Annotated in this window: 50 protein-coding genes and 1 other RNA gene (1 of these 51 running past the window's edge); 30 read left to right on the forward strand and 21 right to left on the reverse strand. The window is 51.9% G+C overall.

The window, feature by feature from the left end; genetic code table 11:
* A partial coding sequence (locus KOI40_RS14115) for a LacI family DNA-binding transcriptional regulator (RefSeq protein WP_216098179.1) occupies nt 1-942 on the reverse strand: 942 nt, incomplete at its 3' end.
* Between the two features lie 241 nt (nt 943-1,183).
* On the opposite strand from KOI40_RS14115, the gene KOI40_RS14120 reads away from it, so the two are divergent.
* Together KOI40_RS14120 and KOI40_RS14125 are read left to right on the forward strand one after the other, a co-directional pair.
* On the forward strand, nt 1,184-1,960 hold the full coding sequence (locus KOI40_RS14120; protein ID WP_216098180.1) for a YdcF family protein: 777 nt from the start codon (nt 1,184-1,186) through the stop codon (nt 1,958-1,960).
* A gap of 234 nt (nt 1,961-2,194) precedes the next feature.
* Entirely contained in the window at nt 2,195-3,112 is a 918-nt protein-coding gene (locus tag KOI40_RS14125; RefSeq protein ID WP_216098181.1) for a hypothetical protein, read from the forward strand.
* A 62-nt stretch (nt 3,113-3,174) separates the two neighbouring features.
* Here the strand turns inward: KOI40_RS14125 and KOI40_RS14130 are convergent, their stop codons facing one another.
* Complete coding sequence (locus KOI40_RS14130) at nt 3,175-4,068, reverse strand: DUF6279 family lipoprotein (RefSeq protein ID WP_216098182.1); 894 nt, start codon at nt 4,066-4,068, stop codon at nt 3,175-3,177.
* A 371-nt stretch (nt 4,069-4,439) separates the two neighbouring features.
* Here KOI40_RS14130 and KOI40_RS14135 point away from each other — a divergent pair, with 371 nt between their 5' ends.
* Nucleotides 4,440-4,913: a hypothetical protein gene (locus KOI40_RS14135; RefSeq protein WP_216098183.1), complete on the forward strand. Its 474-nt coding sequence runs from the start codon at nt 4,440-4,442 to the stop codon at nt 4,911-4,913.
* Nucleotides 4,914-4,982: 69 nt separating this feature from the next.
* Here the strand turns inward: KOI40_RS14135 and lnt are convergent, their stop codons facing one another.
* The 5 genes from lnt to miaB form a co-directional block, all read right to left on the reverse strand.
* A complete protein-coding gene (gene lnt / locus KOI40_RS14140) occupies nt 4,983-6,611 on the reverse strand; it encodes an apolipoprotein N-acyltransferase (protein ID WP_216098184.1) in 1,629 nt (542 codons plus the stop codon).
* Nucleotides 6,612-6,650: 39 nt separating this feature from the next.
* Nucleotides 6,651-7,520 carry a CorC family transporter gene (locus KOI40_RS14145; protein ID WP_216098185.1) on the reverse strand — a complete coding sequence of 290 codons (870 nt, stop codon included), beginning with the start codon at nt 7,518-7,520 and terminating at the stop codon, nt 6,651-6,653.
* A gap of 53 nt (nt 7,521-7,573) precedes the next feature.
* On the reverse strand, nt 7,574-8,038 hold the full coding sequence (gene ybeY, locus KOI40_RS14150; RefSeq protein WP_216098186.1) for an rRNA maturation RNase YbeY: 465 nt from the start codon (nt 8,036-8,038) through the stop codon (nt 7,574-7,576).
* 41 nt (nt 8,039-8,079) lie between these two features.
* Nucleotides 8,080-9,279, reverse strand: coding sequence for a PhoH family protein (locus KOI40_RS14155; RefSeq protein ID WP_233710285.1), 1,200 nt, complete (start codon nt 9,277-9,279; stop codon nt 8,080-8,082).
* A 136-nt stretch (nt 9,280-9,415) separates the two neighbouring features.
* Nucleotides 9,416-10,804 (reverse strand): tRNA (N6-isopentenyl adenosine(37)-C2)-methylthiotransferase MiaB, encoded by a 1,389-nt coding sequence (gene miaB, locus KOI40_RS14160; protein ID WP_216098187.1) that lies wholly within the window; start codon nt 10,802-10,804, stop codon nt 9,416-9,418.
* 370 nt (nt 10,805-11,174) lie between these two features.
* Between miaB and KOI40_RS14165 the strand changes: the two genes are divergently transcribed.
* The gene (locus tag KOI40_RS14165) at nt 11,175-11,513 is read left to right on the forward strand and encodes a DUF1820 family protein (RefSeq protein ID WP_216098188.1); all 339 of its coding nucleotides are present in this window, start codon (nt 11,175-11,177) and stop codon (nt 11,511-11,513) included.
* A 56-nt stretch (nt 11,514-11,569) separates the two neighbouring features.
* Here the strand turns inward: KOI40_RS14165 and KOI40_RS14170 are convergent, their stop codons facing one another.
* Nucleotides 11,570-12,826 (reverse strand): TonB family protein, encoded by a 1,257-nt coding sequence (locus tag KOI40_RS14170; RefSeq protein WP_216098189.1) that lies wholly within the window; start codon nt 12,824-12,826, stop codon nt 11,570-11,572.
* Between the two features lie 321 nt (nt 12,827-13,147).
* On the opposite strand from KOI40_RS14170, the gene KOI40_RS14175 reads away from it, so the two are divergent.
* From KOI40_RS14175 to KOI40_RS14200, 6 genes are all read left to right on the forward strand, one after another.
* A complete protein-coding gene (locus KOI40_RS14175; protein WP_369413190.1) occupies nt 13,148-13,864 on the forward strand; it encodes a cyclic nucleotide-binding domain-containing protein in 717 nt (238 codons plus the stop codon).
* 263 nt (nt 13,865-14,127) lie between these two features.
* Nucleotides 14,128-15,264: an efflux RND transporter periplasmic adaptor subunit gene (locus tag KOI40_RS14180; RefSeq protein WP_216098190.1), complete on the forward strand. Its 1,137-nt coding sequence runs from the start codon at nt 14,128-14,130 to the stop codon at nt 15,262-15,264.
* Nucleotides 15,261-18,446 carry an efflux RND transporter permease subunit gene (locus KOI40_RS14185; RefSeq protein ID WP_216098191.1) on the forward strand — a complete coding sequence of 1,062 codons (3,186 nt, stop codon included), beginning with the start codon at nt 15,261-15,263 and terminating at the stop codon, nt 18,444-18,446. Before KOI40_RS14180 ends, KOI40_RS14185 begins: the two co-directional genes overlap by 4 nt.
* A 66-nt stretch (nt 18,447-18,512) precedes the next feature.
* Nucleotides 18,513-19,163, forward strand: coding sequence for a flagellar brake protein (locus tag KOI40_RS14190; RefSeq protein WP_216098192.1), 651 nt, complete (start codon nt 18,513-18,515; stop codon nt 19,161-19,163).
* Between the two features lie 58 nt (nt 19,164-19,221).
* Nucleotides 19,222-19,776, forward strand: a complete 555-nt coding sequence (locus tag KOI40_RS14195; RefSeq protein ID WP_216098193.1) for a hypothetical protein — start codon at nt 19,222-19,224, stop codon at nt 19,774-19,776.
* A gap of 107 nt (nt 19,777-19,883) precedes the next feature.
* A complete protein-coding gene (locus KOI40_RS14200) occupies nt 19,884-20,741 on the forward strand; it encodes a thioredoxin domain-containing protein (protein ID WP_216098194.1) in 858 nt (285 codons plus the stop codon).
* Between the two features lie 54 nt (nt 20,742-20,795).
* Here KOI40_RS14200 and KOI40_RS14205 read toward each other — a convergent pair whose 3' ends face one another.
* Complete coding sequence (locus KOI40_RS14205) at nt 20,796-21,203, reverse strand: hypothetical protein (RefSeq protein ID WP_216098195.1); 408 nt, start codon at nt 21,201-21,203, stop codon at nt 20,796-20,798.
* A gap of 153 nt (nt 21,204-21,356) precedes the next feature.
* On the opposite strand from KOI40_RS14205, the gene dinB reads away from it, so the two are divergent.
* On the forward strand, nt 21,357-22,433 hold the full coding sequence (dinB, locus tag KOI40_RS14210) for a DNA polymerase IV (RefSeq protein WP_216098196.1): 1,077 nt from the start codon (nt 21,357-21,359) through the stop codon (nt 22,431-22,433).
* Between the two features lie 155 nt (nt 22,434-22,588).
* Nucleotides 22,589-23,884 (forward strand): GIY-YIG nuclease family protein, encoded by a 1,296-nt coding sequence (locus KOI40_RS14215; protein WP_216098197.1) that lies wholly within the window; start codon nt 22,589-22,591, stop codon nt 23,882-23,884.
* 109 nt (nt 23,885-23,993) lie between these two features.
* Here the strand turns inward: KOI40_RS14215 and KOI40_RS14220 are convergent, their stop codons facing one another.
* A complete protein-coding gene (locus KOI40_RS14220; protein WP_216098198.1) occupies nt 23,994-24,341 on the reverse strand; it encodes a HopJ type III effector protein in 348 nt (115 codons plus the stop codon).
* A gap of 236 nt (nt 24,342-24,577) precedes the next feature.
* Here KOI40_RS14220 and KOI40_RS14225 point away from each other — a divergent pair, with 236 nt between their 5' ends.
* Complete coding sequence (locus KOI40_RS14225; RefSeq protein WP_369413191.1) at nt 24,578-25,000, forward strand: ExbD/TolR family protein; 423 nt, start codon at nt 24,578-24,580, stop codon at nt 24,998-25,000.
* A gap of 204 nt (nt 25,001-25,204) precedes the next feature.
* On the opposite strand, the gene KOI40_RS14230 is transcribed toward KOI40_RS14225, so the two are convergent.
* The gene (locus KOI40_RS14230) at nt 25,205-25,762 is read right to left on the reverse strand and encodes an aminoacyl-tRNA deacylase (RefSeq protein WP_216098199.1); all 558 of its coding nucleotides are present in this window, start codon (nt 25,760-25,762) and stop codon (nt 25,205-25,207) included.
* Nucleotides 25,763-25,853: 91 nt separating this feature from the next.
* Nucleotides 25,854-27,059: a type III PLP-dependent enzyme gene (locus KOI40_RS14235; RefSeq protein WP_216098200.1), complete on the reverse strand. Its 1,206-nt coding sequence runs from the start codon at nt 27,057-27,059 to the stop codon at nt 25,854-25,856.
* 204 nt (nt 27,060-27,263) lie between these two features.
* Between KOI40_RS14235 and KOI40_RS14240 the strand changes: the two genes are divergently transcribed.
* From KOI40_RS14240 to KOI40_RS14255, 4 genes are all read left to right on the forward strand, one after another.
* The gene (locus tag KOI40_RS14240; protein ID WP_216098201.1) at nt 27,264-27,686 is read left to right on the forward strand and encodes an Lrp/AsnC family transcriptional regulator; all 423 of its coding nucleotides are present in this window, start codon (nt 27,264-27,266) and stop codon (nt 27,684-27,686) included.
* A gap of 72 nt (nt 27,687-27,758) precedes the next feature.
* Complete coding sequence (locus KOI40_RS14245) at nt 27,759-30,494, forward strand: PAS domain S-box protein (RefSeq protein WP_216098202.1); 2,736 nt, start codon at nt 27,759-27,761, stop codon at nt 30,492-30,494.
* Entirely contained in the window at nt 30,487-30,918 is a 432-nt protein-coding gene (locus tag KOI40_RS14250; RefSeq protein ID WP_216098203.1) for a response regulator, read from the forward strand. Before KOI40_RS14245 ends, KOI40_RS14250 begins: the two co-directional genes overlap by 8 nt.
* A gap of 119 nt (nt 30,919-31,037) precedes the next feature.
* On the forward strand, nt 31,038-32,042 hold the full coding sequence (locus tag KOI40_RS14255; protein ID WP_216098204.1) for a GGDEF domain-containing response regulator: 1,005 nt from the start codon (nt 31,038-31,040) through the stop codon (nt 32,040-32,042).
* Between the two features lie 44 nt (nt 32,043-32,086).
* On the opposite strand, the gene KOI40_RS14260 is transcribed toward KOI40_RS14255, so the two are convergent.
* The 5 genes from KOI40_RS14260 to KOI40_RS14280 all read right to left on the reverse strand — a co-directional run bounded on the left by KOI40_RS14260 (nt 32,087) and on the right by KOI40_RS14280 (nt 37,578).
* A complete protein-coding gene (locus KOI40_RS14260) occupies nt 32,087-33,742 on the reverse strand; it encodes an acetolactate synthase large subunit (protein ID WP_216098205.1) in 1,656 nt (551 codons plus the stop codon).
* Between the two features lie 126 nt (nt 33,743-33,868).
* Complete coding sequence (locus tag KOI40_RS14265; protein ID WP_233710287.1) at nt 33,869-34,444, reverse strand: BON domain-containing protein; 576 nt, start codon at nt 34,442-34,444, stop codon at nt 33,869-33,871.
* Nucleotides 34,441-35,028 (reverse strand): SIS domain-containing protein, encoded by a 588-nt coding sequence (locus KOI40_RS14270; RefSeq protein ID WP_216098206.1) that lies wholly within the window; start codon nt 35,026-35,028, stop codon nt 34,441-34,443. Before KOI40_RS14270 ends, KOI40_RS14265 begins: the two co-directional genes overlap by 4 nt.
* Before the next feature lie 68 nt (nt 35,029-35,096).
* Entirely contained in the window at nt 35,097-35,633 is a 537-nt protein-coding gene (locus tag KOI40_RS14275) for a YraN family protein (RefSeq protein WP_216098207.1), read from the reverse strand.
* Nucleotides 35,634-35,700: 67 nt separating this feature from the next.
* Nucleotides 35,701-37,578: a penicillin-binding protein activator gene (locus KOI40_RS14280; RefSeq protein ID WP_216098208.1), complete on the reverse strand. Its 1,878-nt coding sequence runs from the start codon at nt 37,576-37,578 to the stop codon at nt 35,701-35,703.
* A gap of 56 nt (nt 37,579-37,634) precedes the next feature.
* Here KOI40_RS14280 and rsmI point away from each other — a divergent pair, with 56 nt between their 5' ends.
* Entirely contained in the window at nt 37,635-38,477 is an 843-nt protein-coding gene (gene rsmI, locus KOI40_RS14285; protein ID WP_216098209.1) for a 16S rRNA (cytidine(1402)-2'-O)-methyltransferase, read from the forward strand.
* Nucleotides 38,478-38,489: 12 nt separating this feature from the next.
* Here rsmI and KOI40_RS14290 read toward each other — a convergent pair whose 3' ends face one another.
* The 3 genes from KOI40_RS14290 to KOI40_RS14300 form a co-directional block, all read right to left on the reverse strand.
* Nucleotides 38,490-39,257, reverse strand: a complete 768-nt coding sequence (locus KOI40_RS14290; protein ID WP_216098210.1) for an enoyl-CoA hydratase/isomerase family protein — start codon at nt 39,255-39,257, stop codon at nt 38,490-38,492.
* A gap of 94 nt (nt 39,258-39,351) precedes the next feature.
* A complete protein-coding gene (locus KOI40_RS14295) occupies nt 39,352-40,743 on the reverse strand; it encodes an APC family permease (RefSeq protein ID WP_216098211.1) in 1,392 nt (463 codons plus the stop codon).
* Nucleotides 40,744-40,864: 121 nt separating this feature from the next.
* Nucleotides 40,865-42,232, reverse strand: coding sequence for an aminotransferase (locus tag KOI40_RS14300; RefSeq protein WP_216098212.1), 1,368 nt, complete (start codon nt 42,230-42,232; stop codon nt 40,865-40,867).
* Between the two features lie 360 nt (nt 42,233-42,592).
* Between KOI40_RS14300 and KOI40_RS14305 the strand changes: the two genes are divergently transcribed.
* Both KOI40_RS14305 and KOI40_RS14310 read left to right on the forward strand, forming a co-directional pair.
* Entirely contained in the window at nt 42,593-44,857 is a 2,265-nt protein-coding gene (locus KOI40_RS14305) for a TonB-dependent receptor (RefSeq protein ID WP_216098213.1), read from the forward strand.
* 142 nt (nt 44,858-44,999) lie between these two features.
* Entirely contained in the window at nt 45,000-46,373 is a 1,374-nt protein-coding gene (locus tag KOI40_RS14310; RefSeq protein WP_216098214.1) for a glutamine synthetase family protein, read from the forward strand.
* A 64-nt stretch (nt 46,374-46,437) separates the two neighbouring features.
* Here KOI40_RS14310 and KOI40_RS14315 read toward each other — a convergent pair whose 3' ends face one another.
* A complete protein-coding gene (locus KOI40_RS14315) occupies nt 46,438-47,280 on the reverse strand; it encodes a helix-turn-helix transcriptional regulator (protein WP_216098215.1) in 843 nt (280 codons plus the stop codon).
* A gap of 378 nt (nt 47,281-47,658) precedes the next feature.
* Here KOI40_RS14315 and KOI40_RS14320 point away from each other — a divergent pair, with 378 nt between their 5' ends.
* The 10 genes from KOI40_RS14320 to murD all read left to right on the forward strand — a co-directional run.
* The gene (locus tag KOI40_RS14320) at nt 47,659-48,075 is read left to right on the forward strand and encodes a DUF6524 family protein (RefSeq protein ID WP_216098216.1); all 417 of its coding nucleotides are present in this window, start codon (nt 47,659-47,661) and stop codon (nt 48,073-48,075) included.
* Nucleotides 48,076-48,142: 67 nt separating this feature from the next.
* An RNA gene (gene rnpB / locus KOI40_RS14325) (RNase P RNA component class A) lies at nt 48,143-48,514 on the forward strand.
* Between the two features lie 386 nt (nt 48,515-48,900).
* Nucleotides 48,901-49,341, forward strand: coding sequence for a division/cell wall cluster transcriptional repressor MraZ (gene mraZ / locus KOI40_RS14330; RefSeq protein ID WP_369413192.1), 441 nt, complete (start codon nt 48,901-48,903; stop codon nt 49,339-49,341).
* Nucleotides 49,342-49,364: 23 nt separating this feature from the next.
* Entirely contained in the window at nt 49,365-50,309 is a 945-nt protein-coding gene (gene rsmH / locus KOI40_RS14335; RefSeq protein WP_216098217.1) for a 16S rRNA (cytosine(1402)-N(4))-methyltransferase RsmH, read from the forward strand.
* Nucleotides 50,310-50,336: 27 nt separating this feature from the next.
* Nucleotides 50,337-50,651, forward strand: coding sequence for a cell division protein FtsL (gene ftsL, locus KOI40_RS14340; protein ID WP_216098218.1), 315 nt, complete (start codon nt 50,337-50,339; stop codon nt 50,649-50,651).
* A complete protein-coding gene (locus KOI40_RS14345) occupies nt 50,648-52,429 on the forward strand; it encodes a peptidoglycan D,D-transpeptidase FtsI family protein (RefSeq protein ID WP_233710288.1) in 1,782 nt (593 codons plus the stop codon). The genes ftsL and KOI40_RS14345 overlap by 4 nt, the downstream gene beginning before the upstream one ends.
* On the forward strand, nt 52,429-53,949 hold the full coding sequence (locus KOI40_RS14350) for a UDP-N-acetylmuramoyl-L-alanyl-D-glutamate--2,6-diaminopimelate ligase (RefSeq protein ID WP_233710300.1): 1,521 nt from the start codon (nt 52,429-52,431) through the stop codon (nt 53,947-53,949). Before KOI40_RS14345 ends, KOI40_RS14350 begins: the two co-directional genes overlap by 1 nt.
* A complete protein-coding gene (locus KOI40_RS14355) occupies nt 53,942-55,390 on the forward strand; it encodes a UDP-N-acetylmuramoyl-tripeptide--D-alanyl-D-alanine ligase (protein ID WP_216098220.1) in 1,449 nt (482 codons plus the stop codon). Before KOI40_RS14350 ends, KOI40_RS14355 begins: the two co-directional genes overlap by 8 nt.
* The gene (gene mraY, locus KOI40_RS14360; RefSeq protein ID WP_216098221.1) at nt 55,390-56,472 is read left to right on the forward strand and encodes a phospho-N-acetylmuramoyl-pentapeptide-transferase; all 1,083 of its coding nucleotides are present in this window, start codon (nt 55,390-55,392) and stop codon (nt 56,470-56,472) included. The genes KOI40_RS14355 and mraY overlap by 1 nt, the downstream gene beginning before the upstream one ends.
* A gap of 41 nt (nt 56,473-56,513) precedes the next feature.
* Nucleotides 56,514-57,671, forward strand: the 5' portion of a protein-coding gene (murD, locus tag KOI40_RS14365; protein ID WP_369413193.1) for a UDP-N-acetylmuramoyl-L-alanine--D-glutamate ligase. It continues 192 nt past the right edge of the window; only the first 1,158 of its 1,350 coding nucleotides appear in the window; its start codon is at nt 56,514-56,516; its stop codon lies off the right edge, out of view.

Raw genomic sequence — 57,671 nt, forward strand, 5'->3', positions numbered from 1 at the left:
TGTCGTGCGGGTAGACTGGATCAGCAGAGCCGTGGCGCTGGCGGCAATGTCACTGTTTGGCTGGCGAGCCGTGGTGAGTTTGGGCCAGGTCTGGCGGGAGAAAGGGCTGTCTTCGAAGCCGACAATGGATAGCTGGCTGGGCACTTCAACACCTTGGAGACGTGCCGCAAACAGAGTACCCGCGGCAATTTCATCGTTACAGGCAAAGATGGCACTGGGGGGATTGTCCTGATCCAGCAATTTTTGAGTTCGCTCGACCCCGGATTCGAACGCATACTGGCCTTGCAGGATCAGTTCTTCGTCTTCCGGCAGGTTGTTTTCCCGCAGAGCCTGACGGTATCCGGCTTCCCGCTCGCCGGATGAAGAGTGAACCGTATCCCCGGACAGGAAGCCAATGCGAGTATGGCCCAGATCGATCAGGTATTGGGTGATTTCACGGGCGGCATTGTGGTCATCCACCACCACACAGGGAGAGAGGTCGTCCGGGGCTTCGGAGCCGGAAATGATCCTGACAAACTTGACGCCGCGCTTGCTAAGTTCAGAAACAATTTCCGTTCTTTCTGAAACCGGAGGGGTTAACACCAGGCCGGCCAGCTGTCCCCGCTCGACCATGGAAGCCAGCTCTTCAGTGATAGAGTCCGAATTGGCATCACAGGGGTGGATTACCAGCTCAAACCCCTGGCGGTGACACTCTTCGAGAATGCCGTGTTGCATGCCAATCACGTAGTGACTGTTGGGGTTGTCGTAGATAAAACCGATAAACGATGAGGCGCCACGGAGGTGACGAGCGGAAAGATTGGGCTGGTAGTTGAGTTCTTTGACGGCTTTCCAGACTTTTTTCTGCAGCTCGTCCCCAACCGAAGGCTCGTTATTGATAACGCGGGAAACCGTTTTGAAAGAGACACCTGCCAGTTTGGCTACATCCTTGATGGTCGGTTTCATGGTCAGTCCGCGTACCTGCTGTTTGGAAAGGCGCAAAGAGTAGTGTGTTTGCCGGGTTGAGGCAAGTTTTGGAGTCACAGAAAGCCGCGGTGATCTTGCGGGTCAAGCTGTGTAAAAGCCTCTGTGTGCGGCCGCCGAAAAGCCAGACTGGATGTTTGGACTTTTGGAGGCTGTACTTTTCCAGTTTACAGAATAAGCTGATGCCAGAAACATGCTTTTTTAAACCAAGGACTTGGTAACCATGATAATCCGCGCGCTGTTCAAAACTCTGCTGTTACCTCCCACTTCGTTGCTGTTGCTGATGTTGATTGCCTGGCTGGGGTGGCGTCGCTGGCCGAGATTTTCCCGTTCATTGTTGGGCGGGGCGCTCTTGGTCTTCTGGATATTGTCCTTGCCTGTCGTGGGAGGGACGTTATTGATGTATCTGGAGCGAGGCTATCAGCCTTTCAATCCCGAGATGTTGAAGACAGAGTCGGCTCAGGGGGCGATTGTGGTGCTCGGTGGTGGCCGGGTATCGGATGCCAGAGAATACGGCGGTGATACGGTGAACAGCAAAACCCTGGAGCGTTTACGCTACGGCGCACGTCTCTACCGAGAAACCGGATGGCCAATTTTGTTGACAGGTGGTCGTGTATTTGAAGAGCGGGATTTGCTGCCCGAAGCTCAGTTGATGGCGCAGGTAATGACGGAGGAGTTCCAGATCCCGGTCACATGGCAGGAGGAGAAGAGTAAAACCACGGCCGAGAACGCGGCTTTCAGTGCTCAAATTTTTCGGCAGCAGGGAATCGAAACCGTCTTGCTGGTGACGCACGGTTGGCATATGCCCAGGGCTTCACGAGTATTTCAGCAGGCTGGTCTGACCGTGATCCCGGCTCCGATGGCCTTGACGATTGTTGAGCCCGATCGGCTTCTCAGCTGGTTTCCGAGCCTTTCCGGTTTGTCTTCCAGCTATTTTGCCCTGCATGAGTTTTTGGGAGGATGGGTTTACCGTTGGCAGGAAAGTCGCAAAGCAGAGTGAATCAGGCGAAACTTGCACCGAATTGGCGCGATATGGTGTGCATGTGCCCAAATGGAGCACGATTGAGTGTAAGCTTTTTGTTGTTTTGCCGTTATCTGTGACCTTTATCAGGTGAAACTGGCGGAAATGGTGCAGAGAATCGCGCTGGGGGGCTTGTCTGGAAGTGCTGGTGTAATGTGGCGCGGCCTTTGCTAATAGAGATTCTGTGTTTACTAATTGAGAGGGTTCAATCCGGTGGTCGAAGTTGAAGCTGTGATTGAGGATCATGAAAAGTTACAGATGGAGGCGGTGACTCGTGTCTACCGCGAGCGCTGTTCTATCCTGATGTTGATGCGGCAGCTGAACCGGCTGGTGAACGCTCTCCAGCGCCATCGTGGTGTCAGCTTGGCTCATCTGGCCGGTGATGGGTTGTTTATGGAAGATGTGGCTCAGGTACAGGCCCAGGTGAATAAGCGCCTGTTGGTTCTGCGCAATACCTGCGATCACTTCGATCATCTGATTGCACCTCGCGAGCAGGAAAACATCCAGCACAGCTGGAACACTGTGTGCCATAACTGGGAGGGCGATGCTCTTCTGGAGAATTTTGAATACCACTCTTTTCTGATCGAACAAATCCTGAATCTGAGTGCAGGACTGGCACGCCGCCTGGAAGAGCCTTTGGTCACTGCCAGCGGTTTGACGCCGGGCGAGGAGTCAAAGGAACAGGAGCGATCGGCACTGGTGTTGCCGTTGGTATGCCGCAGTGTTCCGGAGTTGATTGAGCAGTTGGCGCGTATCCGGGGTTTGGCAACTCACTCCGCAGTGGTGGGCGGTTGCGATGAAGAGCCGGAAAAGAAACTGCAATACTGGCTGCAGTGTGCTGAGCGTCAAAACCGCGATCTGATCCACCAGATTGACGGTATTGAGCCTGGCCTGAAAGCCAGCTGGAAATCCCTGTCTGATTTAAAAAATTATGAGCTGAAACTGGCGTTTTTCCTCAACACCATCACCAAAGATATTATCCATGGTGATTCCTCGAAAGCGGATGCCCGGCAATTGTTTACCCTGGGGTCAGAGATTATCGAGGCGTATGTCGAAGCTGTGGATGGCGGGATCAGTCTGTTGCAAACAGGGTTGGAGAAAGAGCTGGAAGCCTGGTTGATTCGCCTGTAATCCTGCTGAAATATACCCTTGCGGGGCATTTTTCATGCAGGACTGAGGCGACTTTACCCCAGTCATTTCTTGACCAATGTCTTTTGATACAAATAATCCAGATCGTCTTCAATATTTGTCACGCGTTTGAAAAGACGCCTTTTCTGTTTCTCGGTCAGTGATGCGTGCAAGTCTGAGAATAGCTGCAGGCTTCTCTGGCGGTTTTCCTCCAGCAGAAGTTGGTGTTCGGGGGTCCACAAAGCGGTTTCTTCGGCGATCAGCTGTCTGAGCTGAGCCTTCACTTCTTGTTCACTCAGGCTGCGGCGCTGCTGAAAAAGCCGGTTGGCGGCCTCAATCCAGCGCTGCTGTTCCTTGCGACTGATCTCGGACAGATAGTTCAGGTCGCGGCTCCAGGCCTCTATCAGGTCTTTCTGGGTGTCAGTTTGACGCCCAATCCAATCATCCATGGCCTCTTCCAGTCGCTCCTGCCGCAGTTCGAAACGCTCTTCGGGTGATCGTTCTATGTAGGGTTCTGTTTCTTCCTTCGTGTGTTCAATCATTGCCTGAGTGAACTCCTGCCACTGGGATTCACTCAAGGACATGAAAAGAGAGTGGATTTCCGGTAGAGCATAGTCGAGGCTGGCCAACCAGTGGGCGTGGGCTTCTTCGCCAAAGGCTCTCAGTTGTTCAGGGGTGATGACCGGTTGCTGAAGTTGGGATTTGAAGGCCTGTAATTCCTGGGCGTACAGCGGTAGTTGGGTATGTTGGTGCCAGAGGTGAAACTGGTCCAGTGTGCTGTTGAGCTGCCTGTCCTGTTGTTTGTCCAGTGTCACAAAATCATCGATTCTCCAGCCCAGCCACCAGTCCATAAACGGGTAGGTAACACGCAGGGAGCAGCTCAACAGGAACATGCTGAGGCAGCCAATTAACACCGCTTTTAACGGTAAACCAGGCGATCTTGGGAAGCGTAAAAGCATGGCAGAGTCAGTGTCATTGATTGAGGGAGTTGTGTTCTTCGCGTTAAGCAAGCCCGTAGTTCTCTTGGTTGACGTTTTACTGTGATCTGAATGTTTTTTACTAAGTATAGGCTCTGTGGCACAGGTTGTAGGCGTTTCCCGTAAGTAGAGGTGAATCCTCATGGCGCATGTGTTAACATCCTCACCCTGCTCGAACGACTGTTTGATTTCTTGGATGGTCCGTTGCCGGGTATGATTGCTGACTGGATAGCCAGGCCGCAGATATAAAAGGTTTGATTATCCCGCCATGGAAGGTAATTCGTCGTTATCGCTTAAATATTAACGACATATATGGATGTGATAATAACAATAATTTAAAAATGCAGTGTTTTATGAATAATTCAGTTCTAATGTCCAACGATTCCCGTTGTCAGGAATCAACCATCTCCACGTCCGTTGAGATTGCAAATCTGCCCTTTAAAACCGAAAGTGTGCAGCTTCAAAACCGCCTGAGCCGTTTGGTGAATGTAAATCTGCGATGTTTTACGTACAGGGGGCGCTACAGTGTGTTTCTGGTGGCCTCGCAGGAATTTCCTGCCCGGCAGTTGAATAACAGCGCCGAACATCTGGCCTATCAGCTGATACAGCGACTGGATGCAGCGCCAGAAGATGTGGATTTTATCCAGTTTCAGCCCGGAGAGGAGCCCGAGTGGTTGCGCTGGCGCTTTCAGTGGGTGGGTACTTCACCGCTTCAGGCCAAGAGTCTCCCATTGGGTCCGACGGCGCTGGAGAGTTTTGTCATGCCTATTCTCGCGGAAGGTGAGATGTTCTCTCTGCTGAGTGGTCAGGTACCCAGGGTCGCCTAGCTCCCGTTTTGGTGCCAGAGCTGCATGGGTTCTGGCTGTTCAAGCTTTAGTTCGTGTTTGTTCGGGCGCTCAGTCCTGGTGCCTGATGCTTCGCTGCGTCAGCCATAAACCCAGGGCCAACAGTCCAAAACACAGAGCCACGATTGGCAGGCTGCCCCAGCGCATAAAAGGGGTGCTGCCGGTCATGGGGATCACCGGGCCGGTGACGACTTCTTCGACGAACTGTTCGCTGCGTTGTTGTAATTCGCCTTTGGCGGTGATCAGGGCACTGACGCCATTGTTGGTTGCTCGTATCACGTAACGTCCGGTTTCCAGAGCCCGCATCTGGGCCATTTCCAGATGTTGCAGTGGACCCCAGGAGCTGCCAAACCAGGCGTCATTGCTGATGGTCAGAATAACCTCACGATTGTGCGCGCTGTCGGCAACCAGATCCGGATAGACAATTTCATAGCATATGGCCGTGGCCAGACGATGGCTGCCAATTTGCAGACCGCTCTGTTGTTCTGGCCCCTGGCTGATGATCGAGGTCGGCAAGTTGAAAAACTGGATCAACCCGCGCAGCCAGTCTTCCATTGGCACATATTCGCCAAAGGGGACAAGGCGGGTTTTGTGATAAATGCCGCTGGCCAGTCCCAGTCCTGTTGCGCTGTTGAAGAATTTCTCTTGTCGCAGATCGTCATAGAGGATGCCGGTGATCAACGCGGTGTTGGTTTGCAGGGCTTTTTCATTGGCTTGTTCAAGGAAGGGGCCCGCACGGTGGTAAAGCAGGGGGATTGCCGCTTCTGGCCAGATTACCCAGTCTGATTGCCAGGCGTTCTCGGACAGGCGACTGTAACGCTCCAGAGTGGGTTGCAAAAAGTTCGGTTGCCACTTTTTTTCCTGGGGAATATTGGCCTGGACCAGTGAGACAGACAGTGGGGACTGTTGCGCTGGCTGCGTCCATTGAATGGGCTGCAGAACCTGGCCTCCTATCCACAGGGTGGCAATCACTAACGCAGTGAGCAGTTTGCCAGCCTTGCGGCTTCCCAGCAGCAGATAGATCCAGCCGCAGCTACTGATCAATACCGCCAGCGACAGACTGTAAATGCCGCCAATGGGAGCCCAGCCTGCAAGCGGTGTCAGCCCCTGACTGTAGCCGATAAACAGCCAGGGAAAACCGGTCAGCAACCAGCTTCGGGTCCATTCTCCCAACACCCAAAGGGCGCAAAAGCACAGCAGAAAAGACCCCAGTGTCTGTCCTGACGGCACTGCAGAGGTCGCTTGCTGATCAGGACTTTTAGGGCGACGAAGGAGAGTTGGTCTCCAGCGGAGCAGGCCAAAAGGCAGGGCAAACAGTAAGGCAAGAAACGCCACAAAGAGTGCGGTCAGCAGAGCGGCCAGCCAGCTGGCGGCGTAGCCGAATTCATGGATGCTGACATATACCCAGGAAGCACCAACCCCAAACAGACCCAGTCCAAAGCCGTAGCACAGTTTGTACAGGGTTTTGAGCGGTTGATTCCAGCACAGCAGTGCAAGACATGCCGGGGTCAGGATCGCCAGTGGCCACCAGCTCAGCGGAGCCAGGGCCAGCGGAGTGAGTCCGCCAGCCACGGTGGTCAGGATCAGCCGCATCCACAGAGGACATTCCGTCAGCCAGGACACCGGGGCGCTCGAGGGCACAGCCGTTGGCTGTGCAGGGTTATGAGCCGGCGTGGGCATGGCGAATCTGGAAGATCATGGCGGGAATTCCGAGTGGGCTTAGCTGGGGAGCGATAACCGTACCAGATGAATTTGACGGCTGTCTGCATAGAGTACCCGGAACTGGTAACCGTCTATGTCGGCGACTTCGTTGCGCTGCGGCAAATGCCCAAACGCCCTCATCAAAATTCCGCCAATGGTGTCGAATTCGTCTTCGTTGAAACCTGTATTGAAGTATTCGTTGAAATCTTCAATGGGGGTCAGGGCTTTGATGATGTAATCATTGTCGGCCACCTTGCGGATGAATGCGTCGTCGGCATCCTCGTCGGTTTCGTCTTCGATCTCACCGACAATTTCTTCAAGAATGTCTTCAATGGTGACCAGGCCGGAGATTCCGCCGTATTCGTCAATCACCATCGCCATGTGATAGCGATTTTCACGGAATTCCCGTAACAGCACATTCAGGCGCTTGCTTTCAGGAATGACCGTGGCGGGACGGATGACATTGTCCAGATTAAAGTTTTCTGTGCCGTTGAGAATCAGGGGCAGAAGATCTTTGGCGAGCAGGATGCCGCGTATGTCATCGGTGGATTCACCGACGACAGGGAATCGGGAGTGGCCGGATTCAATGACCATCGGCAGCAGCTCGGCAGGCTGGGCGTCAATATTGACCACGACCATTTGCGAGCGGGGAACTTGAATCTCACGCACCTGTTGGTCGGCTACGTCCAGAGCGCCCTGGATAATCTCCAGTTCTTCGGCGTCGACCACCTTGTTTTCGGCAGCTTCTTTGATGATTTCGAGCAATTCTTCGCGGGATTTGGGTTCCGCTGAAAATGCATTGAACACACGATCCAGCCAGCTTTTCTCCGATGGCTTGTCTTGATGCCTGCTCGGAGAAGGCTGGCTACTCGAAGGGTCTTCGCTCATGGCGCTCATGATCTCCTGATCAATAAAATATCTGGAAGTGGATAATAGCCGGTTTAGGCGACCGATTCATAGGGGGGAGGGAACCCCATTCCTGTTAAAATTTCGGTTTCCAATTGCTCCATAATCTCGGCATCAGAATCATTAATATGGTCATATCCCAATAAATGCAAGGTGCCGTGTACCACCATATGTGCCCAATGGGCGAAAAGCTCTTTCTGTTGCTCGGCTGCTTCCCTGGTGACCACCGGAGCACAGATGACCAGATCGCCCAGCAGCGGCAGTTCCAGTTCAGGTGGCAGGTCAGCGGGAAATGAGAGGACATTGGTGGGCTTGTCTTTCTGGCGGTACTGGAAATTCAACTCCTGGCTCTCGTCGTTGTCGACGATACGGACGCTGATTTCGGCGTGCTCACGCAGCCCTTTAAGGGCCGAGCTGGCCCAATGTTGTAACTGTTCGCTGCTGGGTAGGTCGTGCGCCTTGCTGGCCACCTGCAGATCGAGGCAGAGTTCCACGTTCATCAGTTTGCTATCAATCCCTGTTTACCAGAGGCTGCAAGGCCTTATCGGTCGCTATCCGGATTGCGGGATTCAGCTGCATCGTAGGCTTCTACAATACGTTGAACCAGCGGGTGGCGAACCACGTCTTTGGAGTTGAAGTGAGTAAAGCTGATGCCGTTTACACCGTCCAGCACGTCAATTACGTGTTTCAGACCCGAGGCTTGGCCACGGGGCAAGTCAATCTGTGACGGGTCGCCGGTAATCACCGCAGTGGAGCCAAAACCAATTCGGGTAAGGAACATCTTCATCTGTTCCCGGGTGGTGTTCTGACTCTCATCCAGAATGATGAAGGAATTGTTCAGGGTGCGTCCGCGCATATAGGCCAGCGGGGCGACTTCAATGACATTGCGTTCAATCAGTTTGCCAACGGTTTCGAAGCCAAGCATCTCATAGAGGGCGTCATAGAGTGGGCGCAGGTAGGGGTCGACCTTCTGGGACAGATCACCGGGTAAAAAACCCAGCTTTTCTCCCGCTTCCACGGCAGGACGCACCAGCAAAATACGCTCGACCAGGTCGTTGAGCAGCGCTTCTACCGCACAGGCGACGGCAAGGTAGGTTTTACCGGTCCCGGCCGGCCCAACACCGAAGTTGATGTCGTTAGTCTGAATCGCTCTGACGTAGTTTTGCTGGTGCTGTCCACGGGGCTTCACTGTGCACTTCTTCGTGCGAATCAGTGTCATGGGAGCGACCTTCTCATGTTTTTCAGAGTCGGTGTGAGCGCTGTCCGATGACGCGCCCGGAACGTTGGATGGAGCTTCTTGCATCAGCGTCTCGTTGTCGTTGGTTACGGAGTGGGATGTGGCAGAAGGGGTGCGTCGAGCTCGCTTGCCGGTTGCGTGCTCATTGTCTTGTGCATATTCACTGCCCGCTGCGGTTTCCGGTGGCTGTTGTTGAGCGGCATAACTGTCCATTTGAGACTGCTGCAGAGCCAGATGGATTTCATCGGGAGTGAGTTCGGCGCCACCTTTGGTGTCTCTGTAGAGCGACTTCAGTAATTTGCCTGCGCTGCGGGTGGTGGTGCTGTCGCCTAAAAGCGCAAATTGATTGCCGCGGTTGCGGATCTCAATGTTCAGCCGGCGTTCGATTTGTCGCAGATGTTCGTCAAACTGCCCGCAAAGAGTCGCTAGCCGGCGGGTGTCGTTAGGCTCAAGGACCACCTTGTGGGCGGTGCTGGCCTTCTTAAGGGGAGAGGTCGTATCCAAAATGTTTGTAAAGCCGTCCTGTCTCGCAATTGATATGGCTAGACTACCCCAAACCTTGTGGGCTGGGGAAGCCTGTGCTGCAGTTAATAGTTTCTAAAAAAAGCGTTTTTTATGCCGTTGGTAATGTCGCAAAAACTTACAAATCGTCCAGTTCTGAACCGATCAGGGTTCCACGCAGAGAGTTCGGCAGTGCTTCTTCGATCAGAATGTCGGCGAACTTGCCGATCAACTCCGGCTGATCGCTGCGGAAGTTAACAACCCGGTTGTTTTCGGTACGTCCGGACAGTTGTCCCGGATCTTTTTTCGAGTAACCGCTGACCAGTACGCGTTCGGTATTGCCCACCATTTTGCGTGAGATCTCAAAAGCCTGCTGGTTAATGCGCTGTTGCAGCAGTTTCAGACGCTCTTTCTTGACTTCTTCCGGCGTGTTGTCCGGCAGGTCGGATGCCGGGGTACCGGGACGAGGGCTGTAGATAAAGCTGAAGGACAGGTCGAAACCAATATCCTGGATCAGGTTCATGGTGCCTTCGAAATCTGCGTCCGTCTCACCGGGGAAGCCAACAATAAAGTCGGAGGAAAAGCAGATGTCAGGGCGAATTTTTTTCAGGCGACGCATCTTTGATTTGTATTCCAGCACCGTGTGGCCGCGTTTCATGGCCATCAATATACGGTCGGAACCGCTCTGTACGGGCAGGTGCAGGTGGCTTACCAGTTCCGGTACTTCGCCGTAGACCTCAATCAGGCTGTCAGAAAACTCAACCGGATGAGATGTGGTAAAGCGAATGCGGTCGATGCCGTCGATCGCTGCCACATAGGTAATCAGCTCGGCCAGATCCACAAGCGAGCCGTCGGGGCCCTCGGCGCGGTAGGCATTCACGTTTTGTCCCAACAGGTTGACTTCTCGCACGCCCTGGCCAGCCAGGTGGGCGACTTCCCGTAGCACGTCGGCAACCGGACGGCTGACTTCTTCACCGCGGGTGTAGGGCACCACACAGAAGGTGCAGTACTTGGAGCAGCCTTCCATGATCGAGACAAAGGCACTGACGCCATCTGCGTCAGGTTCCGGCAGATTGTCGAACTTCTCGATCTCCGGAAAACTGATGTCCACAACCACGGCACCGTTGCCCTTGGGGGTTTCCATCATCTCAGGCAGGCGGTGAAGCGTTTGTGGGCCAAAAATCAGGTCGACAAAAGGCGCCCGTTTGGCAATGGCCTCTCCTTCCTGGCTGGCGACACATCCGCCTACGCCAATCACCAGATCAGGTTTGTTCTCTTTAAGCTTTTTCCAGCGTCCCAGTTGGTGAAAGAGTTTTTCCTGGGCTTTTTCACGGATCGAGCAGGTGTTTACCAGCAGCACATCGGCTTCGCTGGGGTCGTCGGTGGGGATCATCTGATGAGATTCGCCCAGCAGGTCACGCATACGATTGGAGTCGTATTCATTCATCTGGCAGCCGTGAGTCTGTATAAAAAGCTTTTTGGTGGGCTTTTCTGTGGGCTCTTGTGCCGTATCAACCGTATCAACCATGAAACTACCTGTTTAAAACTACCTAGTGTAAAACTGCTTGTTAGGGGCTGTTACCCGGACATCGTTGCAAACGCTGTCCTAAAAATTCTCGTCAAAAGCGGCGAGTTAAAACCACTTTATCCGCTTGATATTGGCGTAACTGGCAGGCTGTCAGATGTTGTATAGCAGCTGCATAAAAATTAGCCAAAATCAGCAGGGGCGGGCATTATAGCGATGACAGAGGCTTATGCCCATACAGCAGCAGGAATAATTCCGTCAATTTGTGCTATCCTTGCGCGCCCTTCCCGTGGGACGGGGCTTTTCGGCAGGTTCTGCATTATTGCGGTCCGCCGTATAAGAGTTATTTGACGTGGAATTTCAGAGCAGATTTATGGCCGACAAACCCATTTACAAAGTGATCTTTTATAACCAGAACCAGGTCTATGAAGTCTACGCGCGTGCTATCTACCAGAGCGATATGTATGGCTTTATTGAAGTTGAGGAATTTATCTTCGGTGAGCGCACACAGGTGATTGTGGATCCGGGTGAAGAGAAACTGAAAGGTGAATTCGCGAACGTGTCGCGCTCCTACATCCCGATGCAAGCCATTATCCGTATTGACGAAGTGGAGAAAGAGGGAGCGGTTAAGGTTACCGAACTGAAAAGCAGTGACAAGGTGGCCCAGTTTCCCTTTTCAGCCCCCACGCCACCCAAGGGTAGCGAGGATTAACGGCGGGCATTGAGCGGGTTGAATGGAATCAGCCCGCAAGTTAAAAATGAATATTCTCAGTCCGGCAACCGGAACTGGATGGGCAGGGAAAATGCAAATTCGCTGCCCTGGATATCGTCGGGCATCGGAGGGAAAGGCTTGGATCGCTCAACCGCCCTCAGGGCTTCCCGATTGAGCGTTTCGTACTTGGATGACTCAACTTCGGAAACGCTCTGTACTTCACCCTGACGATCGATAACCACTGCAATACGAACACTGCCTTCCTGGCCGCGGGATGCGGCGCGTTGGGGGTAGCGAATATGCTGGTAGGTCCACTTGAGCAGTTGGGAGTGGTAAATCTGGCGGCTCAACAGGCTTTCTGCCGTCAGTAGCGGGCCGCTATCATCCTCTTCGTCATCGAACAATTCCTCTTCTTCCGGCAAGTCAGCTTTAGAGGCTGCGGCTTTGGCTACCGCAGGTTTAGATTCGGGCTTTGCGGGAGTCGGAGTTTCCGTGGCCTTGACCACTTTAGGGGCTTCAGGTTTAGCTTGTGGCGTCTCGGCAGTGTCAGGTTCGGAGGCTGCCAGTGTCGGTTTTTCTATCTTTGGCGGTGCTGCTATGGATGGGGCCGTGACGACGGGTTTGGTGATTTCTGCAACGGGTCTGTTGTCATCGTCCAGCGCCGTCTGAGTAGGGGCAGCATCGGCGAGCTCAGTTTCAATGTCTGCGGCGGGTTGTACCCATTTAGCGACGGCATCGCGACGTCCTTGGGAAGGCGAGATGGATTCAAATTTTGCCAGTAGATCCCCGTCGATACTGCCATTGGTCAGTAGGGCGTCGCGAAACTCAGATGACAGCGGCACGCTGCCGATCCAGGTTCGCAACACCATGTTGAAGAATTTTGGAGAATTAATCGACCCCAGTTCAACGTCGTTCAGGGTTACGGTGGTTTTAGTGCCGTCTCCACGAATGGCCAGGATATCGCCGGCGCGCAGAGAACGTTTCACAAAGGAGGTAAAGGAGACCATGTTTTCCGCCTGCTGGGTCAGCAGGTCAGGAGGATTGTTGATCGCCATGCCTTCAATCCACATGGAATTGAGCTGACGGGACGAAAGGCGTTTGGCTACGACCCGGAGCTCGAGACGTCTGCGGCCGGGGTTGTTCAATTGGGATGCGGCATCTGCAGAGAGATTGTCGGTATAAAGAGCACCAATAAATAGGTCTTTATTGAATTGTTTGTGGTCTGCCAAACCATTGAGAAGGGAGTCGGCAAACGTTAGCGGGGCACCAAGAACCAAAAGGGCAAATAAAGCCCAAAAACCAGGGCGGGACATAGTGAGTATCTCTTTTTATTTATGGTTAAACTTGTTCTTTTATTATCACACCTGAACACGCAAGGATGGCAGCTTGTTTGGCGTGGAAATTATCTGTTTAATACTCTACAGATATTCGTGTTGACTGCAAGGCGTAAAAGATCTCAGGATCAGGCTCTGCCAGCAGCCGTTGCCGGTCATTTTGTCGGGTTATTGGGAAGAAATCTGTCTCAGTAAGTAAAAACAAGCCGATATGCTATGTTAAGGCGACATTGATTGCGTGTTGTCTGTACAGAATATAAGGTAGAGTGGCGTCTATTTTCTCTTTTTTCGGCCGATGTTGTGCATCAGCCCACAACATCCGATGTCAGTATGTACAGCAAGCCCGTCAACGAATATCCCAGATCAATCATTGAGCAATTGATCTCAGTGATTCCTTTTTACAAGCAGGTTCGTCAGCAGGACAACTGGCAGTTTGAACTGTTGCTGCAGCATTCACGGGTTCTCGGCTTTGAGCCGGGAGAGTCTGTTGTAGAACAAGGTGCTGAAGGCAGTTGGCTGTATTTCCTGTTAAAAGGACAGCTTGAGGTGTTGGCGGGAGAAAATGCGCAGACCGTCAATTATATTACCCCGGGGGAGTTGTTTGGGGACTTGGCCATGTTGCTGAAAACAGAGCGCAGTGCCACGATCAAGGCTGATGAAAATTGTCGTGAAATTTTGGTATTTGCCACCGATTTTTCGCTGTTTGGAGTGTTAGAGGATACTCACCAGGTAAGTCTGGCAACTAAATTGACTTACTATCGTAATCTAAATCACAGTCTGCGATGGAAACTGGAAGTTTATCGCAGCAAATACCCCGAACATCCTCTGGCGGATCAGCATCGCTCCGTCAAACTGTACCGTGGTGATAAAGATACAAAGGAAGAGTTGTCTGCACTACACGCCCAGGCCTGCAATCTGGGCGAGTTGTTGGTGGAATGGAATCAGGCATTCGGGCGCTTGACGCTGGTGGGTAACCGAGCCCCGGCGAAACAGCTCCTGGCTGAAATCTCCGGCTGAGTCTGTTTATATCTCTTCGTTGATGGTTCTTTTTGTTTTCGACCGAAAGCATTGCGTGGAGCAGTGACATTTATTTGCGCGTCTGTAATGACTGCAGACAGCCGGTTTAGACCTGTTTTGGCCGCAAACGTCGCTAAAGCTTTCGCTAAACAGTGCTATGGTTGTCGGCGGTAAAAAAGTTCCTTTCTATTAACATTTCTTAGCTTGAGAGGCGTGACTATTGTCTTCAAAGTAGTCATCTTGTCTTAAGGTGTTCTCCAATAATGAAACGATTTCAGCAATATCTGAAGTACATCTGGTCCAACAAAAATTACCGTATTTCCCTTTATCTGGGAGCAGTTATCTTGGTGTGGCTGGCCAGTGGAATGGTTTTACCTTCTGCAGAAGATGAGCCGCAAACGCAGGTTGTAGCAACTGAGCCAGAACCCATTCTGGTGCAGGCACGTTACATCGATGCCCAAAACTATCAGCCGGAACTCCGCATTCGAGCTTTTACTCAAGCTCATCGCAGTGTTTCACTGAGGTCTGAGCTGAGCGGTAAGGTTGTGGCTCTGCCCGCAGTTGAGGGGCAACCGGTGGCCAAGGGCGATGTTCTGTGTGAACTGGCGCTGGATGATCGCCAGGTGCGGTTGCTAGAGGCACAGTCGGCAGTCGATCAGGCACAGTTGGAATACGATGGTTCTCTGCGTTTGAAAAGTGGTGGCTACCAGTCCGCTACCGCTATTGCTGGTGCCAAGGCGCGTCTCGACAGCGCCAAAGCGGAGTTACTCCGCAGTCAGCTGGATATGGAAAACACTCGGATTCGGGCGCCTTTTGCCGGCGTCATTGATCGCTACGCGGTAGAAGTTGGCGACTATATGGACCGGGGGGATGAGTGCGGTGTATTGCTCGAGCTGGATCCCATGATCATTCGCGGTCAGGTATCAGAGACTCAGGTCGGCCACTTGCGTAAAGGTGATAAAGCCTTCGGCCAGTTATTGACGGGACAAAAGGTCACTGGCGAGGTATCGCTGGTGGGTTATGGCTCCGACAGCAAGACCCGGACTTTCCCTGTTGAAGTGACAGTAGACAATAGAGACCTGACACTTCGCAGTGGCATCACCACCGAATTGATCGTACCGACTGCCGCCATTGCGGCTCATAAAATCCCGTCGTCGTTACTGACACTGGTCGATAACGGCAAGGTGGGGGTTCGTATTCTTTCCGAAGACCATCGTGTGCAGCTGGTGGAGGTCGAACTTATTGGTGACAGCGATGGCGCTATCTGGGTGTCGGGGTTACCTGCGCATACATTATTGATCACTGTGGGGCAGGAATACGTCAGTCAGGGCGAAAAGGTGAATGTCGCTATTGAGGGCGGCTCTGCGTCTACCGAAGCTGTAGGTTCTGCCGGCCTATGAATCTTTTATCGATGGCGGTCAGCCACTACCGCAGTACATTCTGTATTCTGGCTTTGATTATTTTTGCCGGTCTTTCCAGCTATAACCACATGCCCGTTGAAGCCCAGCCCGATGTTGACGTGCCTTACATTTACGTCGGTATCACTCTCGATGGGGTGTCCCCGGAAGACGGTGCCAGGCTGTTGGCAAGGCCCATGGAGCAAGAACTGCGCTCACTGGAAAACCTGGACGAGATCATCTCTACAGCAAAAGAGTCCCATGTCACTATTCTGGTCAAGTTTGAAGCGGGCTCTGTAGACATTGACAAGGCGCTGGACGATGTTCGCAACGCGGTTGATCGCGGCAAGGCTGAATTGCCCACAGATGCGGATGAACCCATTGTTGAAGAAATTACCGTCTCTGATTTTCCGTCGATTACGGTGGCGCTGAAGTCTGAAGAGGGTGTTTCGGAGCGTTTGGTTTTTCAGACTGCCAAGATGTTGCAGCGCGAGATCGAAGCACTGCCGGAAGTGCTTGAAGCCAATATGGTGGGTAATCGTGAAGAGGTGGTTGAAGCGCTGATCAACCCGGCCAAGCTGGAGCATTACGGCATCACCAGTGACGAGCTGATTAATGCCATTCTGGGCAATAACCTGTTGGTTCCAGCGGGTCAGATTGACACCGGGCAGGGCAAGTTTTCCGTCAAGGTGCCGGGGCTGATCGAAACCTATCAGGATGTCTATGGCATCCCGGTGAAATCCACTGCCGAGGGTGCAGTGACTTTGGGAGATGTGACCGACATTCGTCGTACCTTCAAGGATGCAGACAGTTTTACCAGTATCGATCTGCAGAAGGCCATCCTGCTGGAAGTGAACAAGCGCACGGGAGGAAACCAGATACAGGTTTCCCGAGAAGTCAGAGGTCTGATTGCCGAGCTGGAATCCCGTATTCCGCCGGGTATTGAGGTGCAGTTTGCACTGGATCAGTCGGAATTTTCCGAGGCGTTAGTGTCCGAGATGTCTGGCAACATTGTCACCGCCATGGCGCTGGTGATGGTGATCGTGGTGGCGGCACTGGGTTTTCGTTCCGGCGCTCTGGTGGGGTTGGGGATTCCTTTCTCGCTCTTGATGTCGCTTATTGGTCTCGACTATCTCCATTATTCATTCAATATCATGGTGATGTTCGGAATGATGCTGGCACTGGGTATGTTGATTGACGGTTCCATTGTCGTTACCGAATTTGCCGACCGGAAAATGGCGGAGGGGATGAGCAGTCGGGCTGCTTACTATATATCCGTCAAACGCATGTTCTGGCCGGTGGTGGCGTCGACGGCGACCACTCTGGCGGCGTTCCTGCCGTTGATGTTCTGGCCGGGAGTTTCCGGCGACTTTATGGGCTACTTGCCGGTTACCGTCTTCTGGGTATTGCTGGCGTCTCTGTTGTACGCCCTGTTTTTTGCTCCGGTACTGGGTTCGTTGATGGGCAAGTCGGCTATGGAGCCGGATGTACAGAATTACCTGCGCAGTCTGGAAACCGACTCTCCCACAAAGATGAGTGGTCACACCGGGCGCTATGCCCGCCTGCTGGAAGCTGTCCTGCGGCGGCCGATAGTGTTCTGTCTGTTGACGCTGGTTGTCCTCGTACTGATTTTTATGGCGTATGGCCGTTTTAATCACGGTGTACAGTTTTTTGCCGAGACGGAAGAAAAGTACGGCTCTGTGACTGTTCGTGCCATGGGTAACTTGTCGGTGGATGAGGCCAGGGACATCGTCAAGGAAGTGGAGCGTCGGGTGATCAAGGTGCACGGTGTGAAATCGATTTACTCATCCAGTAAAACTGACGGCAATGGTCAGGAAGTTCCAAAAGATGCGATTGGCACGATTCAGATAGAGCTGGACGATCCTGACACCATTGGGTATTCGACCCACAAGGTGTTTGAGCACATTCGCGAGGCTACTGCCGGCATACCGGGGGTCAGGATTTCTGCAGCCATTATTGAAGGTGGTCCTCCTGTGGGCAGCCCGATTCAGATTCAGCTGGAGTCTATCGACAGTGACAAGTTGCTGGAGGCAACTCTGGCAATGCGTCGTCATTTGGATTCCATGGAGGGATTGCGGGACGTTACCGACACTACCCCCCTGCCCGGTATTGAGTGGGAGATGGAGGTGGATCGTTCTCTGGCCGCGCAAGCGGGGGTGAACGTTGTGGAAGTGGGGCGTGCTGTACAGCTTGTGACCAACGGGATTCGCATTGGTGAATACCGCCCTGACGATGCCGATGATGAGGTGGAAATCCGGGTGCGTTACCCCGATGGCATTCGCGGTATCCATGCGTTGGATAACCTCAGCATCAATACGGTGACTGGTGCCGTGCCGATCAGCGGTTTTGTCAAACGTGTTGCCAAGCCCAAAGTCGATAAAGTCGAGCGCATCGATGCGATTCAAGTAATGAAAGTTCGTGCCGATGTTAAGGAAGGTGTCCTCGCGGATGACAAGGTAAAAGAGATCAAGGCGTGGCTGGAACAGAACCCCATGGATGATGAGGTTCGTGTGGTCTACCGGGGAGCCAACGAAGAGCAGGAGAAATCGGTTGAATTTCTGAGTGTCGCCTTTTCGTTGGCGCTGTTTCTGATGTTTGTGTTGTTGGTGACACAGTTTAACAGTTACTACCAGGCGGTATTGATTCTGTCGGCGGTGGTCATGTCCACCGCCGGAGTGCTGTTGGGATTGCTGTTAACCGGGCAGATCTTCAGTACGATCCTCACCGGGGTGGGAATCGTGGCGCTGGCGGGTATTGTTGTGAATAACAACATTGTTCTTATTGATACCTATAACTTCATCCGCAAGGATAAAAAGAATCTCTCCGACAGAGAAGCGGTGATTCTGGCTTGTGCCCAGCGATTGCGTCCGGTGTTTCTGACAACAGCGACCACAATTTTGGGGCTGATCACGATTGCGTTTTCCGTCAGTGTGGATTTGATCGGCCGCAAGGTAATTGCCGACGGCGTGGTCACTTCCATCTTTCAGCCGCTGGCCAGTGCGCTGGTGTCCGGGCTGCTGTTTGCCACGGTGCTGACCCTGATCGTGACGCCCGTGATGTTGATCGTGCCTCGTCGGTTTGTGTACCTGTATCAGCAGTGGGTTGATCCCAGGGTACGGCCTTTGTTCAATAAGATGAAGCGGACAAAGGAGGGGAGTGTATAAGCACTGCCGTAAAAGCTTGCAGTGTCCATAATAAGGAGATGTCCGTAGCGACAATGATGCCAATACATGAAATTTGAAGAAATTAAACTTGAACCGGGGTTCATGCTGCAACTGCAGACCGGCACTCTGGAAGATCAAGAGAAACGTATCAACTGTCGCTACATCGGCGCTCTGCCTGGCAAATACCTGCTGGTGACTCACCCGGCTAATACCCGCCTGCGCAGTGGCCAGAAACTGGTGGTTAAAGCCATGATTGCCAATGGCATCGCTGTTTTCCCTGTCGTTGTTCAGTCGGTAATGACAGCCCCGTTTCCCATGGCTTATTTTTCTTTTCCTGCCAATGTCAGCGTCAAGCAAATTCGCGCAGCCACCCGTGTTAATGTCAGTCTGCCGGTGACCGTCACCAATCTCAGTAGCCTGTCTGTCGACTCCATCGAAGGGCGCTTTGCGGATCTCAGCATTTCCGGAGCAAAAGTTGAATTAAAAGATGTGGTGGGTGCTGTCGGAGATGAGTTGGAGCTGGCTGCGGATATTGAGCTGGGAGATATACGGCGTCGAATGGTTCTCAAAGCCGTGATTCGCGCGCGCATTGATCGCAGCACCAGTGAGCAGGATGAAGACTATCCCGCTGTTTATGGTCTGGAATTCCTGACCACCGATGAAGACAACCAATTGTTGCTCCAGGCCTATGTTTATCGTCAATTGGCCGGCGTCTAAAGCTGTTGCCGTCATCTGCCTGATATTGCTGCTGAGTCCTTCAGTGGTGTGGTCTGCCATGACGCAAAATCTGTGGCTGCCCGGCAGTTATCACAAGCTGATGCCCGAATTGCGCAAAGGTGCCGAAAAACTGCAGGCTACCGAGCGATGTGCGAAAGTGCTGGAAGGCAAGTTGCACAACAGCACGCAGGATGAGGGGCGCGCGACCTTCTTCTTTATTTGCCGGGACTCAGAGCGCAAGACATTTCCTGTACTGATGGATGCCAATACTCTGGAACTGGATTTTCCGCTGACCCCGGAACCGACACCCAGGGATCTGGCCGCGGAGCGGCGGGCGCGTATTCAGCAGGCCTGGCAACAGTGCGAAAGCTCGTTTGTCCGTGAGACCCGTTTTATGAACAAGATGACAATTCTGACTCAGGGGCAACCCAAACCCCAGACGGATGAAGATGGCAGTGTTGCTTTTGTGATCGATTTTGATGCCCAAAACCTGCACTCCCAACCCTTGCATTATCGGGCTTACTGCACGTCAAAAGATGACGGGGCACTGCCGGAAATGTCTATTCAGCCTCGGCGCAGTGCAGCGCTCGGGGAGATCATCTCAATTCACTGACCAGGCCGTCTCGGTTTTGTGAATCTGAAAAAAGCGGGCGTCTTGTCGGCTCTGCACTTCTGGTATGATGCGGCGTTGACACGTCGATTATCGATATCAGGAATCCCATGCATTTCTTTAAAGCCCTTTATATTCGCGCCTACTTTTTGACCGCTCTGGTGATCACCTTTTGGGGATTGAGTCAGCTGGGGCAGGGACACGTTCTGTGGGTGGCTCCATTGCTTACATGGACCCCGCTGTGGCTCCACAATGTCTGGCGTTTGCATCTGGCCAATTCCTGGTTTGGGGATGAGCGTGAACGCCTGGCCATGGGATTCGCATTGCTGGGCGTAGGGATCGTGCTGGTTGCTGGTGAGCGCGATCAGGTGTTGTGGTGGACTCTGGCAGGGCTGTTTGCCCTTTTGCTCTATGTGGTGCTGATTTCCAGTCTGGCCCGAGGTGTGCGGGAACCTGTGGGTGATCAATCGAGGCTGCCGGAGTTGATGTTCAGTCGTCCTGTCGTGGGCAATCATGGAAAATCAGAGTTAATCAGCGTGCAGGCTTACAATGCCCTGTTGGCAGAAGAGGGCAAATCACCGGTGCATTGGGTGTTGTTTTTTCATGCGCCCAGCTGCCCGTATTCCCGCATGGCGATGCGTGAGCTGATGCAAAAGCTGGATCAGCATTCCGAAATACATCCAGAGCAGGTGGTGGCTGTGTTTGCTGATGAGCTGCCAAACTGGGTAGCCCGGTTCCAGAAGGCCGGCGGTCAGTGCTGGGTCGACCCGGAGGGAGAGTCCTCTCAACAACTGGGGTTGTGGCTCAGGGGGGGGAATACCCTGCTGGAGGGGGGCAACAATGCCCTCAGGCCGGCATTGGCGGCCTTCGATTCCGACGGCAAAGTGGCCTATTGGGAAGTGGCGGCCAACTTCCGTCTGCCGCCCTCTCTTGAAGAGCATTGGGAAAAACTAAAACGCTTGGGTTGATTTTGGTCGATGTTAAAGCGCGTCGATGTCCAGTGCGCTGTTATATTCAGAACACTACAGCGCCCCGTTGGGCAGAAAACGGTTGTCCGAATTGCTCTTGATCCACAGCAATAACTCCTTGTCCGGGGGAGATTTGCGCAGGCGCAGGGCTTTGACCAGTCCTATGACCGGAGATTCGGCTCCGGCTTCCCATCCGCTCAATTGCATTTCTGCCAGTGTGAAAAACTTCACCAGATGAATCACCTGCTCATCGCTTAAGGATTCTGCGGTCTTGATCCAGGTGTCCTTGGACAGTTTCATCAGAGGTGCTTGTGAAATCTTGATGTCGTCATTGAGCGTACTTTTCAGGTCATTCAGCTGCTGTTGTTCACTCAGCGCGATAAATGCCTTCAGCACATCGTGGTCAATGGAAAAATTGTCCGCTTGCTGTGCTTGATTGGGATCCCAGGCTCCAACGGTCATAACATCTCTCTTTTTTGGAAGTTTACAAATTCAGACAGCTTTCGAGATTTGAACAGGCAGCGGATTATACCCTCTTGGCGGACAAAAAACTGCGGGCTCGAATGCCTTACATGATTTATACTGTATGAATAAACAGTTAATCTCTTGAGTAATATGACACGTAAGATTATTCACGTTGACGCCGATTGCTTTTTTGCCGCCATTGAGATGCGTGATAACCCGGATTTGAGAGGCCGGCCAATGGCCGTCGGTGGCGATCCCGGCAAGCGGGGTGTCATATCAACCTGCAACTACGAAGCCCGGGCTTTTGGAGTGCGCTCTGCCATGGCGTCAGCACTGGCTCTGAGACACTGTCCGAGCCTGCTGATTGTGCCTCACAATATGGAAAAGTACCGCGAGGCTTCGCAGGTAATGCGCAATATATTTTGCGATTACACAGACTTGGTGGAACCCCTGTCACTGGATGAGGCGTTTTTGGATGTCAGTGAATGCAATCAGCATCAGGGGAGCGCAACGCGCATGGCTGAAGAGATAAGAGCCCGTATTGCCCAGGCTCTGGAGATAACGGTATCCGCGGGTGTTGCCCCCAACAAATTTTTGGCCAAGGTGGCCAGTGACTGGCAAAAACCGGATGGCCTTACCGTGATCGCTCCGGAAGCCGTGGATGACTTTGTTCGGCAATTACCTGTGGAGCGTATCTCCGGGGTTGGCAGGGTAACCGCTGAAAAAATGCATCGACTGGAAATTCACACCTGTGGTGATTTGCGCCGCTATTCCCAGTTTGAACTCAGCGAAGCGTTTGGCAGTTTTGGGCCTCGTTTGCATGAGCTTTGTCGTGGTGTTGATGATCGTCCTGTGCGCACCAGCCGACGTCGAAAATCCCTCAGTGTTGAACACACGTTTGCTCATGATCTCAATTCGCTGCAAGATTGTTTGGCGCAAGTGCCTGAACTTCTGGCCAAGTTGAGTAAAAGGTTGCTGGGTCTTGACGACGATTACCTGGTGGTAAAGGCGTTCGTGAAAGTTAAGTTTGATGACTTTACATCAACGACGCTGGAACGAGCCGGTATGCAGGCAGACGTTGAGGATTATCAGCAGTTGCTGGAAGAGGCGTTCGGGCGAAGTGAGCGTCCCGTTCGTCTGCTGGGGTTGGGGGTGCGGTTTGTAGACCTGAAATCTGGGGATGACTTCACGCAAATGGATTTTTTTCAGGGGGAAGAAAATCCCTGAAATCCCCGCCAGCCCCACTCTCAGGCCATCGGTGTCTCTGGCCGGGGCCTGTTTCACATCTCCGTTTCACTGTCAATTCTACCTATTTTTTTTCTGGCCACTATAATTCCGCGCCCAAATGATTATTTGAGAAGTTTAAGCAGAGGTAGTGCTGGGTGATTGTCTTTACCGCCACCAATTTACAAACCCAAGATGTCTATGTTGGGACTGCCAGAGAGAGTGTTGAAGAGGAATGGGCAGACCTCTTATCCCAGGCCGAAAGCGGCACCAGTGGACAGTTTTTTCAACAATTGCGTGAGCACGGTGCCGCCGCTTTTGAGGTGGATACCTGGGCTTATGGTGAGAGTCCGGCTGAGGCGCGTGAGTCCATGCGTGAAGCCAAAGAGGAGCTGGGTGCCCAGCCGATCAAGTCCAGCCGTGGCAAGTCTGCCGGTCGCAGTACCCAGGCAGTGCAATCCGCCAGTATGAAAGCCTTGATGGCGGCTTTTGAAGAGGCCATGAGTGAAGAGGGGCCTCTGGATGAAGACGATGCCCTTGAAGGACTGACTTCCGAGGCCCGGAAGACCGCTGCGGACAGGGCTTCTCAGGAGGCTGAGAGCCCTTCGGATGAGGTTAAGGTTTCTGCAGAAGCCAGTGACCACCTTCCCGTTTCGCCAGAGTCGCCTCAGTCGGCCCCGGCTTTTGAGGCGAGACAGAACGCTGACACGTCTCCGGTGGCTGAAAAACCACCAGAAGATGAAGAGCAAAAAATGCAGGCGCGCCTTGAGGCGATGAAAGCAGCTCAGGCCAGACTGTTGCGCGAGCGAGAGTCAGGAACATCTTCAGCGACGGCTAAAACCGCTGCCAAACCAGCCGCACCGGAAAAGCTGGCTACGGGGCGGACAGGATCTGCAGCAAAAGAGAAACGCATCCGCGAAGCCATTGAGGCGGAGCGGGAGCGTCGTGAAAACCTGCGTCATACCAACGGCCGTGATGATCAAGCCGAGATGAATGCGGTCATGGCACGGATCGAGATGCGCCGCATGGCGACCAAGAAAGCCAATGCCGAGAAGGCCAAACAGGCCGCTGCTGCCCGTCGGGCAAAACAGAAAGCTGAAGCCCGAAAAGAGGCCGCCGCCAGTACAGCATCTCAAGATTTCAACGGTTCTGCGTCGGTATCGACGAAAGTCACTGCCACCAATGGGGTGTCTGCGAGCAAGAAAACCACGACGAGCAAGAAATTGGCTGCCAAAAAGCCCGCAGAGCAACGCTCTACGCTGAAGCTGGCCGCAGGGCGTACTGGCTCCAGCGCCAAAGAAAAGCGCATCAAAGAGGCTATTGAGCAGGAAAAAGCGGCCAGAATGGCAGAAAAACAGGCTCAGAGAGCGGCAGAGGCTGAGGAAATGGCCAATATCCTCGCCAGGCTGGAAGCCAGAGCGAAAGAGGCAGAGAAGATTAAACGCCGCCGTTAACTTCTCTGTGGGCGCCAGGATGGATTCTGGCGCAGTGCTTATCATGTCCAGCGGCAGGACTTAACCGCCTGGTGAGTCTGATTGTCGGCTGTCGGCACTATTCAGCTTTTCAGCCTTTGGGGGTGAGAGGCTCCCCTTCAAATGCAATCCCTTCCCAGCCGTGCTTCATAAAGTTACGAATATTCTGGTGGTCAGTGCCTTCTGGGTGGTTCAGCACGTCCTGGCGATAATACTGACCAAAGCAGGCCAGTGTGTGCTCTGCATCCAGCCCCTGAAGCTTGGCGAACGCGAGCAGTTTGCAGGAACCCTGATTCTGCTCGGGCTCGTTGGTTAAATCGCCATTTTTGAACCGAGTCGGGGTAAATTGGTAGTTGGCTTCGATGATGGCCATGGTGTCGGTGAAATCGACGGTGTCAGGGGTGTTTCTCAGAGTGTTTAAAAAGTCATCAATGGACATTCTTTTGTTACCTTAAGTGACAGTATGTTGCTGAAAGTGATACCAATTTCTCGGTTTTAGGACGCTAGCTTAACAAACTGTGGCAGTGGGTTTCGAGTGTTAGTGTCTTTGCAAATTAGCTGGTAAGATGCCTGACCTGAGTTTAGATACTCTGAAAGAAGCGATTGTTATAACGCAGACTATAACGAACAGAAAGACCGGTTTTCGGTCAGGCTTAATTAAGAGGTAGTAGTAAAGTGAGACGCAGAAAAGGCCGCGGTGCCGAAGAGGATAACAGCGAAATCGATTTGACTCCGATGCTGGACGTTGTATTCATTATGTTGATTTTCTTCATTGTGACTGCATCATTCGTCAAAGAGTCGACCATCGATGTGAACATGCCTGATCCTAATGAAAATCAGCAGCAAACCGATGATGACAATGCCGCGATTGTGGTAACTGTTAAGGCCAACGATGAAATCTGGATGGATGATCGTCGTATCGATATCCGTGCTGTGCGAGCTAATATCGAGCGTGTTCACGCCGAGAAGCCACAGGCTCCAGTTGTTGTGAAAGCAGATGCAAACTCTACAGCCAAAGTGTTCGTAGCAGTAGCTGATGCGGCGCGCGAAGCGAAGGTGTACAACGTTTCCCTGCTGCCACCTGAAGAAAAGAAGTAAGTCTTAGCTGAAGTTCTGCGAGGGACTGCGGAGCTGACTCGAATTCATGAGTTTGACAGGCATTGACCTGGTAAGCATATTGCGCGGTGTAGTCCAGCCGATTGGCAATTAGAGTCCGTTCCACGGTTCTGATAAAAAAGCTTGATTAAGCGATCTAAAAAAAGCCACCTGCGGGTGGCTTTTTTTGTGCCTGTAGAAATCACATCACTGTTGATATGACTGTGAAGTTTGAGCGGATGGTGCGGGCGGCATCAGCGATTCAGGCGGTGGGCGGTTTTGTGATGGCCTTCTGCGAGTGCCGCTGATGGTGTCGTGCAAATGATGTCTCATCAGACGGTCAAAATCCCGCCGTTTCAGGTGGATCAGGTGCTGATGATCACCGGCCTCCAGCCAAAGCTCACTGGCTTCGGCAATCTGATCATCCCAGATGACGTTGATGCCGTACGCCTGGCCAAAGGAGGGGATGGCGCCGTGCTCGCAGTCGAAAAACAAACTGTCCAATTCCTCCTCATCTGCCAATTCCAGACGGCGTCCGAGGACTTCGTTCAGGGTGTGGCGCAAGACGCGATTGCTTGAAGGTACGATGGCCATGGTATAGAAGAAGTCTTCGTCGCGGAAAACCACGCCTTTGATTAATTGCCCCGAGGGGATGTCCGCACATTTGGCGGTGTTGTGAGACCCTTCGGTATAACGGTGTTCCAGAAGGTCGTACCGGACTTTCTGGGATTTAAGGAAATTTTCCAGGGTAATAGCAACTCCCATAACCTGTCTCCTGAGATATCCCCGAGAGTGGATAAAGTCTTCCTGGTGTCGTGTTTGATGCCCTCTGTGGGTTTTCTTCCTAAGTATAAGCCTAAACTGACAATACAGTGCACAGACCGGTTTGTGCCGGTGCTTTATCTGAATCATTGTCGGCTAGGCGTTCGCTGTCGATAATGATGATCCGGGGCGGCGAAAATCCGTTGAATTCACAGGCACAGCTGCTGCAATAGGCGCCTGTGTGAGCAATGCTGAGACGATCACCGGCCTGGCTGCCAATGGGTAGCTGATAGAGCGGTGTAAAGCGATCCAGGGCATCGCAGGTGGGGCCGGCAATCACCCACTCCTGAGTCGGGCCCTCACGCTCACTGTTCAGCATGAAACCAAAAGGTTCATTCATTTCGATCAGTCCGCTGTAATAGCCGCAGTCCAGATAGGCCCAGGGTTGATGCTGCCTGACTGCTGTGCTGATGATCTGGCAGTGCAGTGTCCCGGCTGAGGCCACCAGAAAACGTCCGGGCTCGGCAACAATATCGATGTCAGAGGGTATGGCATCAAGAAGATGGCGTAGCTCGGTACCGATAGCTTCAATGGTGGGTACCTTGTCCGTTACCCGAGTCGGAAAACCGCCTCCCAGATTGAGGAGTTTTGGCTTCAGTCCGAGTTCGTGCATGCGCTGGAACAGCTCCAGACTGCGCTGTATGGCGTTGTTCCAGCTTTGTGGGTTGAGGCACTGTGAGCCAACATGGAAGGCAATGCCTGCAATATTCAGCCGGTGTTGCGCGGCGTAACAGAGAAGCTCTTCTGCACTTTGCGGGTCAGCGCCAAACTTGCTGTTCAGTGGCCAAATCGCGTCCTTGTCATCGGTAGTAATGCGCAGTTCATATTTCCCGTTGGGCGCATGCTTGTGCAGTCGCTTCAGTTCATCCAGATTGTCGAACGCATACCACTGGATCTGGTAATCCCAGGCAGCGCGAATGCTTTCGGGGGGTTTGATGGGGTTGCTGAAGATGATATTGCAACCGGGCACACCCAGTTGTTGCAGCGCGTGCAGTTCTCCCAGTGAGGCGATCTCAAAATTAATGCCTAGCTGTTTGAGGCATTTCAGAATTTCCGGGTGTGGATTGGCTTTGACCGCGTAGTGAGGACGAACGCGCGGTAGCGCTTTGGCAAAGCGCTTTGCCTGTTGTCTTACGGCGGCAAGATCGAGGATTAATTCAGGGCCCTGATAGGAATGGGGTGCGCGCTGACGATTGTCACTTGTTGATCTCTGTCCTGCAGTGAAAGCGTCCGTTGTCATAGCTCTGCTCCTGTCGTCAGTAATGTTCCACCATGAGTTCACACTTGACTGTAAGCCTAGGTCGCAATTCCAGGACATTGAATATCCATAATCTATTAAAAATGGTACTAAACTTAACAAATTGATAAGTGTTATTAGCAATATGACTAATTTTGTGGATTTCTCCTGCGAGGTGGGGGCTCAGACATAATGGAAGAGTTATCCGTGCTTGACCGGAAATTGGTACGGCTTCTGTCGCAAAATGCGCGTACCAGCGTCTCCGATTTGGCAAAAATGCTCGGTGTCAGTCGTCTGACCGTACAGAATCACATGCAGCAACTTGAGCGTCGGGGAATCATTCGGGGTTATACGGTTACTCTGAGTGATGAATTCGTCAACTCACAGGTGGCCGCTTATATGTTGATTGCCACCGATCAAAAACTGCTGGGGCCAGTTGTCAGGGCTCTGGAAAAAATTGAGCAGATTTATTCATTGTCTTCCATCAGTGGAGAATATGATCTGATTGCAGAGTTAAGGGCAGAGACCACGGCATCTCTGGATCGTGCCATGGATCAGGTCTCTCAGGTGCAAGGTGTGTTACGTTCACACAGCTCGGTACTTTTATCGAAAAAATTTGAGCGTGGATGAAAAATGGTTGTTTCTATGATCGTCAACAAACAGTAAATCTGTTTGATCGCTTAATACCAAAGGAGCAGGTCTGTGGAATCTGTAGAGGTCGTTGGAGAGAATTGGCCGGCCAGTTTTATGTGGCTCAACATCGTTGCCGATATGCTGGCGGCTGTGTCCTACTTTCTAATACCGTTGATCATTCTCTACGTCGTCTATCGACGTCCGGACATGAAATTTCGGGGCATGCTTACCCTGTTATCGGTGTTGTTTTTGTGTGCCGGGATTGTCCATCTGATAGCCGTTTCCTCGGCCTGGTATGGTGTCTATGGCGTTTATGGTGTTACCAAGTTCGTCATGGCATTGGTGTCCTTTTTAACTGTCTATGTGCTATTGCGGAATCTCAGAAAGATCTTGACCATTCCCTCGCCAGCTCAGTATCAGGCGGCTTTGAAAAAGGTTTCCGATGAGGAGTTTCGCAGCAGTTTGCTTGAAATCGAAAAGCGCGGTGAGGCAATCTTTAAATTTTCTCTTGAACTGTTTCCCACAGGACTTTTGGTGATTAATGGCCAACAGGAAATCCGTATTGTCAATCATGCTCTGGCGTCCATGTTTGGCTATGAGGAAGAGGAATTAATTGGCGAAAATCTCTCCATTTTATTAAATCCAGAAAAAAGTTTTCATCACCGTTTTTTAGTCGATGAGTATTTAAGTGCCACTGAAAACAGAGACAAGGTGACCGCCGGTCGACTGGTTCGGGGAAAAACCAAAAGCGGCAACGATATCTCCGTGGAAATCTCCTTGTCCGCCCATGAGTGGGAGGGGGAAACTCATGCGTTTGCTTCTGTGGTGAATGTTGGGGAAGTCATTTCTGACAAAAATCTGTTTTTCGAACACTCCAATCGTCTCAGACGTGTTATTGATGCAACCAATGACGGTATTTGGGAGTGGAATGCTGAAACCGGTGATGTGTGGTTCAGTGCCCGGCTGCTGGATATGATGGGCATGGAGATCAGCCGTCACGGCAAGTATCCGACATTTAAGCAGTGGTTGATGCATGTGCACCACGAGGATCGGTCTCATCTGAGGCATATGTTTAAGCAGCATATTAAAACCCAGGAAAAATACGACGTTGTCTGTCGAGCACTGTGTAAGTCCGGCAGTTACGAGTGGGTTCATGTGCGTGGTGATACCGTGTTTGATCGGGAAGGAAACCCGATCCTGATGTCAGGGACGCTGACAAACATTAATGACGTCAAGGAAATGGAAGTCGAAATTGCTCAGAAAACCCAGTTCCTGAATGCTGTGATGAACCGGTCCCTGGCGGCAATGTACATTTATGATTTTGACAATCAGGAAGTGGTTTTCGTCAACGAGCAATATACCGAAATTTCCGGTTATGACCTTGATGACTTAAGCCGCATTCAAAAGCACGCGGGGCTTTTGTCTCTCTACCATCCCGATGATGTGGAGCTGGTTAAAGAGCATTTTAAACGTGTAGCGCAGAGCGGGGGCGAAGAATCTTTCAGTATTGAGTACCGGGTAAGACACAAACAGGGACATTGGTTCTGGTGTCTGTCGCGCGACTCCCGTCATCAGCTGGACCATCAGGGAAGCGACGGGCTGATGCATGTGGGTGAGAGGGCGACTTCTTCCGGGACATTATCAAAATCATCGTCCTGTGAAATTCTGGGCACTTTTGTGGATGTCACACCGATCAAGTTACGCGAAGAGCGTATCAAACAGTTGGCTTTGGACTGGTCGGCGACGTTTGAACAGGCTGCGGTAGGAATCTCCCACGTTGCACTCAATGGCCGTTGGTTGAGGGCGAATGCAAAGCAATGTGAGATTTTTCGCTATAAACATGATGAATTAATCGGAAAAGAATTTTATGAGGTCATTCACAAGGACGATGTGCAGGCCGAGTGGACTATGGTTCAGGAGCTGATCGATGGAAGCAGGCAAAGCAGTTCTGCAGAAGTTCGTTGTATCCGCGGTGATGGTGAAATCATCTGGGTAAATCTGACGGCCTCTATGGTGAGTCACGAGGATGGTGTGCACAGTCATTTTCTTCTGGTTGTAGAGGACATCAGCGAGCGCAAGGCGGTGGAGCAGGCGTTGGCAGAGTCGAATGCCGCTCTCGAGCGTTTTGCCTACTCGGCTTCTCACGATTTACAGGAACCGCTCAGAAAAATTACCTCTTTTTCCGATATTCTTCAGCACCGTTTAAAAGACCATCTTGAAAGCATGAATGGTGGTCAGGAGGCGCGCTACGAATTGGAGCGAATCGGCGATGCAGCCGGTCGGATGCGGGAGATGATCAACAGCCTGCTTCAGTTATCACGCTATTCGCGTGAAGCACCCGATCGGGAAGTGGTTGCCTTGTCCGCCTTGCTTTCTGCTTTGAAGGAAGATCTGTCTCGCTTGCTGGAAGAAAAACAGGCTCAGGTAATCCTGGAAAATGACATCGATCTCTTTGTCGATCACGCTGGCTTTGTTCAGGTGTTGCATAATCTGATAACCAACAGCATACGATATGCGAAGCCGAATGAAACACCCAGAATTATTGTCAATGGCTGGGCCGAGCGAAACAGCGTGTTCGTTTCTGTGGCGGATAATGGACGTGGGTTTGAGCGCCAGTACGCCCAGCAGATATTTGAGCCTTTCCAGCGTCTGGTCAGTAAAGTGACACCGGGCCACGGTATGGGATTGTCTATTTGTCGGCAGATTGTTAGGGGACACCAGGGACAGATCTCGGTTGACAGCGAGGTGGGTGTTGGCAGTTGTTTTACCATCGAAATACCAAATGGGGAACAGGGATATGTCTGATATCGAGTTAAATATCGTTTTTGTGGATGATGACCTCGATGATCAATATCTGCTCATGCAGGCGATCAAAGAAATTAAACCGCGTGTGCAGTTATCATTTTTTGACTCCGGATTTGCGTTCCTGGATCAATTAGAGGTATTGATAAAGGCGCCTGAGCCGATTCTGGTGTTGCTCGATTTAAATCTCCCTCCGATGGGGGGGCTGGATATTCTCAAACAATTGCGATCAAAGGCTGCAACACGAGGATTGCCGGTTGTGATCTATTCCACTTCGAGTTCTTCACGGGATATTCAAGAGGCTTATGAACAAGGCGCCAACACGTTTTTGGTCAAGCCCAGTCGTCATTCTGATGCGGTGACCATGATGCAGACCCTCTGTGATTACTGGATTAACCTGGCGGCTCGTTACGAGAGCAAGGCTTGATTCTGTAAAGGAAGCTCTAAACCTTGTATTTGGGCTATCGTCATAAGAAAGGCTGACTATACTCACATGAAAGAGATGGCAGCTTTTTGCTTTTTATATCAAAAGGTTATTAATTTTCAATGAAACCTGTTTATGATGGAACAGTGATTAAGGAAGATCAGGAAACCATGTCTGAACCCCGTGCCGACTCTCACACTGATTATCCAGAAAAGGAGAGTGGCGTCAGTATGATCAGTGTGATGGTCATTGATGATGATCCGGATGATTTTTATCTGGTTAATGATATGTTGAGTCGATCCCGCTGGAAGACGTTTCAGGTAGCCCATTGCGACAGCCTGGAAATGGCGGCGCAAAAGCTTGAGAGCACCAGGGTCGATATAGTGCTGCTGGATTTGGGGTTGGGACCATTGCAGGGGCTCAGAACACTGGAGGCATTTATCGGCTTGGGCTATCAGGTGCCTGTGGTGGTGTTCACTGGTGTCAACGACGAGCAGTTAGGTGAGCAGGCTATCAAAATGGGAGCCGAAGATTACTTGCCGAAAAATGAAGCCAGTTCTGCTCTGCTGTCGAGAACCATCACCTATGCTATTGAACGCCATGCGCTGGTGGAGCAATTGGAGCGACGTGCCAACGAGGATGCCTTGACCGGGCTGGCAAATCGTCATGCGTTGTTCAAGCAGACTGAAGTCCTGATCAATAACCTGGAGCGCAATGGATTAACCCTGGCTGTGGCGTTGCTGGATCTGGATGACTTTAAAGGTGTGAATGATCACTGGGGACACAATGCCGGAGATCAGGTCATCATCAACTTTGCTAAACGCCTGCAGGGGAATTTGCGCAGTTCGGATCTGGTTGCCCGAATTGGCGGTGACGAGTTTGTCTGGGTGCTGACCAATTACAAATCGACCCAGAGCTTACGCGATGTGTTAGAGAAAAAACTCGGCACTTTGATAGAGCCCCTGGATCTGGAAGATCATCCGGAGGCTCCCAAAGATTTGATCAAAGTCAGTCTCGGAGTTGCCGAATGGCAGCCTGGATTGTGTCTTAAGGAATTGCTGATGCGTGCAGACCAGGCGATGTATCGCAGTAAAAAATCCGACGATGGCAGTATCGAAATTTACTGATCTGTTGGTGCGTTGATGGCTGGTCCCAGCCATCAGTGTGCGCACTATATAGGGCAGGTCAGCTCACCCAGCCTCCGTGTCAGTTCCAGATTTTCCCGGTAATCTATGGGCAATACTACCAGGCTTGGTCCTTCTTCGTTGAGGGCTAGTTCCAGCGTATCTTTCAGGTCGCGGGCGTTGTCGACACGATGACCATGCCAGCCAAAGGACTTGGCCATCATGACCCAGTCGGGGTTGGTAAAAGCGAGGTCGGTGTGGTGGCCGAATTCGTTGGTTTGTTTCCATCCAATCAGTCCGTAGCCACCATCCTCCCAGACCATGACTGTCATTTGGCTGTTGAGCCTCCTTGCCGTTTCCATTTCCTGCATATTCATTAAAAACCCACCATCACCACAGATGGCCAGAATATTCTTGTCCGGGTAAATCAGGCTGGCAGCTATGGCGCCAGGCAGGGCAAATCCCATGGAGCAGAAGCCGTTGGGAATCAGGCAAGTGTTGGGTTCGTGACATTGGTAGTGACGGGCGATCCACATTTTGTGAGCCCCCACATCGGATAACAGAATGTCTTCGGGCCCCATGAGTTGACGGGTGTCATACAGGACTTTTTGAGGTCGGATAAAACCCTCGGTATCGTCTTCGGCGTGATGCAGCAATTCTTCGGTCATATCGCGACGTACAGCGGCTTGCTGGCTCAAATCAAATTCAAGTTGACTGTGGTGGGCGTCAATGCGCTCATTCAGCATCCACAGTGCATGTGCGAGATCTCCAACCACTTCGATTTCCGGCATATAGTGCTCATCAATCTCTGCCGGTAAAAAATCGATGTGGATGATGTCTTTGTCATCGCCGCTGTTCCAAAGCTTGGGATGGTATTCCACCATGTCGTAGCCCAGGGTGATGACCAGGTCGGCGGCGTCTATAGCGCACGAAGGGATATCTTTGGCGCCGAGTCCAATTGTATAAAGACAATAGGGGGCGTCCATATCGACACAGCCTTTTGCCATAAAGGTACTGAGTACACCGATACCGGTTTTTTCACAGAGAAGCCGCAACTGTTTACTGGCTCGCCTGCGGATACACCCATTGCCGGCAAGGATCAGAGGACGTTTGGCCGCTTTGATCCGCTCAAAGGCCATATCCATGATTTTGTCAGCGGGTACTGAACGACGGAATTTGCGCACGGGCAAAGGTGCTTTTCCCGTGTTGAGTTTGGCGATGTCTTCCGGCAACTCAATATGGACGGCCCCCGGTTTTTCGGTGCGGGCCAGACGTACAGCCTTGCGCACGATTTCCGGGATATTTTCCGGGTGCCAGATGGTGGTGGCCCACTTTGTGACCGGGGTAAACATCTCTACCACATCCATCACCTGATGAGATTCTTTATGCAAGCGGGTGGAGGCAGCCTGACCGGTTAACACCAGCATGGGTGCACGATCCATATTGGAATCGGCAACACCGGTGATGAGATTGGTTGCCCCCGGCCCTAAAGTGCCAAGGCAGCCAGCCGGGTTTCCGGTCAGGCGGCCATAGATTTCCGCCATAAAAGCGGCACCCTGTTCGTGGCGGGTAAGAATAAAACGGATACTACTGGAGGCCTCCAGTGAGATCATGAAATCGGCATTCTCTTCACCGGGAACACCAAAAATATATTCAATGCCTTCTTCTTCCAGACATTGGACCAAAAGGTCAGAGGCTTTCATGCGCTGCTCCTGAGTCGTGTGCAAGTAACCCGGTCAGGCCGCGGATGACCTGACCGAAGTGATTGCCTAGAGCATAGACGAAATGCCGGGCAGCGGGAGGCTGTTGTCGTCAGTTTTTAACGTCGATCAGTTGATATACTCCACAGCCTTGACCACTTTTTGAACGCCTCCAATGGTGCTGACAGCCTCGGCAGCCCGATTGGCTTCAGCCTGAGACAGCAAACCCAGCAGATAGACCACGCCATCTTCGGTAACAACCTTGATTCGGCTGCTGTCGATGTCCTTGTCGGCGATCAGTACACTTTTCACTTTGGTCGTCAGCCAGGTGTCATTGGTTCTGGCAAGTAATGACGTCTGCCCCTGCACCTGAATTTCGTTAAAAACCTGACGCACACCGTGAATCACCTTAACGGTATTGCCGGCCTTCAGTCGCAGCTCTTTGGTGGCGACCTGGCCGGTCAACAGGATGATGCCGTTGAATGAGACAACATCGATATTGGCTTGATCCAGCCAGGGATCGGCTTTGTTGATGTTGACCTTGGCCACGGTCTCCAGTTGCTCGTCATCAATAAAGGCCCCCCATGAACGTTTACCAGGGTCCAGCTGGATTGGACCATCGGTGGTGGCATCCACGATGGTGGTACAGCCGACGCTGGCGAGTAAAACAGGGATCAGGCTCATGCGCAGGATGGTTAACATCATTCTTCGACTCCAAATAACTGTTGGTCAATCAGGTCACACAGGCAGAAAATGCTCAGCAGGTGGATTTCATGCAGGCGTGTATGGGAATTCACCGGTACACGCAATTCCAGATCATTGGCATCCAGTACCGAGGCAATATTGCCGCCATCCCGCCCGGAAAAGGCGATGACGTTCATATCCCGCTCGTGAGCGGCCGCGACCGCTTGCACCAGGTTGTTGGGGTTGCCGCTGGTGGTTATCAGTACCAGACAGTCGCCGGGCTGACCCAGAGCGCGGACTTGTTTGGCAAAGATATCGTTGTAGCTGTAATCGTGGGCGATGGAAGTCTGGGTGGTAAAGTCAGTGCCCAGCGTCATGGCGGGCAGGCTGGGGCGCTCCCGTTCAAAATGATTGCTGAGGCAGGAGCTGAGAACCTGAGCGTTAGCCGCTGAAATACCATTACCTGCCGTAAGAATCTTGCCCTCGTTCAGGAGACAGTGAACCAGAATGTCACTGGCTTCGCACAGCAGCGGAGCAAGATACTCGCCCGCCTGCATCTTGGCTTCAATGCTCTCATGAAAGAGGGTAATGATACGTTGTTCCATAGCGTCTCTTCAGTTAACCCGGTTGCCGTTTTGACGGTACGTATCCGCTGTTTTGCAGAATGACCGCTCTATAGTGTAAATGCATTGGGTATCCATTCTATCGGGTTTTGACGTCTGTTTGTCGAGGAAAATTGAAGCTTTGTCGGATGTTGGGCATTTAAGGTTGGTTTTTCGCGGTTACCGCTTTTATGAGAGGCCATTTGTGGATTGGGTGTTGGATTGGGCATTCCCTGAATCGCAATGACATCAAAGCGACATGCAGGCAGTGATCCGCGCCAGCGGGCTTGCAAATAGTGTTCAGCAGCCCGAATGACTTTTTGTTGTTTGCGAGAATCGATGGTTTCACTGGCCGAGCCAAATCGGCCACTTTTTCGAAACCGCACTTCGACAAACACCAGATGCTCATCATCACGCATAATGAGGTCTATTTCTCCCACCTTGCAGCGATAATTACGTTCTACCAGAGTTAGTCCCTGAGTTTGTAAAAATTGTTCCGCAAGGCGTTCACTTTCCTGCCCGGTGGCGAGTGTATTTGGGACTTTTGACGAGTTTTTGGCGGTGGGCGAACCAGATTTTTTCAGGAAAAACGAAGGTGTTTTAAACATGGTGCAGCATCCTTGCGGTAAGTTGTCTTCGTGCCAGTGTATGAGTCGTCCATGACTCAGCCTGGCGTTAAAGCTTTTCGCTAGTGGGTGTATTGACCACGGAAGGCAAAATTCGAGCGGTGCCGTTTACAATGCGGACCCAGGTTTGCTCCCTTTCTATGCGGCGTTGAGGGTTCATATTCAGCGACCCGGTCACACCATACAGGCGTGTATAGGGTGATTGTTCCAGCTGTTTTAGACGTGGGTAGAGTTGGTAGCTGTCCACGCCCAGAGCGTAGAGGCGCTGATAGGATGGCGATGGATTGGCAGCCTGTTTAATGCTTTGTTTTTCTGCATTGTTACGGTCGAAAAACCAGGGCAGTGTCGAGAATTTTATGTCGTTCAAATCCCGATCACTTTTGGGGTCGTTGTAGCCGCTGTAAACCTGACTGGTTGCGTAGACCTGTATATCACTGGCGTAGTGGAAAGCCAGGGTGGGTTTGACCTGGCGGGCTTCACCCGGTTGCGCTGCCAGGAAGACCATGTCGGCATCCTGGCGACGGCGTGGTTCAAATTCCAGCGGGCGATTGAGCATGACGCGCATTTTCTTATAGCGCTCTTCACTCAGATCGACATGCAGGGCGTGTTTGATAACGTCAGAGTAGTCGCCCTGACCAGTAAATTGACTGATGTTGATCACCTTTCCACCTTGTTCTTCCCAGGCTTGGCGGAAGGCTTCACCACTGCGTTGTCCCCAGTTGGCACTGGTGGTCAGGATTAAGGCGTAGCGGTGGCCTTCAATCCAGGCGCGCTGGGCAATTTGTCGGGCTTCATCCTCACCGGAAAGGCCAAACTGGTAGAGGCCTTTAGCCGGTTCCTGTTCCACTTCGCTGTAATTCACGGCCAGAGTGGGGATGGGCAGGCTTTCATGTTGGCTGAGTTCGGTGACTTTATCCTTGTCCAGTGGCCCAATGATCAATTCGGCCCCATCGATAACCGCACGGTTGTAAATATCGATGATATCGCCTTTGGACGTGTCATACAGTTTAAGCGACGGAATGGTGCGATTGTCTTTCATTGCCTGGTAGTAGGCGGCAATGAAGCCATCTCGGACGGCGTTACCCGCTGCGCCAAGGCGACCTTGCTGAGGCAGCAACAGGGCTACCTGCGAAGGACGTTCGGCGATCATCTGTTGCAGCAGCTGTAAATCCTTGGGCAATCGCTGACTGGCGGGATGCTGGGGCCATTGGGCCACCCACTGGTTGATTTGATCCAGTTGCTTGTCCAGATTGAATTGGTTGTCTTTACTGATCAGTGCCAGACTGTACCAACCGCGGATGACCTCACTTTGTGGGTTGCCTGCCGCTGTGGCTGCTTGACTCTGTTTCTGAAGATCGGAAACCGGCATGGACATCAGTGTCTGCCACAGTTGATCCTGGTTGTTGTAGCGCTGTTCCTGCTTGCTGAGTAAAGAATCCAGCGCCACTCGTTCAAGAATGCTGCCATCGGGCTCACCAAGCAGCATAAACAGGTCGGCCCTGCGCTGATGCAGAATGACTTTGCTTTCCTGGGGGAGCGATTGCCACTGTTGGTTAAGGCGGGGGTTGGTTAGAATGCGCTGCGCAAGAAAATAGGAATCATCGGCCAGAGCGGTTTCACTGAACGTCAGGGTGTAGCCTGTAAAATTGCGATTATCCAGAATATCGGGGTCGATGGTGTTCAACAGGTTGAGTGCCCGGGCATACTGTCTGTCATGATTCAGTTGCTGAGCGACCTGAATCAGCAGAATTTCGCGCTGTGGAGACTGGCTGGCTTCGGCTTCGGCCAAAACCTTGTCTACATCAATACTGACGTAGGATTTACCACCTGTTTGATCGATGGTTGGAGTCGATCCACCACAGCCATACAAACTTAATGCGACGAGGCCGGCGAGGGAAAGCCGTCCGATATTGCTGATTAAACGCATACTTTCCAGCCTTTATGATCGGTCATTAAACACATTCAACATTTAGAGAACACACTATGACGGAGCAAACACTCTACGTCGTTGCGACTCCCATTGGCAATCTTGGCGATATGGTACCGCGAGCGGTTGAGATTCTACAAACCGTTGACGTTATCGCCGCAGAGGATACCCGCCATAGCGCTCGATTGCTGGATCATTTTCACATTACGACGCCATTGGTTGCATATCACGACCACACCGATGAGCGGCAGGTAGAGGCGTTAATTTCCCGTATCAAGGGTGGCGAGTCCATGGGGCTGATCTCCGATGCCGGAACCCCGCTGGTTTCCGACCCCGGTTATCGCCTGGTTCGCCGCGCCCGTCAGGAGGGTATACGCGTGGTACCGGTTCCCGGTGCCTGTGCCATGATTGCGGCGCTCAGTGCTTCGGGCTTGCCATCCGATCGCTTTTCGTTTGAAGGCTTCTTGCCCCCCAAAAGCGGACAGCGGATTAATCGGTTACAACCGCTGGTGTCTGAAGAGCGAACCCTGATCTTTTACGAAGCCCCACATCGTATTCAAGACTGTTTGACGGATATGGCAACTATTTTTGGTGCCGATCGTGAGGCGGTGCTGGCCCGGGAGATCACCAAGACCTTCGAGACCATTCGCGGAGGCTCGCTGCAAGAGCTGGGAGAATTTGTTGCCAGCGACCCGAATCAGCGCAAAGGCGAGATGGTGGTGATGGTGAGAGGCAAGCCGAAACCCGCCCAGGATCAGGGCCTGGATGCTGAGGCTGAGCGGATAATGACGATTTTGTTAAAGGATCTGTCGGTAAAACAGGCCAGCCAGTTGGGGGCAGAGATAACCGGCCTCAAGAAAAAAGCGCTGTACCAATGGGCTCTGGATCAAAACAACTAGGTGCCAGAGGCCTCAATGCCCCTGAAAGTTTGGCGGGCGCTTTTCTTTGACTGAGGCAAAGCCTTCCTGCAGATCCTGTGAGGCGTTACAGGCATCGTGAAGGGCTTGAGCTTCCTCCCGAATCAGGCGACCACAGGATGCCTGATTGGCAATGGTCTTCATGGCTTCCAGTGCCAGCGGAGCGTAGCCTGCCAGTCGTTCGGCCAGGCTGCGAGTGGTTGTGATGAGCTCTGGCCGTTCAACAAGGTGGGTCAGATAGCCCTGATCCAACAGCTGCTGAGCCTCAAATTCTTCACTGGCGAGCAGCATGCGTTTGGCCATATTGATGCCCAGTACACTGACAAAGCGTTCAATGCCATTGACCGGGTAGCAGAGTCCTATCCTTGCGGGCGGAACAAAAACCCGCATGCCATTAACGCCGATGCGGAAATCGCAAGCCAGCCCGAGTTCTGAGCCTCCGCCATAGGCGCTGCCATTGAAAGCACAAACTGTGGGAATGTCGAGGGCGGCCAGCTTGTCGGTCATGGTGGCGAAGACATCGCCATTGAGGGCTCCGGAACCCATTTGATCCAGCGCTGCCCCGGCGCAAAAGGTCTTCTCCCCCTTGCCGGTCACAATCAGAACACGGATGTTGCTGTTGGCTTCTACTGTTTCAAGGTGGGCAATCACCGCCTGAACATCTTCACTGGAGAGGGCGTTGTGACGCTCGGGGATGTTGAGCGTCAGGGTCGCGATGTGCTGCTCCATACTGAGTTGGATGCGCTGCGAATTGTCCGACATGGGGTCTGCTCCCGATAGCTACTGCAAGAATCAAGGGCAGGATTATACCGCAAATGCCGGTAATAACCGCTCCGTCGCTGAAAGAGGTTGCGGTTTAACCCGCAACCTCGACTGCCGCGCCCGCTTTGTGTGTTTCGGCAACCCGGATGACCATCTCACCGATAATCAGGGTGACCACAACACCAATCAGAACCGGCCACTGCATGCCTTCACCCGGAGTGTAGACAAACAACACGATGGTCAGCCCGAGTACGACGCAGCAGGTATAGGTAAGCAGTTTGGCCACTGACATGCCACCGGGGATTTTATAGGGGCGATGATGATCAGGGTCGATTCGACGCATTTTCAGAAAAGACAGCAGCATTCCCTGATAGGGCAGCAGGAAAATGACCGCACTGAAGGCGAATAAAGACCAGAAAAGATCTTCGTTGGAGCCGGCCATAAAACCGTAGAGGCTGAGGGTTAAGGTGCTGACGATACCCATCAGTACCGCAGCGCCGATGGGGGTGCCACGGCTTTTGCTTTCGATGCCAAACAGGGCCGGCAGTTCGCCTTCGTTGGCGGCTTCGGCGGCGGCCCGGTTGCAGCCCATGGCCCAGGTAACACCATTGGAAAAGAAGGTGAACATGGCGGCAATACCCAGAGTGAGTGCCAGTGCTTGCCCGCCCGCAGTCTCTCCGAAGAAGAGGTTCAGGGTATCCATCAACCCTTCGACCAGATTGATGTCGGCCGCGGGCAGCGCTGCCAGCACGGCGACCGTCCCGAGAATGTACAGGGAAATGATTATGAGTCCCGAGATCAGGATTGAACGGGGCACATCCCTCGCCGGATCTTTCATCTCTTCACTGCCCGCGCTGACCAGCTCAAACCCCAGCATGCCATAGATGATGGCGGGGATGTATTGCAGGCTGCTGCTCCAGTCAGGGGTAAGGGTTTCCAGTGTGAGCGGATTGGCCATGCCGTGATCCTGAATATAGATGATGGCTCCGACAATAATGGCCAGAAAAATCACCACTTTCAGAATTGCTCCCAGGTTGGGAATCCACTTGCCGACATTCAGGGTGATGATGTTGACGAAGACCGCCACCCAGGTCAGGCCGATACCTATGCCTATTTGGCCTACCAGGGAGAGGTCGGGATTGAACAGCTGTTTGTATATACCGGCAAATAAAATGTAAATTGCCGGCACCCAGACGGCCGTATTGACCCAGTAGCACCAGGTTGCCCGTGAAGCCCAGCGGCGCCCGTAAGCATCGCGAACCCAGGCGTAAATGCCACCCTGTTCAGGGTAGGCACAGCCCATTTCAGCGCATATCAAGGCAAAAGGTACGAGAAATATACAACCCAGCAAGATCCACCAGGTAATCGCAGAAGCTCCAACAGAGGCCGCTGCAGCCAGGGTATCCAAAAGGAGAATGGCTGAAACGGTAAACAGGACCATATCCTTTCGGCCCAGTGTTTTGCGATGTTCAACAGATGTATTCATCGTACGGTCACCCTGATTCGGTGGTTGGTCAGTAGAACAATTAACTTCCACTGTAAGGGGGCCAGAATAGAATTCTGGCCCATAACGTTATTTACATTGTTGTATTCCGCTTATTTCAGTATCAGCGGATGTTGAAATGAGCTGCGGTGGTGTCGAGGGCGCTGCTGAGACGGTTGATCAGGGTGTCTACATCTTCCCGTGAGCACACGATCGGGGGAGCCGTAACCAGAGAGTCGCCTACGGCGCGAACCATCAGCCCGTTTTGGATTGCCTGATCGCGGCAGTGAATGGCGCCAGCGGAATTGTCAGCCAGTCGCTCGTGGCTGTGTTTGTCCTTCACCAGTTCGAGTGCTGCAAACATGCCCTGTCCGCGAACTTCGCCAACAATAGGATGATCACTCAGGGATTGCAGTTGAGCCTGGAAATAAGGCATGACGTCTTCTGCTGCAGTCTCAATGATTTGCTGATCGCGCAAGACTTTCAATGTCGCGATGCCAGCAGCACAGGCTGCGGGATGGCCAGAATAGGTGAGACCATGGGCAAACTCACCGCCGCCGGCGGTCAGTACATCCGCCACCTTGTTGCCGACCATGACACCGCCAAGAGGTTGAAAACCGTTGGTAACGGCCTTGGCAAAAGTCATCAGGTCAGGTTCAAAACCATAGGTTTCACAACCAAACCAGTTACCAGTACGGCCAAAGCCGCAGATGACTTCGTCGCTGATCAGAAGGATATCCCGCTCCCGACAGATGCGCTGGATTTCAGGCCAGTAAGATGCGGGAGGAACAATAACGCCGCCGGCCCCTTGAACGGGCTCAGCGATAAAGGCAGCAACGTTTTCTTCACCCAATTCATCGATCTTGCGTTCCAGTTCCCGGGCGGCCTGAAGTCCGAAGCTCTCTTTGTCCTGATCGGCGCCTTCGGCAAACCAGTGCGGTTGCTGGATGTGGTGTACATAGTTCAGCCCGGTGTACTGCTTGTGCATCGCGCTCATGCCACCCAGTGAGCCCGCGGCAACAGTACTGCCGTGATAGGCATTGTTGCGGCTGATAAACAGTTTTTTCTCTGGCTTGCCAATCAGATCGTAATAGCGGTGCACCAGCTTGATATTGGTGTCATTTGCTTCCGAACCGCTGTTGGTGAAAAACACCTGATTAAATTGTTTGGGGGTCACGTCGACCAGGGCGTTGGCCAGCTCTACCGCGGGCTGGTTGGAGCAATTGAAAAAGTTGTTATAAAAGGGCAGCTGATGCAGTTGTTCGCTAATGGCGTTGGTGATCTCCGGCTGGCTGTATCCCAGGTTGCAGCACCACAGGCCAGACATGCCATCCAGAATCTGGTTGCCATCGGTGTCGTAAATGTAAATGTGTTCTGCTTTGTTGAATATTCGGCCACCGGTTTTACGGTATTGCTGAAAATCCGTGAACGGGTGCAGGTGATGGGCTTTATCCAGATCCTGCCAGTAAGAAGTTGGGTGAGTTGGGCTCATAACGAATCTCCCGAAATATCAATAAAAAGGCCGGTCAAATGGGGCCAGGCTAAACACTTGAGTTATCAGTATGTTGGGCAGTTTGGCACAGCCTCAGTGAAATTGGTTTACCCCAAAGGTGTAGGTTTTCTAAAAAGTTGACTTTTTATGAGTGGTGGACCGAAAACCAACACCTTGGGGGTATGTTCTATTGGGGTGATGAGTTTTAGAGTTGAGTTGTACTATGCAGAAACTCAAACATTTACAGAACAATAAATTCAGTGTCGCTTGGAGAGAGACGGCACGGCGGTTGATTCAACCGTTTTCCATAAAGAAAGCTTGCACACCATTAAGCTTATAAAAAGTGATGAGGAAGAGTACATGAAAGGGTCCTACTTGAGAGCACCATTGATGGCAGCGTCCATCGGTTTAACAGCGTTCAGTCCTTCACTGCTGGCTGCAACTATTGAAGAAGTGATCGTAACCGTTCAGAAACGAGAGCAGTCTCTGCAAGATGTCCCGGTAGCGGTATCCGCGTTTGAAGGTGAAGCGTTATCCAAAATGGGCGTCAATGATGTGCGCGGTCTTGTAGATCTGACTCCTGGTTTTAGTGGTAAAACGGAAGACAGCTTTATCGATGCCATGGCGATCCGCGGTATTGGTACCAACGATTTTGGTATTGGTGGCGATCCTTCAGTTGCCATCTTCCAGGATGGTGTTTGGGCGGGCCGAAATGGCGGCGTTCAAATGGCTTTTTATGATCTGGCTCGGGCCGAAGTGGTTAAGGGGCCCCAAAGTACTCTGTTTGGCCGCAACGCTATTGCGGGCGGTATCAATATTCTCAGCAACAAACCGACCAATGAATTCGAAGCCGATGTCAGTGCTACAGTTGCACAATACGGCGAGGTCGAACTGGTGGGTACGGTTAACCTGCCCATTAACGATATGTGGTCTTTCCGGGGATCGGCCTATTGGACCGAGGCTGATGGTTGGCTGGACAATACCTTCGACGGCAAAGAGCTGGGAGAAAAAGAAATCAGTTCTACCCGCATGGCGTTGCGCTATGCCGGTGATACCGTCGATGCCATCTTCCGCATGACCTATGAAGACCGTGATCAGGCGCCCTCGGTCTACTGGACGCCTCGTAATGGTCTTCCGAAAGACAAGGTGAACAGCGATTTAAGCTCTGATGGCTATGATCGCGGTGAAATTTTCAGTTTGCAGGCGAACGTGGTTTGGGATATCTCTGATGCGTACACGCTCGAGTCGATCACTGCCTATAAAACCTACGATTTCGATTATCTCGAAGATTATGATGCTGGCGGTACCAAGGCGAATAACTATGGCCAGGATCAGGAGGTCGATTACATCAGTCAGGAATTTCGCCTGAATTACGATGGCGGCGCGGCTATTTCATGGTTTGTAGGCGCCAGTGTCTACCAGGAGGATGTTGATGCAACCTTCACCAACAACTACGACGAAGACGCACTTTGTGCCGCTATTTTAGATACGGATGAAGGTGTAACAGCTTCTGGGTGCGCGACTCCTGAATTTGAAGCTTATTGGGGCGACCCGATTGCCCAGGCGGATGTACTGGCTGACAAATCTGAAATCAACGTCAACGAGCTGGAGAACGAAGGTTGGTCTGTTTACGGTGATCTGACCTGGCGCCTGACCGATATCCTGACCATGACCCTGGGTGGTCGTTACACCGTGGACAAAAAGGACATGAAAATTGAGGTCCTGGATGGAGGCGGTGCTTTAGGTAATACTTTCAACTGGGAGTTCTATACCGACGGTTTTGTTCAAGATAACGATACATGGAGTGAGTTTACACCGCGTTTTGCCTTGAATCTGGATCTCAGCGAACAGGTAAGTTTGTACTTCAATGCTGCCAAAGGCTACAAAACCGGTGGCTATTCGACGTTTGGTATCGCCAATGATGGCACTTATGAGTTTGGTGGTGAGTTGGCTGAAGGCAAGCCTCTGTCGTTCGATCCTGAAGAAACCAAAAGTTATGAAATCGGTGCGAAGACTTCTCTGCTCGATGGCAGTCTGAATCTGAATGCAGCCTACTACAGGTACGATTACTCTGATTTGCAGCTGATCGTATTCGAAAATGGCTCGCAGCTGGTTAAAAACCTGGGTGAGGCAGAAGCTCAAGGCGTGGAAGTGGACGCTCACTGGACTCCCGGAGATCACTGGGAATTTCGTGGCGCGCTCTCCTGGCAAGACACCGAAATCACAGAAGAAATCGAAGCGGGTGATGGTTCCAAAGGCAATAAATTGCCTATGGCTCCCGATTATACAGCGTCTCTGATCGCCACTTATAACCAGCCGGTGAATAGCGGCAATATTTTCTATACGCTGCAATACAGCTATCAGGACGATATGTTCGGGGGCACCGGTAATTATGAACTGGCCAAAGTTGAAGCCTGGGAGCAGGTGGATGCTCGCATTGGCTTTGAGAGTAATAATGACTGGTCTGTGACCTTGTGGGCTACCAATCTGTTCAATGAAGAATACTTTGAGCGGGGCTGGGAGAACTCAGGTGAAGATGATATGGGTGGATTTGGTTTAGTGAATACCCTGGTTTGGCCTTCCAAACCAAGAACAATCGGTGTGACGGTCGACATGCATTTTTAATGACCTCATGAATGTCCAACATTAAGAAAGATTGTTAGCCGGACGGTGGATATTGTCTGGCTGACGGAATAAGCAAAAATACCGGGGGCTATGTGCCCCCGTGTAAGTTGAGATTAACCCTGTGCCTCAAGAGACTGCAAAAGTGAATAATGATCCATTGAAAAAAACCGCAGAAAAAAAAGCAATGGATGCTGCAAAGCACTTTTTAACCGCTCATCCGGATATAGAGCTGTTGGAAGTATTACTGCCTGATTTGAATGGAAATCTGAGGGGTAAATGGTTGGCCCCTTCCAAGTTGAGTAAGGCAGTTCAGGGGAAACTGAAATTACCATTAAGCTCATTGGCGTTTGATGTCTGGGGGCGTGATTCAGAAGCCTGTGTTTTTGAAAGTGGCGATGCTGACGGTATTGCCGAGCCAGATCTTGGAACCCTCACAATGGTGCCCTGGCTGGAGCGTCCGACTGGTCAAGTGTTTGTCTCGTTGAATGAAGTGGACGGCCGGATGTGCAGTTACGATGGGCGCCATCTGTTGAAATCCATGGTCAGCCGTCTCGGCAATCTGGGGCTGACAGCCGTACTTGCCTGTGAGATCGAATTTAATCTGTTTGCTGAAAGCCTGGAAGAGGGTACGCCCCAGTTGACCGATCAGGTACCTGGTGCACGGGTGCTGGCAGGCAATACCTACGGGATTGAGGCCATGCAGGAGGCCTCTGAGGTAATGCACGCAATTAACGATGCCTGCCGCTTGCAGGGACTGCCGGTCGATACTCTGATTAAAGAGGCCGGCCCTTCTCAATATGAAATCAATTTATACCATCAGGCAGACGCGTTAAAAGCGGCGGATCAGGCGGTCATGTTAAAACGACTGATCAAAGGCGTGGCCAAGCAACACGGTTATCGGGCCTCGTTTATGGCCAAGCCTTTTGGCGATGCGCCAGGCAATGGTATGCATGTTCACTGCAGTTTGTTGAATGCGGACGGTGACAATGTGTTTAACGACGGGACGGATTTGGGTACGCCGACCTTGAGGCATGCCATCGCCGGCTGTCTTCACTCCATGAGCGATGCCATGTTGCTGTTTGCTCCCCATTTAAATTCATATCGCCGGTTTCAAAAATCCTCTCATGCGCCACTTGCAGCAACCTGGGGTTATGAAAACCGGACTGTGGCGATTCGTGTACCAGCCGATAGCCCGCAAGCCACACGAATCGAGCACCGGGTGTCTGGCGCTGATGCCAATCCCTATCTGGTTGTGGCTGCGATTCTGGGCGGAATGTTGTTTGGTATCGAAAACCAGCGGCAAGCGCCTGAGCCCATTGCCGGTAATGCCTATGATCACAATGAGGACTTGTTACCGGCATATTGGCCCGAGGCTCAAAAGCAGTTTCTGGCATCAAGTTTTATTCGTGATTATTTTGGCGAAGAGTTCCAGACGGTGTTCAGCGGTATCAAGCAGCAGGAGCAGGACGAGTTCAACCGGCATGTCTCAATGCTGGAATATGAAGCGTGTTTGTAACAGAGGTTTTCTGAATCGAAGCCAGTATCTGAAATTGAAGCCAGTGCCTGAAGGCTCCAATGAGTCAGGCGCTGGTTCTCAGATTCAGGTAAGTGGCCAGTACATCGCCTTCCTGATAATTTTCCACACTCATCAGTGAATCCAAAAACAGGTAGAACAGTTCGGCCTGTGATTTGATCTCCAGCTTGGCGTAAGCGTGTCGCCGGTGCAGTTTTACCGTGTCTGCCGCAATGGACAGTTTGTCGGCCGCTGCGCGAGTACTCAAGCCGTGCAGGATGTAGTAGATCACCTGAGATTCCCGTTCGGTGAGCAGGCTTTTGCCAAAGCCGTCCAGAGCAGACTGCAGTCGCTGCCGCAGGTTTCCGTTTCGATGCTGCTGTTTCTTGGCGTTAACCAGACGCCAGCGACGCAGAACAAGCGCGGAAATAAGCGGTGTCATGTCTTCCAGAAGCGACAGTTCTTGAGGGCTGAATTTGGCCTGATTGGTGGTTCTTCCAAGAGAGATGTTCACAAACCCGCCTGCACCTGTGCCGAAAGTATAGCCACACTCATCATGAAGCCCCGAAAGGCGATACCAGGATTGATAGTATTCGCTGTTTTGAAAACCATGAGGGGCGACATCCAGCAGGTGGAAAAAACCGAAACGCCCCTCCATGGAAGCCAGATAGAAGGGATCGAGTAAAAAACTGGCTTCAATAAACTGATCCATGTGGAGGCTTCCTCCTTCTGAGGGAGACTCCAGATATTCACAGTAGGGCATAGCCTGATCCGGATAGACGATAATGGAAGCATCGTCGAGCGGCACCATAGCCTTGAACAGATTGATCAGTAGGTTCGGGAAATCATCTTGATGGACTTTATCGATAAGCGATTGGGCATGCTCACATAACAGGGCTAAATGGGTCATGGTTGGCCATTCTGTCTTTCTCAATGTAGGTCAAGTTTTAACCGTAACAGGAAATTGGCCTTGAAACCACGCCCTTGAAGCTTTTTTGGGCATATTGATTGAGAGCGAAATAGGCATGCACAAGCAGGCTGCAGGATGTCAGGCTGTTTTTTGAAATATGCGCCAATTTGGTGCTGGAATCTGGTGCTCAAAGGTGACTTGAAATGCCATGCTGGTCGACAGTATCGGGATGAAATCCAGATTAGATGGATTGCGACTTCAAGGGTAAAAGGCTGGGATTGAGTGGACAGTTGTCAGGCGTTGGTTGGGCATCCGGCTTGCCCGAAAGCATTTTGTGCTCTAGATTCACCGCTTCAAACTTACACAGGGTTCAATAACATGGGTTCGTCTTTCACTTTTAACAGTTTCCTGTTGCGGTGGCTGTTTGCTTTTATTCTCGTATTTGCCACTTACAACCCCAGTGGCTACTCCTACGTGTCATGGTTAATGAATCCTGAAACGCAGTTTGGGCCTGTGGTGGCGATTGTTGGCGTGGTGCTAATGATCGCCTGGGTGGTGTATCTGAGGGCGACTTTCCTGGCGCTGGATTGGTTGGGCGTTATGCTGGGGGTGGCTCTGTGTGCTTGTATTGTCTGGCTGCTGATCGATTTGGGCTGGCTGAGCATGGAGTCTCGCGATGCTCTTGAATATGTGGTTCTGCTGATATTGTCACTGATTCTGGCTGTGGGTATGTCTTGGTCTCATATTCGCCGACGTTTAAGTGGTCAACTTGATGTCAATGATGTCGAAGACTAGCCTGCGTTGCTGATTGGTGGTGCTTTGGGCTTGCAGTTTCCGAGTGCCGGCGCTAATCTTGCTCTCTGAAGTTGGTCGGACAGTCGCTGCCTGCGGGCCTTGTGCTTGCGGGGAGAGGAAAGTCCGGGCTCCATAGGGTAGAACGCCAGGTAACGCCTGGGGGGCGAAAGCCTACGGAAAGTGCAGCAGAGAGCAAACCGCCGATGGCTATTCTCTTCGGGGAATATGCACAGGTAAGGGTGAAAGGGTGCGGTAAGAGCGCACCGCACAACTGGTAACAGTTTGTGGCATGGTAAACCCCGTTCGGAGCAAGACCAAATAGGCCTTCTATGGTGTGACCCGCACTGAAGGCGGGTAGGTTGCTTGAGGCTTGTGGTGACGCAAGTCCTAGATGAATGACTGTCGATGACAGAACCCGGCTTACAGACCGACTTCTCATTATTCTGACCCCGCAGATCCTGCTTTAGGAGCTGTTCTGCGGGGATTCTGAAGGGGGTTCTCCCCGCCTTATGTCTCTTTTTCATAAGAGGCCAAATCAAAACAAAGCAAATAATCTCAAACTTAAAGTAATACTTTAAGTTTGCGCTCTATCGGCTTGTTTTTCTTGAGTTTCCTTTTCTCGAAAGCTTCTCCAATTTGAGAGATCCCTGCAAGTTTACCGAAAATCCCTTCTTTATTGCTGATTTTACCTTCCTATTTCCTTGACTTTGCCCTGTGCAGATTTATAGTGGCAGTGTGTGGTAGAAAGTGGTTAAAAGTGTATTTTTGTGGATGATTGGTGGCGGTGAGTGGTGATCCGGGCCAATCCCAACTTGGGGAAACAGCGTGTTTCAAGGCAGTCAGTCCATCAATATGGATGCAAAGGGGCGGATGGCGATACCGAGCAAGTATCGCGATCTGCTCGCGGCTGCCTGTAATGGACGCTTGGTAATCACTGCCAACCCCTATGAGAAATGTCTGAATATTTATCCCGAGCCCCAGTGGCGTGAAGTCAGCGCGAAAATCAGTGCCCTGCCAAATGGTCATAAGCAGGTGCGTCGTTTGCAGCGCTTGGTATTGGGAAATGCGACGGAATTAGAGTTGGATGGTAATGGTCGTGTGCTGTTGCCATCGATTTTACGTGATTACGCGAATCTGGATAAAAAACTGGTACTGGTTGGTCTTAACGAAAAGGCTGAGCTGTGGAGCGAAGAAGATTGGAACGCTCTGCTGGATGAACACGACGATGCACCGCTGCCAGACGAGCTGCAGAGCTTGTCTTTATAACTTCTTAACGATTGAGAACAGGCATGAGCGAAAAGCAACCGAGTGATAAGCACATCACAGTCCTGCTGCAAGAGGCGGTAGATGCCCTGGTGACAGATCCCGCCGGTGTTTACGTTGACGGTACTTTCGGTCGCGGTGGGCACAGCCGTCTGGTTCTGCAAAGCCTGTCTGCTGAAGGTCGTCTGATTGGTATTGATAAAGATCCGGTTGCGATCGCGGCCGGTCAGCAACTGCACGGGGAAGATCCCAGGTTTGACATTGAGCACGGTTCCTTTGCCGAGCTGCAGGCATTTATGGCGCAGCGTGATCTTGAAGGCAAGCTGGATGGTCTGTTGGTGGACCTGGGGGTGTCGTCTCCGCAGTTGGATGTTGCCGAACGCGGCTTCAGCTTTTTGAATGACGGTCCTCTGGATATGCGCATGGATACCACCAGAGGCCAGAGTGCCGCTGATTGGGTTAACGGTGCTGACGAAGAAGAGATGGTGCGGGTTTTCAAAAGCTACGGTGAAGAGCGCTTTGCCAAGCGTATTGCCAATGCCATTGTAAAGCGTCGTGTCGATCGTCCTTTTGAGCGGACTCTGGATCTCGCCAAAGTTGTGGCAGAGGCGAATCCCGCCTGGGAAAAAGGTAAAAACCCGGCCACGCGTGTGTTTCAGGCGATTCGTATTGAAATTAATAATGAACTGGGTGATCTGGAGTCTCTGCTGGATCAGGCTCTGGAAGTGTTAAAGCCTGGTGGTCGTCTGGTGGTGATCAGTTTTCATTCTCTCGAGGATCGTATCGTTAAGCGTTTTATTCGTCGTCAAGAGCGCGGCCTGGATGTGCCGGCTGGTTTGCCGATCATGGAGTCGGAGCTGAACAAGCGAATGAAGTCCAAGGGGAAGGCTGTACGTGCGCAGGATGATGAAGTCAGTGCAAATGTGCGGTCCAGAAGTGCAATCATGCGAGTTGCAGAAAAAATACAATAACGATTTTCTGGTGACGGTGATTCAGTGATGGGTGCTTTAAGGTCTGACAAGGGTGGCGTCAAAGCTTTGAACAGCAAAGGGCAGTGGTTTCTGCTGTTGCTGTTATGGGTTTTGGTGCTGGTCAGTGCACTTGGCGTTGTCCGCAGTACTCATGAAGCCAGAACTCGTTTGAATCAATTGGAAGTTATGCGTCGTGAAGCTGCGCAGTTGCATGTGCAGTGGGGGCAATACCTGTTGGAGCACAGTGCCTGGTCGGCCTACAGCCGTATTGAAAAGGAAGCAAAAAGCAAACTGAATATGATTATTCCCCGGGGTGAACAGCTGGTGGTGGTGACAAAATGAGTCGCGCCTCTCGCCAAAAAGTACAGTCTATGACAATTGCCCGCTGGCGCTTTGCGCTGGCGGTGTTGTTGTTGGCTGTGCTGATGGCGGCGTTGCTGTGGCATGTGGCTTTGCTGCAGGTCGTTCCCGGCGAAGACAAAGGGTTCGAGTTTCTTCAGGGGCAGGGTGATGCCCGTACAGTGCGGACCGAAATCATCCCGGCTCATCGTGGCGTGATTACAGACCGCAATGGGGAGCCTCTGGCTGTGAGTACTCCGGTGGTGTCCTTATGGGCGAACCCATCTGAGCTCAAGTCCGATGCGGTTGAGGTTGCAGCTTTGGCTGAAGCCTTGGGTGTTTCAGAAATTGGCTTGCGTAAAAAACTGAAGCGCTACCAGGGTAAAGAATTTGTTTACCTGAAACGTAATATGCCGCCACAGAAAGCTGAAAACATCCTTGCTAACCGCTGGGCGGGCGTTTATGGCCGCACTGAGTACCAGCGTTTTTATCCTGCTGGTGAAGTAACTGCGCATATCGTTGGCTTTACCAATATTGATGAGCGAGGCCAGGAAGGTATTGAACTCGCGTACAACGACTGGTTGATGGGGCATTCGGGCTCCAAGCGTGTTTTGAAAGACCTGAAAGGCCGCGTGATTAAAGATGACGGACAGCTGAAAGCGCCAGAAGCCGGAAAAGATATACACCTGAGTATTGATCTGCGTTTGCAGTATCTCGCTTATCGGGAATTGAAGCAGGCTGTGGCTGAACATCAGGCGTCCTCCGGCAGTCTGGTGATGCTTGATGTCAAGACCGGTGAAGTGTTGGCGATGGTGAATCAGCCTTCCTATAACCCGAATGATCGCACCGGCATCAAGGTATCTGCCCTGAGAAATCGGGCCATCACGGATCAGTTTGAGCCGGGCTCCACCATGAAGCCTCTGACAGTATTGGCTGCACTGGAGAGTGGTCGTTATCACCCGCACACCATGATCGACACCAGTCCTGGATACATTCGGGTCGGCAAGAAAACCTTGCTGGATCCTGTTAACTACGGCGTTATTGATCTGACCAAGGTGATTACCAAGTCCAGCCAGGTGGGTATCAGTAAGGTGGCTCTGGATATGGAACCCGATGTGGTTCGTAATATGTTTTTCCGTCTGGGGTTGGGCCAGGGTACTGGCGTAGGTTTTCCCGGAGAGGGAGTGGGTGTATTGCCCAGCCGAAGCCGCTGGACCGATATTGAGCGCGCCAATTTTGCTTTTGGTTATGGCATGAGTGTCACCGCTCTTCAGCTGGCTCAGGCTTATGGAGTCGTGGCTAATTACGGTGTCAAGAAGCCGGTGAGTCTGCTGCGTTTGGGTGGTGACAGCAAAGACGAAGTGCAGCTGGATGATCTGGGCGAGCAGGTTGTGACCCGCAAGATTTCCCATGAAGTTGTCGATATGTTGAAAACGGTTTTGGGGCCGGGCGGTACCGGTCGCAAGGCGCAAATTGAAGCTTATCCGGCTGCCGGCAAAACCGGAACTGTGCATAAAGTTGGCAAGGAAGGTTATGTCTACAACCGTTACCGTTCTGTGTTTGCAGGTATGGCTCCTGCAAATGACCCGCGCGTCGTGATTGTGGTGGATATCGAAGATCCTTCATCTGGCAAATATCACGGTGGCGAAGTCGCTGCTCCGGTATTTTCCAAGGTGGCTGAGGGCGCTTTGCGATTAATGCATGTGCCCCCAGAGGTAACAGCGGCGGATAAGGAAAAAGTGGCAACTGAACAGCGAACCATTCAGGAGCCCTTGTCGTGATGACTCAGCGTATCGATACAGTTTATCCAACGCTCGGGCACCTGCTGCCCGCTTTGTCGTTACAGAATGTACTGAATATCCCGGTGGGCCCGTTGGTGCTGGACAGTCGCCAGGTAAGCACTGGTGATACGTTTGTCGCATTGGCGGGCAGCCAGGCAGATGGCTCACAGTATATAGACAGTGCCCTGAAAAATGGCGCTGCTTTGGTTTTGGTTGAAGGCGAAAGCGAGAGTTGTGAGCCGTTGGATGGTGGTGTGTATCGTGTTGCACTGCCTGACCTGCGCCAGCGATTGAGTGCTTTGGCTGGCAGCTGGTATGGCGTTCCTTCCCGAGAGTTATCAATGGTCGCCATTACCGGAACCAACGGAAAGACGACTTGCAGCCACTGGTTGGCTCAGTTGTTGAACGATGGGGAATGTCCTGCAGCATCCGTTGGTACGCTGGGGTTTGGTTTAGTGGGTCAGTCCATGGTTAATACCGGGATGACTACGCCAGATGCTATTGCGACTCAAAAAATATTGTCCCAGTTGCGCGATGACGGTGCCAAATCCGTTGTTATGGAGGTTTCCTCCCACAGTCTCGATCAGGGACGTGTGGCAGCAGTTGAATTTGACGTGGCCGTGTTTACCAATATTGGTCGTGACCACCTTGATTACCACGGCGATATGGCCAGTTACGTTGCCAGCAAGGCACAGCTGATGTCTTTCGGGACATTGAAGTCTGCGGTGATCAATGCTGACGATACCTATGCCGAGACTTTTATTCAGGCACTGTCTGACAACACAAAATTGCTGACCTACGGCCTGCAAAAACCGGCCGATTTCAGTTTTCAGGATATTCAGTATTTGCCTGAAGGGATTGTCGCTAACCTGCGTACACCTGAGTCTGTGATAGAGGTCAGGCTGCCAGTGTGGGGTGAGTTCAATTTGCAGAATCTGTTGGCGGTTGTTGCCAGCGGGTACGCACTGGGTCGTTCTGTTGAAGAGCTGGTGTCACGGTTGCCGGGATTAAAGCCTGTGCCGGGAAGACTCGAATCGGTTGATGATAACAGCGAGCTGACGGTGTTGGTCGATTTCGCTCATACCGCGGATGCTCTCGAGTCTGTATTGACGGCTATTCGTCATCACAGCCAGCAGCGGCTGTGGTGTGTTTTTGGTTGCGGTGGCGATCGTGATGCAGGCAAGCGTCCTTTGATGGCCCGGGCGGCAGAAAAAATGGCAGATGAAATTGTTGTCACCAGTGACAATCCTCGCACGGAAGATGCGCAGAAAATTATTAATGAGGTGATGGCAGGCTTCAGCAAATTAGAGAACGTTCACTGCTTAATAGACCGTGAAGATGCTATTCGCTATGCCATCAATCATGCTTCGGCGGGTGATTGCATCCTGATTGCAGGCAAGGGGCATGAGGACTATCAGCAAATAGGTACTGAAAAGCTTCCTTTCAGCGATACCTCAGTAGCGCGTTCGATTCTTCGAGCGCGCGTGGCCTCCCGGCAAGGAGGAAGCGCAAATGATTAAGCCCATGAAGCTATCAGATATCGCTGGACCCTTGTCTGCTGAGTTACACGGTGATGATGTGATTTTTGAACGGGTCAACACGGATACCCGTTCCATTCAGTCTGGTGATCTGTTTGTAGCGCTTAAAGGCGAACGATTTGATGCGCATAATTTTGTGGCTGATGCTTGCAGTGCTGGCGCAGTGGCTACAGTCGTTGAGTGTCTGAATAATGAGCAGAGCGCGCCGCAATTAAAAGTCAAGGATACAACCCGTGCGTTCGGTGAAATCGCCCATCAAGCTCGCTTGCAATTTCAGGGGCCGTTGGTCGCGCTCACCGGTAGCAGTGGTAAAACCACGGTTAAAGAAATGATCGCGAAGGTCTTGGGTCAGAAATCCGTGGTGCATGTGACACAAGGCAATTTGAACAACCATATTGGTGTGCCTCAGACACTGTTGGCAATGAAGGCTGATACTCAATACGCCGTCATCGAAATGGGTGCCAGCGGTTTAAGTGAAATTGATTATCTGGCATCACTGGCAGAGCCAACCGTTGCATTGGTCAATAACGTAATGGCTGCTCACCTTGAAGGCTTTGGAAGTGAGGCTGGTGTTGCAGCAGAAAAATCCAAAATTTACAGTCATCTGAGACAAGGTGGTACAGCAGTAGTCAATCTTGATGAATCTTACGCTGCAGGTTGGTTGGAAACCTTGCAAAATAAGCGTCCGGATGTAAAGTGCCTGACCTTTTCGGCAGTCAGCAGTGATGCGGATGTTACCGCATCGGATATCCGTCTGAATGAAGCGGCATGTTATGAGTTCACTCTGCATACTGATCAGGACAGCGTTATCGTGAAATTGCCGATGATGGGGCGTCAAAATGTGAATAACGCGTTGGCAGTTGCCGGTTGCTGTCTGGCTGTTGGGATGACTCTTGAAGAAATTGCGCAAGGTCTTGCCTCAGTAACGCCCGTAAGAGGTCGGATGATGCCGCAAACAGGCTTCAATCAGTCGCTGGTTATTGATGATACCTACAATGCCAACCCGGGATCTGTGAAAGCTGCCGCTCAATTGTTGATGGATCTTTATCGCCAGGGGCGTGCAGTGATGTTGGTTCTTGGAGATCTGGGTGAGCTGGGTGACGGTGAGCAGATCGCCATGCAGACGCTGGGCTCTGATCTGAAAAAACTGGGTCTGCCTGTGTTGGTCACACAAGGAAAAAACAGCCAGTTTGCCTGTAATGGATTCAATGAAAGCGATGCTCAAGCGGAAGATGTGACGACTTCTTCAAAAGCGCATGTTCAGCAAGAACCAATGGCGAAGCACTTTGTCTCTAAGGACGAACTTAACCAATATTTATTCACTCAATTAACAGATAACACGGTTGTCCTGGTGAAAGGATCTCGGAGCGCAGGCATGGAAAGCGTTGTGCAAGCAATCACGTTAGGCGGAGAACAACAATAATGCTTTTGTGGCTTGCAGAGTATTTACAACAGCACATGTCCTCTTTCGCAGTGTTTCAGTACCTGACACTGCGAGGCATTTTGGGTGTGCTGACGGCATTGGCCATCTCATTGATTTTAGGCCCCTGGATGATTCGTAAACTGAATTATCTGCAGATTGGCCAGTCGGTTCGTGACGATGGCCCTGAATCTCATTTGAGTAAGTCAGGTACCCCTACCATGGGGGGCACCCTGATTTTGGCGGCGATTTTTGTCAGTGCACTTTTATGGTCTGACCTGACTAACCGCTATGTATGGGTTGTTTTGATTGTAACCGGCATCTTTGGTGCTGTGGGTTGGGTGGATGACTACCGCAAAGTGGTCGAGGCAAACTCCAAAGGACTGCCAGCTCGCTGGAAATACTTTTGGCAGTCAGTCGCTGGTTTGGGGGCAGCAATTTTTCTGTATTACACCGCGGCTACACCTGCAGAGACCCAGTTGATTGTGCCGTTTTTTAAAAATATCGCTCTGGATATGGGACTGTTTTACATCGTGCTGACGTATTTTGTGATCGTCGGCTCCAGTAATGCGGTGAACCTGACTGATGGCCTGGACGGGCTGGCCATTATGCCAACGGTTATGGTGGGTGGCGCTCTTGGGCTGATTGCCTACCTGGTTGGACATAATGAATTTGCAAGCTACCTGCACATTCCTTATGTGGCCGGTGCTGGTGAATTGATTGTTTTCTGTGCCGCGTTGGGTGGTGCAGGTTTGGGGTTTCTTTGGTTTAACACCTATCCGGCCCAGGTGTTTATGGGAGATGTGGGCGCTCTGGCTCTGGGCGCTGCGCTGGGAGTGATTGCGGTTATTGTCCGTCATGAAATTGTTTTCTTCATCATGGGCGGTGTGTTTGTGATGGAAACCGTATCCGTGATCTTGCAGGTGGGTTCGTTCAAGCTGACCGGCCGTCGTATTTTCCGCATGGCGCCGTTGCATCATCACTTTGAATTAAAAGGCTGGCCAGAGCCGCGTGTGATTGTTCGCTTCTGGATCATCACCGTCATGCTGGTGTTGTTTGGATTGGCAACGCTGAAACTGCGTTAATCACTGTTGAATCGAATTAGGATAAGGCGAGAAGAAATACTGTGGTCAACTTAATCGCACAAAGCAATGTGATTGTCCTGGTCGGTATGGGAATGACCGGGCAATCTGCTGCGCGTTATTTGACCAATTCGGGCCGCCGCTTTGTGTGGGTTGATACCCGTGAAGCACCTCCTGCACTCGACAGTGTCCGTTCGCAGTTTCCTGATGCGAATATCGAGCTGGGCGACTTAAAAGAAGACACCTTGCTGGCTGCATCAGAGATTATTGTGAGTCCTGGGGTTCCTTTGTCGAATCCGATGATTCAAAAAGCAGTAAATGCAGGAGTTCCTGTACTCGGGGATATCGAGTTATTCCTGCGTGAAGTCAAAGCTCCGGTTATTGCCATTACCGGCTCCAATGCCAAAAGTACGGTCACTACACTGGTGGGCGAAATGGCAAAAGCCGCCGGTAAAATGGTGCTGATCGGTGGCAACATCGGTGTGCCAGTACTGGATTTGCTGCAACAGCCCGCTGCTGAGCTCTATGTGCTTGAACTGTCCAGTTTTCAGTTGGAAAGTGTTAACAAGTTGAATGCCGAGGTCTCCACGGTCCTGAACGTCAGTGAAGATCACATGGATCGATACGATTCGTTTGCCCAATATTATATGGCCAAACAACGGGTCTATTTTGGTGCCCGTAAAGTGGTTATAAACCGGGAAGATCCTTTAACCTCACCACCCTTGGCAGAAGGGGTTCAGCAATTCAGTTTTGGGCTAAATGTGCCTGACCGCAATGGTTTCGGTGTGATTGTCAAAGGCGGGCAAGAGTATCTGGCTTTTGAGTTCAAGGCACTGATGCCTTCCGCCGACATAAAAATGCCTGGCCGTCACAATATAGCCAATGCTTTGGCGGCTCTTGCGTTGGGGCATGCAGTCGGGTTGCCTATGGAGTCGATGCTGCAAACCTTGACACAGTTTCCGGGTTTGCCTCATCGCTGTCAGTGGGTGGCTGAAAACGGTGGTGTGAACTTTTACAATGACTCTAAAGGAACCAATGTTGGCGCAACCCTGGCAGCATTGAAGGGGTTGCAAAAAGACTCTGGGAAAATTGTCCTGATTGCCGGTGGAGTTGGTAAAGGCGCAGATTTCTCGTCATTAAAAGACGCTGCAGCCGGTCTTCGTTCTGTCGTTGTGATCGGACAGGATGGGGCTCAAATCGCG

The sequence above is a fragment of the Pseudomaricurvus albidus genome, assembly GCF_018863235.1.
In the GTDB taxonomy this organism is placed as follows: domain Bacteria; phylum Pseudomonadota; class Gammaproteobacteria; order Pseudomonadales; family Cellvibrionaceae; genus Pseudomaricurvus; species Pseudomaricurvus albidus.

What these genes read in the sequence shown, in the direction of transcription:
- KOI40_RS14120 (WP_216098180.1), top strand. Translation starts at nt 1,184, where the DNA reads ATGATAATCCGCGCGCTGTTCAAAACTCTGCTGTTACCTCCCACTTCG.
- KOI40_RS14130 (WP_216098182.1), bottom strand. Translation starts at nt 4,068, where the DNA reads ATGCTTTTACGCTTCCCAAGATCGCCTGGTTTACCGTTAAAAGCGGTG.
- KOI40_RS14135 (WP_216098183.1), top strand. Translation starts at nt 4,440, where the DNA reads ATGAATAATTCAGTTCTAATGTCCAACGATTCCCGTTGTCAGGAATCA.
- lnt (WP_216098184.1), bottom strand. Translation starts at nt 6,611, where the DNA reads ATGCCCACGCCGGCTCATAACCCTGCACAGCCAACGGCTGTGCCCTCG.
- KOI40_RS14145 (WP_216098185.1), bottom strand. Translation starts at nt 7,520, where the DNA reads ATGAGCGAAGACCCTTCGAGTAGCCAGCCTTCTCCGAGCAGGCATCAA.
- ybeY (WP_216098186.1), bottom strand. Translation starts at nt 8,038, where the DNA reads ATGAACGTGGAACTCTGCCTCGATCTGCAGGTGGCCAGCAAGGCGCAC.
- miaB (WP_216098187.1), bottom strand. Translation starts at nt 10,804, where the DNA reads ATGGTTGATACGGTTGATACGGCACAAGAGCCCACAGAAAAGCCCACC.
- KOI40_RS14165 (WP_216098188.1), top strand. Translation starts at nt 11,175, where the DNA reads ATGGCCGACAAACCCATTTACAAAGTGATCTTTTATAACCAGAACCAG.
- KOI40_RS14170 (WP_216098189.1), bottom strand. Translation starts at nt 12,826, where the DNA reads ATGTCCCGCCCTGGTTTTTGGGCTTTATTTGCCCTTTTGGTTCTTGGT.
- KOI40_RS14180 (WP_216098190.1), top strand. Translation starts at nt 14,128, where the DNA reads ATGAAACGATTTCAGCAATATCTGAAGTACATCTGGTCCAACAAAAAT.
- KOI40_RS14185 (WP_216098191.1), top strand. Translation starts at nt 15,261, where the DNA reads ATGAATCTTTTATCGATGGCGGTCAGCCACTACCGCAGTACATTCTGT.
- KOI40_RS14190 (WP_216098192.1), top strand. Translation starts at nt 18,513, where the DNA reads ATGAAATTTGAAGAAATTAAACTTGAACCGGGGTTCATGCTGCAACTG.
- KOI40_RS14195 (WP_216098193.1), top strand. Translation starts at nt 19,222, where the DNA reads ATGACGCAAAATCTGTGGCTGCCCGGCAGTTATCACAAGCTGATGCCC.
- KOI40_RS14200 (WP_216098194.1), top strand. Translation starts at nt 19,884, where the DNA reads ATGCATTTCTTTAAAGCCCTTTATATTCGCGCCTACTTTTTGACCGCT.
- KOI40_RS14205 (WP_216098195.1), bottom strand. Translation starts at nt 21,203, where the DNA reads ATGACCGTTGGAGCCTGGGATCCCAATCAAGCACAGCAAGCGGACAAT.
- dinB (WP_216098196.1), top strand. Translation starts at nt 21,357, where the DNA reads ATGACACGTAAGATTATTCACGTTGACGCCGATTGCTTTTTTGCCGCC.
- KOI40_RS14220 (WP_216098198.1), bottom strand. Translation starts at nt 24,341, where the DNA reads ATGTCCATTGATGACTTTTTAAACACTCTGAGAAACACCCCTGACACC.
- KOI40_RS14230 (WP_216098199.1), bottom strand. Translation starts at nt 25,762, where the DNA reads ATGGGAGTTGCTATTACCCTGGAAAATTTCCTTAAATCCCAGAAAGTC.
- KOI40_RS14235 (WP_216098200.1), bottom strand. Translation starts at nt 27,059, where the DNA reads ATGACAACGGACGCTTTCACTGCAGGACAGAGATCAACAAGTGACAAT.
- KOI40_RS14250 (WP_216098203.1), top strand. Translation starts at nt 30,487, where the DNA reads ATGTCTGATATCGAGTTAAATATCGTTTTTGTGGATGATGACCTCGAT.
- KOI40_RS14255 (WP_216098204.1), top strand. Translation starts at nt 31,038, where the DNA reads ATGAAACCTGTTTATGATGGAACAGTGATTAAGGAAGATCAGGAAACC.
- KOI40_RS14260 (WP_216098205.1), bottom strand. Translation starts at nt 33,742, where the DNA reads ATGAAAGCCTCTGACCTTTTGGTCCAATGTCTGGAAGAAGAAGGCATT.
- KOI40_RS14265 (WP_233710287.1), bottom strand. Translation starts at nt 34,444, where the DNA reads ATGATGTTAACCATCCTGCGCATGAGCCTGATCCCTGTTTTACTCGCC.
- KOI40_RS14270 (WP_216098206.1), bottom strand. Translation starts at nt 35,028, where the DNA reads ATGGAACAACGTATCATTACCCTCTTTCATGAGAGCATTGAAGCCAAG.
- KOI40_RS14275 (WP_216098207.1), bottom strand. Translation starts at nt 35,633, where the DNA reads ATGTTTAAAACACCTTCGTTTTTCCTGAAAAAATCTGGTTCGCCCACC.
- KOI40_RS14280 (WP_216098208.1), bottom strand. Translation starts at nt 37,578, where the DNA reads ATGCGTTTAATCAGCAATATCGGACGGCTTTCCCTCGCCGGCCTCGTC.
- rsmI (WP_216098209.1), top strand. Translation starts at nt 37,635, where the DNA reads ATGACGGAGCAAACACTCTACGTCGTTGCGACTCCCATTGGCAATCTT.
- KOI40_RS14290 (WP_216098210.1), bottom strand. Translation starts at nt 39,257, where the DNA reads ATGTCGGACAATTCGCAGCGCATCCAACTCAGTATGGAGCAGCACATC.
- KOI40_RS14295 (WP_216098211.1), bottom strand. Translation starts at nt 40,743, where the DNA reads ATGAATACATCTGTTGAACATCGCAAAACACTGGGCCGAAAGGATATG.
- KOI40_RS14300 (WP_216098212.1), bottom strand. Translation starts at nt 42,232, where the DNA reads ATGAGCCCAACTCACCCAACTTCTTACTGGCAGGATCTGGATAAAGCC.
- KOI40_RS14305 (WP_216098213.1), top strand. Translation starts at nt 42,593, where the DNA reads ATGAAAGGGTCCTACTTGAGAGCACCATTGATGGCAGCGTCCATCGGT.
- KOI40_RS14315 (WP_216098215.1), bottom strand. Translation starts at nt 47,280, where the DNA reads ATGACCCATTTAGCCCTGTTATGTGAGCATGCCCAATCGCTTATCGAT.
- KOI40_RS14320 (WP_216098216.1), top strand. Translation starts at nt 47,659, where the DNA reads ATGGGTTCGTCTTTCACTTTTAACAGTTTCCTGTTGCGGTGGCTGTTT.
- rsmH (WP_216098217.1), top strand. Translation starts at nt 49,365, where the DNA reads ATGAGCGAAAAGCAACCGAGTGATAAGCACATCACAGTCCTGCTGCAA.
- ftsL (WP_216098218.1), top strand. Translation starts at nt 50,337, where the DNA reads ATGGGTGCTTTAAGGTCTGACAAGGGTGGCGTCAAAGCTTTGAACAGC.
- KOI40_RS14345 (WP_233710288.1), top strand. Translation starts at nt 50,648, where the DNA reads ATGAGTCGCGCCTCTCGCCAAAAAGTACAGTCTATGACAATTGCCCGC.
- KOI40_RS14350 (WP_233710300.1), top strand. Translation starts at nt 52,429, where the DNA reads ATGACTCAGCGTATCGATACAGTTTATCCAACGCTCGGGCACCTGCTG.
- KOI40_RS14355 (WP_216098220.1), top strand. Translation starts at nt 53,942, where the DNA reads ATGATTAAGCCCATGAAGCTATCAGATATCGCTGGACCCTTGTCTGCT.
- mraY (WP_216098221.1), top strand. Translation starts at nt 55,390, where the DNA reads ATGCTTTTGTGGCTTGCAGAGTATTTACAACAGCACATGTCCTCTTTC.